A 57,671-nucleotide genomic window follows, 5' to 3' on the forward strand; every position below is an offset into this window, starting at 1 on the left:
TGCTGATCCTCGGCGCCGGGTTTGTCTCGGTCGAGTTCGCCCACGTCTTCAGCGCCTATGGGGTGGACGTGACGGTCATCCACCGTGGCCATACCCTGCTCAAGCATGAGGACCATGAGGTCAGCGAGCGTTACCGGCAACTGGTGGCCGAGAAGGTGACCCTGGCCCTGGGTGAGCACGTGGTCAGGCTCGAGGAGGCCCCGGATGGGGGCGTCCGTGTGGTGACCATGGTCGAGGGGGATGAGCGGCACCACGATGGTGACCTGGTGTTGAACGCCATCGGGCGCATCCCCAACGGCGACCGACTCGACGTGGCGGCGGCCGGGCTGGGGTTGGATGCCCATGGGTTCATCCCGGTCGATGAGTACCAGCGGACCGCGGTGGACCACATCTGGGCGTTGGGCGATGTCTGTTCCCCGGCGATGCTCAAGCACGTCGCCAACCGCGAGATGCGGGTCGTGCGCCACAACCTGCTCCACCCCGAGGACCTGCGGGCGACCGACCACCGCTTCATCCCCCATGCCGTCTTCGGACACCCCCAGATCGCGTCGGTGGGGGCGACCCAGCAGGACCTGGACGCCGCGGGACGCCCCTATCTGGTGAAGGTCCAGAACTATGGTGACGTCGCCTACGGCTGGGCGATGGAGGACACCGAGCACTTCGTGAAGCTGATCTCCGACCCGCTCACCGACAAGCTGCTCGGCGCCCACATCATCGGCCCTCAGGCCTCGACACTCATCCAGCAGCTGATCCAGATGATGGTCTTTGACCAGGATGTCTCGTCGGTGGCCCACACCCAGTACTGGATCCACCCGGCCCTGCCCGAGGTGATCGAGAATGCGCTGCTCGCCCTGGAGGAGAGTCGTCGTCAGTGGCTGGAGGAGCATCAGGCATGAGCACCCGTCGTGTCCTGCTCCAGGCTGGTCTCGGCACCGGCCTGGTGGGTCTGGGGGTGGCCGGCTGTGCCAAGGAGGCTGACCTGGCCCGCTCGGGGACCGACGTTCCGCACCCCACCCGTGAGCCTTCCGAGCTGGAGGGGGAGTCCGTGCCCACAGCGCAGCAGGCCCAGTCCCCGTGGCTGGTCAAGGCTGCCGAACTGTCCGTGGAGGAGCGCATCGGCCAGTTGATCATGGTGGGAACGGTGTCGACCGTCCTCTCCGACCAGGTACGCGCGGCGCTCACTGAGCACAAGGTCGGCTCCCTCCTGCTCCTGGGCGATTCCCTCGGCGGCCGTTCGGACATATCGCTCCTCACCTCCGAACTGAGCAGCCTGGGGGCAGCCGTCCCGATCATGGTCGCCGTCGACCAGGAGGGTGGACGCATCCAGCGGCTCTCCGGCGACGGGTTCTCCACCATCCCCAGTGCCGTGGAGCAGGCGAAACTGCCAGCAACCGAGCTGCAGGAGAAGTGGAAGCAGTGGGGCGGGGAACTGGCTCGAGCCGGAGTCCGCTTCAACCTGGCCCCGGTGGCGGACCTGGTGCCGGCGGACATGGAGGCGTCCAATGCCCCGGTCGGACAGTTGCAGCGCCAGTACGGACGTGACGTCGCCGAGGCGGCCCCGGCGCTGTTGTCGGCCATCAAGGGCATGGCCGCGGCGAAGGTGGCCACCAGTGCCAAGCACTTCCCGGGTCTGGGCAGGGTGAGGACCAATACCGACTTCGGCGAGGCGGTCGATGAGGTGACCACGAAGGAGGATCCGGGCATCGAGGCCTTCCGGGTCGCCATGGACGCCGGGGTTTCCTCGATCATGATCAGCTCTGCCATCTACCGGCGCATCGACCCCAAGAACCAGGGCACATTCTCCTCGACCATCATCAACGAGCTGCTCCGTGGGCAGCTCGGCTTCCACAAGGTTGTCATCAGCGATGATCTGGGGGCAGCACAGTCAGTCCAGCACATCCCGGCAGGGGAGCGGGCCACCCGCTTCCTCCAGGCGGGTGGCGACCTGGTCATCAACGCCGACCCGAGCCTCACCGAGGCGATGGTGGGCGCGGTGGGGAAACTGGAGAAGTCCGACCCGGATTTCGCCCAGCAGGTGGTCCGCAAGGCAGCCCGAGTGCTGGAACTCAAGGCGTCCGTGGCCTGAGGTCGCCGGCGGGGCCAGCGTGATCGGAAGGGTCAGGGCCCGACCGTGAGCTGGCCGACCAGCGCGCGTGCGGTGGGCAGGTATTCCTCGGCGTTGTTGGGGATCGAGGCGTAGTAGAGCGAGTTGGTGTTCTTCCCGGTTGCCACGATCACGATGATGGCGTGCTCGCCGGTCGCCTTGAGCCCCTCGATCCGGAAGCTCAGGTACATCTCGAGCGCATAGGCCTCGTGGCCGTCGACCCTGATGGCCTTGCGGCTGACATCCTTGCGGTCGACCGGGGCATCGCCGTAGAAGGCGCCCACGATGCAGCGGGCGACGATGTCCATCCCGCCCTCGGGGGAGACGAAGCCGTCCCCGGAGACGAGCTCGCCGACCAGGATCGAGGCAACCCAGTTCTGCCCGGGCCTGTAGTCGGTCTCGATGGTGATCGACTGGGAGGCGACATCGCGGCCGAAGGGCACCCGGAAGTCGCCGACAGGCGGGCCCCACGGTCGCTGGAGGCGGGGGTAGGAGAGACGGCCGCCGTGCACCCGCCCATCATCGGGGTGGGGGTCGGTGGACCAGTTGCCCTCGGCCGGTCGGGGGCAGAACTCGGTGGGGTTCGCCGGTGCCGGTTGCTTGCCGCCGATCATGCCCAGCCGTTGCAGCCCGAACAGGATCAACGCCAGACCCACCGCGACGGCCAGCAGGATCGTCAGCGGCCCCTTGGCCCGCTGCCAGGCGGAGAGACGCTCCTCACCCTCGTCGCTGTCGCCACGCGTGCCGCGCGAGGAGGAGCCGGTCGATCCGGCCCCAGTCCCGGGGGTGGTCGTGGTCTCCTCGGCCCAGGCACTGCCGTCCCAGAACCGGTAGTGACCCGGCCTTCCCCCCGGGTCGGGGTACCAGCCGCGCTCAGCCATCGATCTCCTCCACGGTCCAGACGGTCACCGGCACAGCCGCTGCACCACACGAGGATGCCCGCTGCGTCGGCATGGTCATTGTCTCTGCACGCAGCCCAGCAGGGTCCACTCCCGTGGTGCGGGCATGCGCGTCAATGGCCTGCTGCTCGGCGGGCAGGTGGGACAGGCCGCGGTCATGGAAGGCACCGCAGTCCAGCGGGCGTCCAGACAGTGCGGCGTCGAGGGCGGCGAGGGAGAGGTCGCTGTCAAGGCGGGCCAACATCTGGTTCGTGGGGAGCACCACGGCTGTCGGGGCGAAACGGTGGCCGCCCAGGTGCGAGGCTTCCCAAACCTGGTTGCCCACCGGCCCTCCATGGAGTTCAGTGACCAATTCGCGGCCCTCCAGGGCGCAGCAGCGGTCACGCTTGGCGTTGGTGCAGACCAGCAGGGCCGGTGCGCACGGTTCCAACCAGTCGGGACGGTGGTCGGGCGAGAAGCCCGCCAGCAGGTCGAGCAGGTGGGCCGGGTCGAGGAGTCGGACCTGCCCGACCCACGGCGTCCCCTGCGTCATACCCGCCCCCACCAGCACCATGCGGGGGGTGGAGCAGCCCTCGTCGACGTGGCGGCCCGGGCGACGGATCAGGACCAGACGCCCCCCGAGCTCCGAGATGGCGGCCTCGAGGCGATCGCCGAGTTCGGGGTCGAGGTGCGACTGGGTGATCGCCTTGCGTCCCCAGGGGCCCGGCTGCTCCAGACCGACCCAGAAGTCGGCACGGCTGGCGGTGCCCCACGCCGGGAGGTCATCGCGCCACCACTGCCGGGAACAGCGCTCGGCGGCACCGTGTGCAGGCTGCCCAGAAGTCGGGGTCATATGCCAAGCCTGCCAGACGAGGAAGGACCCCGGAAACGGCGACGCCCGCCACGGCGAACCATGGCGGGCGCTGCCCACAGGAGTTGACCGACAAAAGGGATCAGCCGAAGCGACCGGTGATGTAGTCCTCGGTGGCCTTCTTCTCCGGGTTGGAGAACATCTTCTCGGTGGCGCCCATCTCGACCAGCTCACCGGGCTGGCCCTGCGCAGCCAGGTTGAAGAACGCGGTCTGGTCGGAGACTCGCGCGGCCTGCTGCATGTTGTGGGTCACGATGACCACGGTGAACTGGTCCTTGAGCTCCTGGATCAGGTCCTCGATGGCCAGGGTGGAGATCGGGTCCAGAGCCGAGCAGGGCTCGTCCATCAGCAGGACGTCGGGGGCGACGGCGATCGCGCGGGCGATGCACAGACGCTGCTGCTGACCACCGGACAGGCCCACCCCCGGCTTGCCAAGGCGGTCCTTGACCTCATTCCAGAGGTTGGCGCCCTGGAGCGAGCGCTCCACGGCCTCGTCGAGGGTCTTCTTGTTGCTGACGCCATTGAGGCGCAGGCCCGCCACCACGTTGTCGTAGATCGACATTGAGGGGAACGGGTTGGGGCGCTGGAAGACCATCCCGACGTTGCGGCGCACGGCCACCGGGTCGACGCCCTTGCCATACAGGTTCACCCCGTCGAGGTTGACCTCCCCGGTGCAGTAGGCACCGGGGATGACCTCGTGCATGCGGTTCAGGGTGCGCAGTACGGTCGACTTCCCGCAGCCCGAGGGGCCGATGAAGGCCGTCACGGAACGGGGCTCGACAGTCAGGTTGACGTTCTGGACGGCGTGGTAGTTGCCGTAGAAGATGTTGAGGTCCTTGGCCTCGATGCGCTTTGCCATTTCTGTGTCTTCCTCGTTCTCAGCGGGACTTCTTCGAGCGACCCACGGTGCGTGCTATCAGGTTCAGGCCCATGACGATCAGGATCAGGGTCAGGGCAGCGCCCCAGCCGCGCTCAGCGCCCGGGTAGTTGGCGGCCACCTCGGTGGCACCCATGATCTGGGTGGGCAGGGAGCCCATGTTGTTGGAGGTGGGGTTCCACTCCAGGCGGGGGCCGTAGTTCAGCAGGATGATCAGCGGGGCGGTCTCGCCCATCACGCGGGCCATGCCCAGCACGATGCCGGTCAGGATGCCCTTGCGTGCGGTGGGGAGCACGACGTTCATGATCGTCTTCCACTTGGGCACGCCCAGGGCGTAGGAGGCCTCACGCAGGCTGTCCGGCACCAGCTTGAGCATCTCCTCGGTGGAGCGCAGCACCGTCGGCAGCATCAGCAGCACCAGGGCGAGCGCGGAGGCCATCGTGGAGCGGGTGCCACCCAGGATGGTGATTGCCACCGCGTAGATGAACAGTGCGGCCACGATGGAGGGCACACCGGTGAGGATGTCCACCATGAAGCTGACGACCTTGGAGAAACCCTTCCCTCGGGCGTACTCGACCAGGTAGATCGCGCCCAGGATGCCGAGTGGCACGGCGATGAGGGAGGTGATCAGGCCCAGCTCGAGGGTGCCGATGATGGAGTGCAGGGCGCCTCCGCCGACCTCACGCAGGTCGGTGGCGCTCTGGTCCTTGGTCCACCAGTCTGCCGAGGCAGTACGCACCGTCCCGGCCTTGTCCGAGCTCGGGATGCCGACCACGGACTGCTTCTGGGCCTGCGGCTCGCGACCCTTGATGACGATGCCACCGCCGCTTGCTGCGGCATTCGGGTCCTTGGTGAGGGGGGTCACCGGGCGATAGGCCACGAACTCGTTGACGCCAGGGTACTTTCCACCCGACAGCCAGATGTTCTTGGCGTTGTCGGTGTCGTCCTTGTCACACTCGGAGGCCGCGACGCGCTTGTAGTCCAGGAACTCCTTGGTGGGAGCCTTGGCCTCGACCGCGCAGATCCTGGTGTAGTCGGGCTCGGCGGTGAAGAGCAGGGGGGCGCCCTTCGCCACCACCGTGCCGAGAATCCAGAACAGCGGGACGATCGCCACGGCGGCAGCGATCCAGACCAGACCCCGGATCAGGTTGTCCACCATCTGGCGCTTGCCGGTGGGACGGCTCAGGTCGACCTGAGCGGGAGTTTCGTTCACGGTGTCACTCATGCCTTGGCCTTTCCACCAGCAGCGACGACACGGGCGATGGCGTTGACCGCGAAGGTCAACAGGAACAGCACCAGACCCGCAGCGATGTAGGCGCCGGTCTTGGTGGGCGAATCCAGCTCGCCAGCGTTGGTGGCGATCTTCGAGGCGAAGGTTTCACCACCGGAGAAGATCGACCAGTCGAACTTGCGGACGGTCGAGAGGATGAGCATGACCGCGATCGTCTCACCCAGGGCGCGGCCCAGGCCGAGCATCGAGGCGGCGATCACACCGGAGCGGCCGTAGGGCAGCACGGCGGTCTTGATCATCTCCCATTTGGTGGCGCCCAGCGCCCAGGCGGCCTCGATGTGATCGCGCGGGGTCTGCTCGAACACGTCGCGGGACAGGGCGGTCACGATCGGCAGGATCATGATCGCGAGCACCAGCGCCGCGGCGAAGACCGTGCCCGAGGACTGCAGCCCGGGCGCAAGAAGCGGGATCTTGCCCAGCCAGCTACCGGCCACCGCATCGCTGAAGGGCTGGATGACCGGGGCGAACACGCGCACACCCCACATGCCGTAGACGACCGAGGGCACAGCAGCCAGCAGGTCGACCAGAAAACCGACGGTGCGGCCGATCGCAGGCGTGGAGTAGTGGGTGATCAGCAAGGCCACGCCGATCGCGACGGGCACCGCCAGGCACATGGCGATGATCGAGGAGACCACCGTCGTCCACAGCATGCCGGCGATACCGAAGGCCAGGCGCTTGTCGGTCACGGTCCACTCCGTGGAGGTGAGGAAGTTGACCTCGTTGCGGCTCAGCGGCCCGACGGCAGTCAGCAGGAGGAACAGGAAGATGGCACCAATGAGAGCCACCAGGAAGATGCCCGTGGCCAGGGTGGCGCCCGAGAAGATTTTGTCGGGCGCCTTGCTGGGCTCCCGCATCGCCACCTTGGTGACGCGCAGCGGGGGCGTGGTCTCAGTCGCGGTGGCGACGGCACTCCCGCCGGCCGCCTTCTCGGAAACCGGGGACACGGTGGGGTCGGTGTCTGCTCCGGCGGGGACGTCGATGGGGGCCTCGGTGGTCTTGGGCTCCGTGTTGGTCATGGATTCTCCCTGACATGCGGGTGGCCCCTCCGCATGGTGCAGAGGGGCCACCCCGTTGTGAATTGGAGTGTGATCAACGAGTGATCACGCGACCCAGAGGGTCAGGTTCAGGCCATGGCCTTGACGGCGGTCTGGACCTTGGTCAGCAGGCTCTCGGGCAGCGGTGCGTAGCCCTGGTCCTCGAGCTTCGACTGGGCGTCGGGGCTGGTGGCGAAGAGCAGGAAGTCCTTCAGCAGGGCAGCCTCCTCGGCCGGCAGGCCCTTGGAGCAGACGATCTCGTAGGTCACCATGACCATCGGGTAGGCGCCCTCGCCGAGGTCGGTGTACTTCAGCTTGACCTTGAGGTCGTTGCCGTCAGCCTGGAGCTCAGCGGCCTCCATGGCCTTGGCGGCGGACTCGGCGGTCAGCTCGACAGCACCCTGGCCGTTGTCGATGGAAGCAACACCCAGCTGGGCGTCCTTGGCGTACTTCCACTCCATGTACCCGAAGGCGTTCTTGGTGGCCTTGACGGCATCAGCGACGGCCTGGGTGCCCTTCTTGCCTTCGCCAACCTTCGCGAAGGGCTCCTTGGAGGGCTCACCGGTGAACTGGTCGGGGGCAGCAGCCTTGAGGTACTTGGCGACGTTCTCGGTGGTGCCGGACTCGTCGTTGCGGTACACAACGTTGATCTTGTCGCTGGGCAGCTTGGCGTCCTTGTTCAGGGCCTTGATCTGCGCGTCATCCCACGTGGTGATCTTGCCGTTGAAGATCTCCATCATGACCTTGGGGGTGAGGACGAGCTTGTCGACACCGTCGATGTTGTAGGCGAAGGCAACCGGGCCAACGATCAGCGGCAGGTTCCAGCCGGGGTTGTTCTCGCAGCGGGTCTTGACCTTCTCGGACTCGACGACCTTGTCCTTGTTCGGCTTGTCCTTCAGGGCGGAGTCAGAACCTGCCCACTGGAGCTGCTTGTTGTAGAAGTCCTTGATGCCCTGTCCGGACCCGGACTTGGTGTAGATGACCTGGCCGGAGTTGCAGGTGGTGTTGTAGGCCTTGGTGAGGGCCTGCATGGCGATGTCCTGAGCGGAGGAGCCACCGCCGTTCACCTTGCCCTTGGGGCAGGTGATCTCCACTGCGCCGCCACCCTGGGACTCGGAGGCGGAGGTCTCAGCAGCGCTGGTGTCCGTGCCGGAGGTCTGGGCAGTGCTGGTCTCTGCGGCGGTGGTCTGGCCACCGGTGGTGCCGCCCGTCTCGGTCGAGCCGCCACAGGCGGTCAGGGACAGGGCGCCGGCGGCCATGAGGGCCGCCACCTGGGCGAGGCGATTGATCTTCACGCGATTTCCTTGATCTGGTAGGGATCTGTGCGCCGAAGTTCGCTGCGCGCCGCGCATGGGTGCCAACTTCGTTCGTTCGAGAAGATAACTGGGTCAGGTGACGCAAAGGCTCCGGGAAGGTGAACAAACGGTGAACCGCACCCAAGGAGCCTGGACATACAGGGCCCCACTAGGAGTAATGCCCTGCCATCATGGGTGCCGGCGGAGAATATTTCACTGGTTCAGATCGGGAACGGACCTCAGAAGGCGCTCTTCACGATCTCGTAGTCGTAGACGTCCCCGCTGGGGTCGTAATGGATCACCGTGGCCTCACCCACCAGCATCGGCTTCACCGGAATACCGAGTTCCTCCCGCATCATCGGGATGACCGGCCGGTGCCCACAGAAGGCGGTGGCCCGCCCTTCCGTGATCGCCTGCTGCACGAGTTTGCGCATGGTGGCGCGCGACTTCTTCGGGTCCGCCTTGTAGGACTCCTCGCTGAGGTCGTGGACATGCTGGATCGGCAGGCCTGTCCGCTCGGCAAAGGGCTGCAGGGTCTGCACGCATCGGGTGGACGAGGAGCTGACTGCCGCGTCGACCCCGTAGGCATCGAGCAGGGGCGCCACCCGCCTGGCCTGGCGGCGTCCCCGGGCGCTGAGTGGACGCTTCCAGTCCTTGCCCGACCAGTTCTTGCGCTCCATCGCCTTGCCGTGACGCACCAGGATCACCACCGGACCGGGCTCGGAGGCCGCGGCAAGGCGCACCACCTCGCGCTCGGCGGGGTAGGTCAGGATGGAGTCGATCTCGGCCAGGGGAATCCAGCGCACCTGGTCGACCTCCTGGACCTTTCGGCCGTCCTTCTCGGTGCGCGGCTTGGTCCCCTCGAAACGGACCTCCCCGCGCACCGGCGATCCCTGCCAGAAGGAGGTGACCTTGCGCCCCATGGCTGTCTTGTAGCTCAGCCGCGACAGCGGCCGCGAGATCTGGACGCGCAGGCCGGTCTCCTCCTCCACTTCGCGCACGGCCACGGCAGGCAGGTCCTCATCGGGCTCAGGCTTGCCCTTGGGCAAGCTCCAGTCCTGGTACTCCGGGCGATGGACCGCCAGCACTTCCGGCCCGTCCTCTCCCGCCTGCAGGACGACCGCCCCGGCGGCCATGAGCTTGGGCTTCTTCGACATCAGGCCCTCTTGACGTTGGCCGGGCGGCGCTCCTTGATTCGTCGGATCAACTCCTCCTGCAGGTCGAGCAGGAAGTCGCCATCCTCGTCACGGGAGTGCTCGGTCCATTCGTTGTCGTGCAGGTGCCAGGAAACCGTGCCCGGGTCGAAGGCGAGGTCAAAGAGTTCGGTGATCTGCTCGACGTGACGCTGGTGGGTGATGCTGACCACGGTTTCGACGCGGCGGTCCAGGTTGCGGTGCATCAGGTCAGCCGAGCCGATGCCCACCAAGGGGCGTCCGCCGTTACCGAACCAGAACACGCGGGAATGCTCGAGAAACCTCCCCAGGATGGAGCGGACCCGGATGTTCTCGCTCAAACCCGGGATCCCGGGGCGAATCGTGCAGATCCCCCGCACCCAGATGTCGACCTTCACCCCGGCGCGTGAGGCGCGGTAGAGGGCGTCGATGGTGCGCTCGTCGACCAGGGAGTTGACCTTGATCCGCACATGGCCCTGGCGCCCGGCGCGCTGGTGGTCGATCTCGGCCTCGATCCGATCGATGATGCCCGACCGAATGCCGTGCGGGGCGACCAGCAGGCGACGGTAGTGGGTCTCCTGGGTCATGCCGGAGAGGTGGTTGAAGACCTTGGCGACGTCCTCGGTGACCAGCGGGTTCGAGGTGAGCAGCCCCATGTCCTCGTACATTCGCGCCGTCTTGGGGTTGTAGTTGCCAGTACCGATGTGGGCATACCGGCGCAGGATCGTCCCCTCATCCCGGACCACCAGGGAGAGCTTGCAGTGGGTCTTCAGGCCGACCATGCCGTAGACGACGTGAACGCCGTACTTCTCCAGCTTGCGGGCCCAGGCGATGTTGGCCTGCTCGTCGAAGCGCGCCTTGATCTCCACCACGGCGAGCACCTGCTTGCCGGCCAGGGCTGCTTCGATCAGCGCATCCACGATGGGGGAGTCGCCGGAGGTCCGGTAGAGGGTCTGCTTGATCGCCAGCACCTGCGGGTCGGCAGCAGCCTGCTCGATGAAGCGCTGCACCGAGGTCGCGAACGAGTCGTAGGGGTGCTGCAGCAGCACGTCGCGCGCCTTGAGGGCGGCGAACATGTCGGCGGGCTGGGCGGTTTCGACCTCGGCCAGGTCCTTGTGGGTGACGGGCAGGAACTTGGGGTACTCCAGGTCCTCCCGGTCGATCTGGGCCAGCGCGAACAGTCCGCGCAGGTCGAGCGGGGCGGGCAGGCGGAAGACCTCATCCGGGCTGACGTCCAGCTCACGGATGAGCAGGTCGAGCATGTCGTCGTTGATGTCGTCCTCGACCTCCAGGCGCACCGGGGGACGCCCGACCTTGCGGCGCAACAGCTCCTTCTCGAGGGCGAAGAGAAGATTCTCGGCGTCGTCCTCCTCGACCTCCAGGTCCTCATTGCGGGTGACCCGGAAGGTACTCTCCTGCAGGACCTCCATGCCGGTGAACAGTTGGCCCAGGTGGCGGCGGATGACCTCCTCCAGCGGCAGGAAGCGCCCATCGCCGAGGTTGAGGAAGCGGTCCAGCACGTCGGGCACCTTGACGCGCGCGAACTGGCGGGCGCCGGTGGCGGGGTTGCGCAGCAACACCGCCATGTTGATCGACAGCCCGGAGATGTAGGGGAAGGGGTGCGAGGGGTCCACTGCGAGAGGGGTGAGCACCGGGAAGATCCGCTCGCTGAAGACGGCGCGCATCCGGTCCTTCTCGGCAGCCGTCAACTCCTCCCAGCGCAGGATCGTGATGTGCTCGGCCGCGAGAGCGGGGCGCACCTCCTCCTGGAAGACGCGGGACTGTTCGGTGACCAACTCCCGCGTCTTGGACAGGATCGCCTCGAGCAGGTCGCGCGGCATCATGCCGGTGACCGAGGGCACTGCCAGCCCGGCCGCGATGCGGCGCTTGAGGCCCGCCACGCGCACCATGAAGAACTCGTCCAGGTTGGAGGAGAAAATCGCCAGGAATTTGGCCCGTTCCAGCAGTGGAACGCGTTCGGCGTCCTTGGCGAGGTCGAGGACGCGTTCGTTGAAGGAGAGCCAGGACAGCTCCCGGTCCGAGTAGAGAGGGCCTGCCACAGCCGTGGTCAGGCCATTCGCTGAGCCGGTCTCCGGCTGTTCCATCACACCCTCATTCTTCTCGCGAATACGATCATCCAGTCTAGGCCGTGGCCGTGGCCGTGGGCTCAGAGCCAACTTGTGTCGCGCCTGGCCTCGCGGAACCCGGCCCGCTCATACATCTGCACCACGCGGTCGTTGGCGCCCTCGACGTAGAGCTCCACCAGCCCCACCTGCCGTTGGCGGACCATGTGGTCGAGGCCCAGGGCCAACAGGTGGCTGCCCAGGCCGCGGCCGTGTTCGAAGGGATGGACGCCGATGACATAGACCTCGCCCAGGACGACCTGCCCCTTGTCGGGGTCGTCCTTGGTGAGCACCTTGGTCCAGTGGAAGCCCAGCAGGCGGCCCTGGTCGTCACGGGCCAGGAAGAGGCCCGCCGGGTCGAACCAGTCCTCGGCCATCTTGTCGAGCACGTCCTGGCGGCTCATCGAGGCCTGCTCCGGGTGGTGGGCGAAGGCGAGTCGGTTGGTCTCCACCAGGTCGTCGATGTCGTCCTCGGTGAAGGTGGTGATGGTGAGACCCTCCGGTGAATCGCCGACCTGCGCGAGCGAGGTCGCGGCCGGGTCGAGGGTCATCCGCAGGATGGTGCGCTCAGCCTGCAGTCCCAGCGCATCAGCCAGTTCGCGCGCCTGCGGCAGCGTCCCGAAGGACCACCAGCCCAGCGGCTCGTCACCTTCGTGCATGGTCTGGATGGTCTCGGCCAGGGCGCGTCCGATGCCCTCGTGTCGTCGACCGGGATCCACGAAGAGCTGGACCGACTGGTCCTGGGTGTCGAGTTGGGCGTAGCCGATGAGATTCCCTTCGTCGACCGCAACCAGGTGCAGCCCCGGCACCTGCCCCACCAGGATGCGCAGACCCTGCTCATTCAGGGGGCTGACCTCGTCATGGTCAGCCACCACCTGGGCCAGGTCGCGCACGTCCTGGCAGAGCTCCTCGCTCTGGTCGACAGGACTGATCTCCCACAACTCGTCGTCGTGCATGCCCGCCACTGTAGTCGGCTGACGCCCCCCGTAGCGGGCCTGGCACTACTCTGGGGTCATGTCCTGGCGCCGTTCCCTGCCACGTCCCCGCCTCCCGTTCGGACGCCGCAACTCCGCGCGGGTGCCGCCCCTCGCCGGCGAGGAGGGCCTGCCCGACGATCCCGCGGGGGACGACGTCGTGGAGCTCTCGGACGACGGGGCCGAGGACGCAATCCATCCGGACGCGGCCGTGGCTGCCGCCCCGGCCACCCACCGCGGCCCCCTGCACCTGCGCCGCCCGGGGAACAGCCGTCCATTGGTGGCCCAGCCGGTCATCGCCATGCGCGCCCGACGCCATCTGGCCATGATCAGCATCGGTCTGGTCTGTGCCGTCACCGGCGCCCTGTGTGTGGTGTGGTCATCGATGTCACTGCTGCGGTTGACCGATGCGAGCAGGCTGTGGCCCGGAGCAGCCAATGCCATCGCCGTCATCTGCGCGCTGATTGCGCTCCTGCAGTGGCGGCTGTGGGCACTGGCCCTCAAGGAGTGGGAGGGAGTGAAAGACGTCGGTCTGGGCACCTGGGTGAACGTCTCGGCCTCCGGTGTCTGGCTCAGCGTGATCGGTGCCCTGCTGATGCCGGTTGCCATGGAGCAGGTCGTCCGGGAGTCGACCAGCGCTGAGCCTGCCTGGTGGCTTGCCCTGGCGGGCGGCAGCCTGGTGATCCTCGGCGTGGCCCTGGCCGGATCGCACCGGCTCCACCCCCGCGGCCCGCGTGGTGTCCCCCCACTGATCAGGCGCAACAACCGTCGGCCCGCTGAGCAGTGGGCGATCCTCTCTGCAGCTGCCGGACCCCTCGAGGACAACGACGAAGCAGGCAGCGACCAGGGGACGGCCCCGAGCATGGCCGCTGCCTCACCCGTCACCCCGGTACGGCAGCCGTGAGTGCAGACCTGCCGGACGAGCTCTTTCGCCCTCGCACCCCCGCCGTTGGCGGCTCCACGCTGCCCGTGGTCACCTCTGCGAAGGCGGCCTCCTCGTTGCCCGGACGCGACCGACACCCCGCCCCCGAGCATCCCTCCGGCGGCGCCTACTCCCGCGGCCCGGCCGGTCTGTTGATGCTGCTTGCCGTGAGCCTGGCTGCCCTCGTCGGTCTGGCCGGGGGGCAGTTGGTCCATCGCGCCACCGCCCGGACCTCCCCCACCACCACCGTCGCACCCAGCCACCCCCAGTCCAGCTCCTCTCCCGCGATGCCCTGGGACGGACCGGTGGCAACGATCCCGATCACCTCCGTGGAGGCTTCCTGCGTGGCACCAGAAGAGCTGGAGCCTTCGGGGGAGACCTTGTCCTTCGAGGCAAGCCGGGCGGTGGACGGCCAGGCCCACACCGCCTGGCGGTGCAATGGCAATGGGGTGGGACAGCGCTTGTGGTTCAGGGTTCCCGACAAGACCGTGCTGGCCGGTGTTTCGGTGGTCAATGGGTGGACCCGCGATGAGGGCAAGGCCTCCCTCTACGACCAGTTCCGCCGCGTCACCTCGGTGCGCTGGGACCTTCCCGACGGGTCCTGGTTCGTCCAGAACCTCTCCGACAATGACCACGGCCAGCAGTCCTTGATGATCCCGCCGACGCCGATCTCCGGCATTGTCCGAATGACCATCCTGTCCAGCACCAAGCCCGGGCGCCCCGACCAGCAGAATCGGGACGCCGTGCTCCTCTCGGAGGTCTCGCTGTTCACCCAGAGGTGAGGCTGCGGCGCGGCGTTGTCAGCCGCCGAGGTCAGCCGAGTCCACGATGAGGGTGACCGGACCGTCGTTGATGAGTTCGACCTGCATGTCCGCGCCGAAGATGCCGGTCTCGACGTGCGCGCCGAGCTCGCGAAGCGCGGCGACGAAGTCCTCGACGAGCGGTTCGCTCACCGTTCTGGGGGCGGCGGCACTCCAGCTGGGTCGGCGCCCCTTGCGGACATTCGCGTACAGGGTGAATTGGCTGACGACCAGCAGCGGGGCGTCCTCGTCAGCAGCGGAGCGCTCGTCGGTGAGGATGCGCAGCCCCCAGATCTTGGACGCCACCTGGGCGGCGACCTGCGGGTTGTCCTCGTGGGTGACACCGACCAGCAGCACCAGACCGGGGCGCGGTAGGCGTCCCACGACTTCACCGGCGACCCTGACCTGCCCGCTCAGGGCCCGCTGCACCACCACTCGCACGGGCCCATCCTTGCACTCACTGTTCTCCCAGGGGCGAATCCCGGGATGCGCAGGGGCTTCCCGCGGCTCCTAGACTGGCGGACATGTTCGAGATCAACCCTGACCTGCCCCGAGAGCTGATGGGCCTCGCCTGGATGATCGGCCGCTGGGAGGGCAACGGCCACGGCCAGACCCCCGAGGAGGGTGAGTTCGAGTACGGCCAGACCGTCGAGTTCACCCACAACGGCGGTGACTTCCTCTACTACCTGAGCCAGCTCTACACCGTGGACGCCGATGGCACCCCGGTGGAGCCCTTGATGCAGGAGACCGGCTACTGGCGTCCCCAGGCCAACGGCGAGGTCGAGCTGGTGTTGGCCAACCCGTCCGGCTGGGCCGAGGTGTGGGCGGGCAGGATCGAGGGCGCGAAGATCGAACTGGTCACCGACGCCGTGATGCGCACCCAGACCGCGGCGGTGGAGTACACCGGCGGGCAGCGTCTCTACGGCAACGTGGAGGGCGACCTGCTGTGGACCATGGACCGGGCGACCACCGGCACCCAGCTGCAGCCCTGGTTGTGGGCGAGGTTGAAGCGGGCATGAGCGAGATGGACAGCCAGGCGGGCAGGAGCGGTTCCTTGGTGGATGCGGCTGGCTTCGATGAGGGGGCGACCTGGCATTTCGGCAACCCGGTGGCCGAGCAGCGCGCCCTGCTGGCGGGCACCGGACTCGTGCAGCGCGGGCACCTCGGCGTCCTGAAGATCAGTGGGGCTGACCGGTTGGCGCTGCTGCACTCACTGACCACCCAGTACTTCGAGGGACTGGCTCCCGGTGCTGCCGTGCAGTCGCTGGTGCTCTCCCCGCAGGGACACATCGAGCACGGCCTCACCGGCATCGACGATGGAGAGGCCTTCTGGGCCGTGACCGAACCGGGTGCCGCTGAGGGGTTGGCCAGCTTCCTGACCCGGATGCGCTTCATGATGCGCGTCGAGGTCGAGGAGGTGACCGACCAGTTCGAGGTGCTGTGGGCCGGTGCGAAGGTCGACCTGGGCGAGGCGATGGCCTGGCCGGTTGGCTTCGCCAACGGACGCGAGGTGCTCTGGCCCCGCGAGCGTGACCTGCCCGCGCACACCCCCTCGGGCACCTGGGCCCTGGAGGCGCTGCGCATTGAGGCGGGCATTCCGCGGATCGGTCTGGACACCGACCACAAGACCATCCCCAATGAGATCGGTCTCTGGGGAACCCATCTTGACAAGGGCTGTTACCGAGGGCAGGAGACGGTTGCCCGGGTCCACAACCTGGGGCGCCCGCCGCGCCGGTTGACCCGCCTGCTGCTCGACGGCTCGGTGGACGCGCTCCCGCAGGTCGGCGGGGAGGTGCTGCTCAACGGGCGTGCCGTGGGCGTCATGGGCTCTTCTGCCCGTCACCACGAGGATGGCCCGATCGGGCTGGCCCTGCTCAAGCGGGGCACCGACGTGGCCGCTGTCGTGATGGCGACCTGTGAGGATGACACCGAGGTTGCCGCCAGCCAGGAAGTGCTGGTGGACCCGGAGGTCGGTCTCCACATCCGGCCCAACCTGCGCTGAGTGGGGGCCGACCCTGCCGGTCATCGCGGGAGATAGTCTCGGGCGCATGCGTGTTGAGATGTCGCCTGAGAATCCTGTTCTGGTCGAGGTCGTCCGCGGTGACCTGGTCGAGTGCCTGCACCGAGCCCGCGTGGCAGTGACCGCCCCAGACGGCAGTCTGATCGCCAGCCTCGGCGACGTCACCACGCCGATGTTCTCCCGCTCCTCGCTCAAGCCGGTGCAGACCATCGCGATGCTGCGCCACGGGCTCGACCTACGGGACGCGCTGCTGGCGCTCTCAGCAGCCTCGCACTCGGGTGAGAGCTACCACCTGGACGGGGTCCGCGAGATCCTCTCCGGTGGTGGCCTGACTGTGGAAGCCCTGCAGAACACCCCCGACCTCCCGCTGGACGAGAAGGCCCGCAACACCTGGCTGCGCGAGGGCAAGGAGGCCACCTCACTGACGCAGAACTGCTCCGGCAAGCATGCCGCCATGCTGCGCACCTGCGTCCGCAACGGCTGGGACACCGCCAGCTACCTGGATCCGCAGCACCCGCTACAGCAGGCGATCGCCCAGACCGTCGACGAGTTCTGCGGCACCCACGATCCGGCCAGCACCGACGGCTGTGGGGCACCACTGTTCGCCACCCCGCTGCAGGGTCTGGCCGGCGCCTTCGGTCGGATTGCCGGCGCCACCGAGGGCCATGAGAGGGCCATCGCCGACGCCTACCGCGCCCATCCCGAGTACCCCTCGGGCACGGGTCGTGACGACCTGCTGCTCCACCAGGCGGTGGAAGGGCTGGTCTGCAAGGGCGGGGCGGAGGCCTGTCTGGCGATCGGCCTGGCCGATGGCCGCGGCATCGCGATCAAGATCGACGACGGTGCCGGCCGCGCGATCCTGCCCCTATCGGCGGCCATCCTGTCGATGATGGTGGAGGCCCCGGAACTGGAGGCGCACCTCACCCGGCCGGTGCTGGGCCATGGCCAGCCGGTGGGTGAGGTGCGCGTGGTCGACGGGGCACTCGAGCCCCTGGCGTCCGCTCTCAGCCGTTGAGTGAGGTGACGATCAGGCGGTGACGATGGTGAGGGTGTTCAACTGGACCCGGTTGAACACCCAGGCCCAGCCGTTGTAGTCACGCAGGTTGATGCAGCCATGCGACCCGCCGCGGCTGTTGTTCCAGCCGATCTGGGCGAAGTCTGCGGAGTAGTGGAAGGCCTCGCCGCCGGAAAAGTACAGCGCATTCGGCATGGCCACGTTGTACAGGTTGCTCCACTCCTTGGCGTTCTTGCGGAAGATGCGCCACTGGCCATTGCGGGTGGGGGTCGAGTTGGCGCCGAAACGGCCGTCAAGCACCTTGAGGACGCGGCCACTCTCGAGATAGTAGACCTTGCGCTTGGACTGGTCGGCGCACAGCACCTTGGCCTCGTCATCGCAACGCGGGTCCAGGCCGTATTTGCGCACGTCGGCGCTGGCGGTGTTGTACTCGGCGTAGGAAACGCGCAGCTGGTGGTAGGTGGCGAAGGTGGCGACACCGGTCAGGGGCAGGCCGTAACCGGACTGCCAGGCCTTCACCGTGGCGACGGTGGCCGAGCCGTAGTAGCCGGTGTAGCCGCTGGTGCCGATGTAGCCCAGACGACGCAGCCAGCCCTGCACCTGGTAGGCGTAGTGGCCCTGGGTGCCGTACTTGGCAAAGACGGTCTGGCCGCGGTAGAGGCTGAGCAGCTTGTCCAGAGTGGGCTGGTTGACGACCCCGGTGATCGGCAGCCCGACGTGACGCTGGAACATGCGCACCTTGTCAGCGGTCAGGTTGCCGTAGTAGCCGGTGTAGCCCGAGCTGTCGATGTAGCCCAGGTTCCGCAGGACGCCCTGCACCTGCCAGGCGTAGTGGCCGGTGGTGCCGATGGTGGCCAGAACGGTGGTGTCTGCGTCGGTGGCAGGGGCCGGGGCCGGAGTGACCGCCTGGGCGGGGGGCTGGGCGAGGGCGCCGCCGACCGCGAGTGCGGCGGCGGTGACCAGGGTGGCGAGGCGTCGAGTGCTGCGCATGGTCAGGGTCCCTTCGGGAAGGTCGCCCGCGGTGCGGGCCGGTCGTTCATGAATACGTCGCAGGGGGGTCAGTGGTTGCCTCCCCCGGGCAGGGATTGTGTGTGGCTTTTCGCTCAGCCTGCTGTTCGCTCAACCCTTCTGGGCCTGCATCAACTCTGCTTGGCCTTGTTGCGCAGCTTGGCGCGGTCGTTGGCCGACAGCGCCACCTTGCGGATGCGGACGTCGGTCGGGGTGACCTCAAGGCATTCGTCGCCGGCGCAGAACTCCAGCGCCTGCTCCATGTTCAGCAGCTTCGGCGGGATCAGCCGCTCCAGCTCGTCGCCGGTGGAGGAGCGCACGTTGGTGAGCTTCTTCTCCTTGGTGGGGTTGACGTCCATGTCGTCGGCACGGGAGTTCTCGCCCACGATCATGCCCTCGTAGACCGCGGCACCCGGCCCCACGAACAGGGTGCCGCGTTCCTGCAGGTTGAACAGGGCGTAGCTGGTGACCACGCCGGTGCGGTCGGCGACCAGGGACCCGGTCGGACGCGTGCGGATCTCACCCACCCACGGCTGGTAGGAGTCGAAGACGTGGTGCATCATTCCGGTGCCGCGAGTCTCGGTGAGGAATTCGTTGCGGAAGCCGATCAGGCCGCGGGCGGGGACCAGGTATTCCAGGCGGACCCAGCCCGTGCCGTGGTTGACCATCTGCTCCAGGCGGCCCTTGCGCAGGCCCATCAGCTGGGTGACCACGCCCAGGTGGTCCTCAGGGACGTCGACGGTCAGCTTCTCGACCGGCTCGTGCAGCTTGCCGTCGACGGTCTTGGTGACGACCTGCGGCTTGCCGACGGTCAGCTCGAAGGACTCTCGACGCATCATCTCGACCAGCACGGCCAGCTGGAGCTCGCCGCGGCCCTGCACCTCCCAGGTGTCGGGCCGGTCGGTGGTGTTGACGCGGATGGAGACGTTGCCAACCAGCTCCTGGTCGAGGCGGGCCTTCACCAGGCGGGCGGTGAGGTTCTTGCCCGACTTGCCGGCCAGCGGGGAGGTGTTGATGCCGATGGTCATCGAGATGGAGGGCTCGTCGACGTTGATCAGCGGCAGCGGCTTGGGGTTCTCGGGGTCGGAGAGGGTCTCGCCAATGGTGATGTCGGGGATGCCCGCGATCGCGACGATGTCGCCGGGGCCGGCCACCTCGGCGGGCTTGCGCTCCAGGGCATCGGTCATGAGCAGCTCGGTCAGCTTGACGGTGCTGATGGTGCCGTCCTTCTTGCACCAGGCCACCTGCTGGCCGCGACGCATTTCGCCCTCGATGACACGGCACAGTGCCAAGCGCCCGAGGTAGGGGGAGGAGTCGAGGTTGGTGACGTGGGCCTGCAGCACGGCGCCCTCGGTGTAGGAGGGGGCCGGGATGGTCTCCATGATCGTCTCGAACAGCGGCTCCAGGTTCTCGCTGTCGGGCATCTGGCCGTTGCCGGGCTGGTTGCGCGAGGCGCGCCCGGCCTTCGCGGAGGCGAAGACGACCGGGAAGTCCAGAGCAGCGGCGTCCTCGGAATCGTCGACCAGGTCCATGAACAACTCATAGGTCTCGTCGACGACCTCGCTGATGCGGGCATCGGGACGGTCGACCTTGTTAACCACGACGATGATCGGCAGGCCCTTGGCCAAGGCCTTGCGGAGCACGAAACGGGTCTGGGGGAGTGGGCCCTCGGAGGCGTCCACCAGCAGCACCACGCCGTCGACCATCTCCAGGCCGCGCTCGACCTCCCCACCGAAGTCAGCGTGACCCGGCGTGTCGATGATGTTGATGGTGACCGGGGTGCCGTTGATGGTGTGCTTGACGGCGGTGTTCTTCGCGAGGATGGTGATGCCCTTCTCGCGCTCCAGATCCATCGAGTCCATCACGCGGTTGTCGACATCGGAACCCTCGCGGAAGGCTCCGGACTGCCAGAGCATGGCGTCCACCATCGTCGTCTTGCCATGGTCGACGTGGGCGATGATGGCGACATTGCGCAGGTCGTCGCGTGTGGGCATGCAGGGGCTCGCTTTCAGAGGGCACGCGGGCGCTGGGTGTGATGGGGTCCCGTCACGGACCCAACCCCACGTCCCGGAACCAACCAGGGGAGCAGGCCTCCGCACCTGGACAGGGCAACTGTACGCGCCACCCCCGTGCCGCGCCCAATCGTCGGGAAGGGCTCCATGGTGCCGGCGGACCGGCCCGCTACCATGTGCCCATGGCCGGACCCGAGACCCACCCCAACCTGATGGCATCCGAAGGCAAGCCAACCCGCCTGCCCGAGGACCCCGCCTTCGACGCGCTCGTCGAGCGTGGACGCGCGGACTTCTACTCGGTCCTGCGAGAGTTCCCGGCCTCCTCGCTGTGCTGGGCGATCCTGGCCGAGGGGTCCCTGTACACCGGGACGCCCGAGGCCGACGTCGCGGCCTATGCCTATGCCCGCACCGGCTACCACCGTGGTCTGGACGCCCTGCGGCGTTCGGGCTGGAAGGGGTCGGGGCCGATCCCCTTCGACCATGAACCGAACCACGGCTTCCTGCGGTGCCTGTGGGCGCTGACCGTCGCCGCCGAGCGTATCGGGGACGAGGAGGAGGCGCTGCGCTGCGCCCAATTCCTGCGCGACTCCACCGAGGAGGGCTACCAGGACCTCAGCCAGGAGGATTTCCGCTGAGGGCAGAAGTTCGCGGCGGGTCCTCGAACTCCACGTAACGATCGCATCCCAGCCCGGCCCTCGCCGGGCTGGTGGCGTCCGAGGTGGCCTATGGTTGATCGGCGGCACACCGAGGAAAGGATGGCCGAATGCCAGGGATCGTGGTGGTCGGAGCCCAGTGGGGCGACGAGGGCAAGGGCAAGGCGACCGACAACCTGGGCGATCGGGTCGACTACTGCGTCCGGTACTCAGGCGGCAACAATGCCGGTCACACCATCAAGGTGGGCGGGGACACCTTCATCCTCCACCTGCTCCCCTCGGGCATCCTCAACCCCGGCACCACCACCGTGCTCGGGAATGGCGTGGTCATCGACCTGGACGTCTTCAACCAGGAGCTCGACGCCCTGGCCCAGCGTGGGGTCCAGGTCCCGCACCCGCTGGTGAGCGCCAATGCGCACATCATCACCCCCTACCACATCTCCCTGGACAAGGTCACCGAGCGCTTCCTCGGCAAGCGCAAGATCGGCACCACCGGTCGTGGCGTCGGGCCGGCCTACGCCGACAAGGTCAACCGTGTCGGCATCCGCGTGCAAGACCTGTTCGACGAGTCGATCCTGCGCCAGAAGGTCGAGGCGGCCCTCGACAACAAGAACCAGACCCTGGTCAAGATCTACAACCGTCGTGAAATCGACCCCATCCAGATCACCGAACGCCTGCTCAGCCATGCGGACGCCCTGCGCCCCTACGTGGTCGACTCGGCACGGGTGCTCAACGAGGCACTCGACCAGGGCAAGGTCGTCCTCTTCGAGGGTGCCCAGGCCAGCCACCTCGACGTGGACCATGGCACCTACCCCTATGTGACCTCCTCCAACCCGGGCTCGGCCGGCGCCTGCACCGGCACGGGCGTGGGGCCGACCCGCATCGACCGGGTCGTCGGCATCGCGAAGGCCTACACCACCCGCGTGGGCGAGGGTCCCTTCCCGACCGAGCTGTTCGACGAGGACGGTGAGGCCCTGCGCGAGAAGGGCGGCGAGTACGGCGCCACCACCGGCCGCAAGCGTCGCTGTGGCTGGTTCGACGCGGTCGTGGTCGAACATGCGGTGATGGTGAACGCCTTCACCGACGTCTTCCTGACCAAGCTGGACATCCTGTCCGGCTGGGAGAAGATCCCGGTCTGCGTCGCCTACGACGTCAACGGTGTGCGCCACGACACCATGCCCATGACCCAGTCCGAACTGCACCACGCCAAGCCGGTCTACGAGTTCCTGGATGGCTGGACCGAGGACATCTCCGGTGCGCGCAGCTTCGAGGAGCTGCCTGCCAACTGCCAGGCCTACGTGAAGTTCCTGGAGGAGAAGATCGGCTGCCGGATCTCGGGCATCGGTGTCGGTCCGGGGCGTGAGCAGACCATCGTCATCCACGACCTGCTGGCCTGAACGCTCAACACACCAGCAGAGTCTGAGAGGGTTCCCCGTGGACCGTCAGATCTGCGGTCAGGGCTCACCCGGTCGCGGGCGTGGACGGCTGCCCAAGCTCAGCAGCACTAGGCTGGACGCGTGACTGAGACTGTGCCGCCCACGTCCGTTCCGAACGACCTGTCCGTCCTCGTCATCGGCTCCGGGGGACGCGAGCATGCCCTGGCCCGCGCGATCGCCGCCGACCCCTCGGTCAGCGCCGTGCACGTCGCTCCCGGCAACCCGGGCACCGCGTCCTTCGCCACCAACCACCCGGTCTCCATCACCGACCCGGACGCCGTCGCCGCGCTCGCCAGCCAGCTCGGTGCCGACCTGGTCGTCGTCGGGCCGGAGGCGCCGCTGGTCGCCGGGGTCGCGGACGCCGTGCGGAAAGCGGGGATCGCCTGCTTCGGGGCGTCCCAGCAGGCGGCGAAGCTGGAGGGCTCGAAAGTCTTCGCGAAGGAAGTGATGGCCGCCGCCGGTGTGCCCACCGCCCAGAGCCGCTACTGCACCACGCCCGAGGAGGTCGAGGCTGCACTGGAGGAGTTCGGCGCCCCGCACGTGGTGAAGGACGACGGACTGGCTGCCGGCAAGGGTGTGGTGGTCACCGACGACGAGCAGGAGGCACTCGAGCACGCCGCCGGTTGCCAGGCCGTGGTCGTGGAGGAGTACCTCAAGGGTCCCGAGGTCAGCCTCTTCGTGATCACCGACGGTGAGACCGCGCTGGCGATGCAGCCGGCCCAGGACTTCAAGCGGGTCGGTGATGAGGACGAGGGCCCCAACACCGGCGGGATGGGCGCCTACTCGCCGCTGCCGTGGGCCCCGAAGGACCTCCAGCAGCGGGTACTCGATGAGGTTGCGCTGCCCACCCTGGCCGAGATGCGCCGCCGCGGGACGCCCTTCACCGGCCTGCTGTACTGCGGTCTTGCGCTGACTGACAAGGGCATTCGGGTCATCGAGTTCAATGCCCGCTTCGGGGACCCGGAGACCCAGGCGCTGATGGCCCTGGTCGATTCCCCGATGGGGGAGGTGCTCTACCGCGCCGCCACCGGAACCCTGGCCGAGCTCGGCGAGCTGCGCTGGCGTGACGAGTACGCGGTGACCGTCGTGCTCGCCGCCGACGGCTACCCGGGTGAACCGGAGAAGGGCGGGCGCATCGAGCTCCCCGAGGACACCGAGGATGCGTGGACCATCCAGGCTGGGACCGCCCTTGACGCAAAGGGCAACCTGGTCGCCGACGGCGGTCGCGTCCTCGCCGTGGTCGGACGCGGCAAGGACCTGCGTACCGCCCGCGGAGCCGCCTACACCCATGCCGGAGCCATCGACTTCCCGACCGGTTTCCACCGCTACGACATTGCCGAGAAGGCAGCCGTCGAGCAGATCGAGAACAGCTATTCCGAGGAGCAGCAGTGAGCGTCCCCAATGTCCTGGCCAACCGCTATGCCTCGGAGCAGATGCGAACGATCTGGAGCCCGGAGCACAAGATCGTCGCCGAGCGCCGGCTGTGGCTCGCGGTCATCGAGGCCCAGCGCGACCTCGGCGTCGACTTCGGCGGGGACGACCCCGACCAGGTGCTGGCCGACTACCGCCGGGTGATCGACCAGGTGGACCTCGACTCCATCAATGAGCGCGAGCGGGTCACCCGCCACGACGTCAAGGCGCGCATCGAGGAGTTCAACGCGCTCGCCGGGCACGAACACGTCCACAAGGGCATGACCAGCCGCGACCTCACCGAGAACGTCGAGCAGATGCAGGTGCTGGCGTCCCTGAAGCTGGTGCGCGAGCGCATCATCGCCGCGCTGGCGCTGCTGGCCGACATCGCCGCGCGCTACTGCGACCAGGCCATCGCCGGACGCTCGCACAATGTGGCCGCGCAGATCACCACCCTCGGCAAGCGTTTCGCGACCGCCACCGACGAGCTGCTGGTCGCCGAGCAGCGCGTCCGGGAGCTGATCGACCGCTACCCGGCGCGCGGCATCAAGGGGCCGGTCGGCACCTCCCAGGACATGCTCGACCTGCTCGGCGGCGATGAGGACAAGCTCGCCGAACTCGAGCAGCGGATCGCCGAGCACCTCGGTTTCGCCCATGTGCTGACCTCCACCGGGCAGGTCTACCCGCGCTCGCTGGACTACGACGTGGTCACCGCGCTGGCACAGGTCGTCGCGGCGCCCTCGAATGTGGCGACCTCGATTCGGCTGATGGCCGGCCACGAGTTGGTCACCGAGGGCTTCAAGCCCGGCCAGGTCGGATCCTCGGCGATGCCGCACAAGATGAACACCCGGTCGTGTGAGCGGGTGAATGGCCTGTCGGTGATCGTGCGCGGCTACGTGTCGATGGTCGGAGAACTCGCCGGTGACCAGTGGAACGAGGGCGATGTGTCCTGTTCGGTGGTGCGTCGTGTCGCGCTCCCGGATGCCTTCTTCGCGGTGGATGGGCTCTTCGAGACCTTCCTGACGGTGCTGTCCGACTTCGGGGCTTTCCCGGCGGTGATCGAGGCCGAGTTGGCCCGGTACCTGCCCTTCCTGACCACCACCAAGGTGCTGATGGCAGCCGTCCGCAAGGGCGTGGGACGCGAGCAAGCGCACGAGGCGATCAAGGAGCACGCCGTGGCCGTGGCGCTGGCGATGCGCGAGTCCGGGGCGTCCAATGACCTGGTCGAGCGACTCGCCGCCGACTCGCGCCTGGGGCTGAGCCGGGAGGAGCTGGAGGCGCTGGTCAGCGAGCCGTTGGAGCTCACCGGCTCGGCGCGCGCGCAGGTGGCGCGCCTGGTCGAGCGGGTGGGGGAACTGGCAGCCGAGAACCCCGAGGCTGCTGCCTACCGCCCCGGCGCCGTTCTCTGAGGCTTCGGCCGGTACCGTCTCGGGTACTCAGCACCCCTTCTTGCTACTACGCGCCGTAGATTGTCACTCGGACCGGCGACGTCGCTGGTCCGAGTGTGTAACGAGGGTGCGTAGTAGCGATGGGGGGTGCCCGCTTCAGGGGCGACGTACAGTCGAGTCATGACGAGTCGACGCATGGTCCTCACCGGCGCCCTCGGGCTGGGGTTGGCCGCCTGTTCTAGGCAGGACGCCGAAGAGCCCGCGCCCCCGGCGTCCTCTTCGGGAGCGCCGGCGAGCAGCCCCGCGCCCACCAGCCCCCAGCCGAGCACTGGTGACACCAGCGCCCCGAGCAATTCCTCGACGGCGTCACGAACCACCGAGCTGCGGATCGGGGAACCCCAGGACCTGGTCACCGGGCTGACCACCCCGTGGGGGCTGAGGTCGCTCGACGACGACAGTCTGCTCGTCAGCGAACGCGACACCGGGGCGATCAAGATCGTTCGTGGCGGCAGGGCGTCCCAGATCGGTGCCGTGGAGGGGTTCAGGGCTCAGGGCGAGGGCGGCGTGCTCGGCATCGACCTCTCCCCGGACACGAAGGTGCTCTACGTCTACCTGTCGACGGGCAGCGACAATCGCGTGCTGCGGTATGACTTCGACGGCAAGCGAATCAGCAGCCCGAAGGTGATTCTCGACGGCATCCCCGCTGCGGGCTTCCACAATGGCGGACAGGTGACCGTCGGGCCCGACGAGTACCTCTACATCTCCACTGGCGACGCCTCCCAGCGCGAACAAGCGCAGGACACGAAGTCCCTGGCCGGCAAGATCCTGCGCATCGCTCCCGATGGCAGCGTCCCCGAGGACAACCCGTTCACGAACCCGGTCTGGTCCTACGGACATCGCAATGTGCAGGGTCTGGCCTTCGACGACGGCAAGCGGCTGTGGTCGGTGGAGTTCGGCGACAAGTCCGCCGATGAGGTGAACCTGATCGTCCGCGCAGGCAACTTCGGCTGGCCCGAGGCCGAGGGAAACACCGGCCAGCGCGACGGCTTCCAGGCGCCGAAGGTGACCTGGGAACCCACCGCGTCCAGCTCGCCCTCAGGCTGCGCAGTGGCGGCCGGGCAGCTGTGGGTCGGCGCGCTGATGGGCAAGTGCCTCTTCCAGGTACCGCTCACCGGCGAGCAGGCCGGTGATCCCGTCAGCCACTTCGCCGACCGTTATGGGCGCATCCGCGCGGTCGCTGCGCACGCGAAGGGCCTGGTGTTCAGCACCTCCAACACCGATGGACGCACCGAGCCGCGCGAGGGCGACGACCGGCTGGTGTACCTGCCGCTGTCCTGAGCCGAACGATCACTGGTGCCCAGGCCCCGAGCGGGGCTCGGTGTTCGGCGCGGTGCTCCGGCGGCGCTCGAAGCCCTCACGGACCAGCCAACCGAGCAGGGCCGCCACCGCGACGGGCAGCGCCACAGTGGGGTGCGGATGGGTGAGCTCGAGACCGAAGAAGCACGAGAACAGCGGTGCCTTCTGGTTGGCTGCGAGCACGGCGACGCCGGTGACCAGGGCCAATTGCCACAGTGGCACGTCCACCCCTGCCGAGACCAGCACCAGGGACGCCCCCGCCCCCAGCGCGGCACCGGTCGCCATCGAGGGCTGCAATTGGCCTCCCACCGAGCCGCCGGCCAGGGTGAGGCTGGTCAGGACCGGCTTGAGCACCGACAGGACCAGGAAGGCCCACAGCGGCGCACTGCCAGCGATCGCCAGCCGCACCACACCTTGCCCATTGCCGGTCACCGAGGGGAACATGACCGCCATGGCACCGGTCAACAACCCCACCGCCGCCATGGACGCCACGAGTCGCCAGCCCGTCCAGCTCTGCACCGATCCCGCCCACCGCGTCATCCGGTGGAAGCCCACCCCGAACAGGCCCCCGATCAGGCCAGCACCCACCGCCAGCGGCAGCAGCGCACTGGCCGCCCGTGCCCCCGGGAACGCGAAGATCGCCCCGCGACCGATCACCGGCCAGGCCACCACGGTCGCCAGAAGGCACATCCCCAGCCCGACGACGAAAGCCCCCACCCGGCGGCTCCGGCGGCCGGCGAAATCGGTGATGCGCAATACCTCGAGTGCGTAGAACGCCCCGGCGACGGGTGAGTTGTAGATCGCCGCCAGCGCAGCCGCCGACGCCCCCGCCACCACCGTGCGGCGATCCAGCGCCGCCAGACCGAGGCGCCTGGAGACCGAATCCATCAGAGCAGCAGCCGCCAACCGCGGGGCCGCTTCGCGTCCGATCGAGGCCCCACAACCGACATTGACCACCTGCACCACCGCGTCCGCCAGGCTGCGGCCCAAAGGAAAGCGACGCTCGGGGTCGGCCAGGGCGCCCCGAATACTGGTCAGCTCCCCGCGCGAGCGGATCCACCACCACAGGGCAGCACACGCCAGCGCCCCCACCACCGGGAACACTGCCAGCCGCCACCACGGAAGGGGCTCGTGTTCGGGCATCCAACCCTGCAGGTCACCCGTCGCGAGCCAGAAGATCCCGTGCAGCAGCCAGGTCAGCAGCATGGCGACCACGCCGGCGACCAGAGCGCCCACCATCATGCCTGCCGCGAAACCCAGCCCCCCCGAACGCGACCGCCCGGACCGTGGGGCTGCGGCAGACGGGGGAGGGCTCACCGATCCAGCATGTCATGCGATGCCCTTTCGCCAACGCCGCCGTTCTGCCAATCTGGGCAGGTGCTGCAGCCCGCCCCGTCGTCCGAGCGCGACCTTGCCGTCACGCAGGAGCGCGATGTCCTCATCGACGCCGCGCGTGCAGCGTCCCTGCTTCTGGTCGTCATCTTCCACGCCGGGTTGTGGCGAGTCACCCTCAACGACGGCAACTGGAGCGCCCAGACGATGGAGCTCGGCCCCTGGGGCTGGTACGGCAGCTGGTTCCTGATGTGCATGCCGCTGTTCTTCGTCTGCGGCGGCTACGTCCACGCGATCATCGTCGACCGGATGCACTCCCGCAACACCGGTCTGGCCCACTACCTCACCAACCGGGGACGCCGACTGGTCGGCCCCACGACCGTGTTCATCACGATCTTCGCGGTCCCTGCCACGATCGCGGCCTGGGCTGGGTACCGCGATCAGGCAGTGTTCGTGAGCCACAACCTCACCAAGTTGTTGTGGTTCCTGGTCGCCTACCTGTTCACCGTGACGATGGCGCCCTTCTTCGTGAAACGCCATGACGAGCGCCCGTGGCTGATCCCGATCGTGCTCACGGTGGCGGCCACCACCATCGACGTGGTCACGATCCGCACCGGCGTGCTCAACCTGCGCTACGCCAACCTCTTCTTCGTCTGGCTCGGCTGCCACCAGCTCGGCATCGCCCACCAGCGCGGATTCCTCCGCCGCGGCCCGCTCTGGCGCCCCGTCGCCGCCATTGCTGCCGGGGTGCTTGCCATCGTGGGCCTGCTGCAGCTGGGCTGGCCGGTCCCGGCCTTCGGGATGGGCTCGCGCCAGCTTTCGAACCTTCAGCCGCCGACGGTGACCATGTTCTGGCTGGCACTGGCGCAGAGCGGGGTGATGGGGTTGCTGGCCCGTCGCGAATGGCGGGCCCTGGAGCAGCCGCGCACCCAGAAGGTGCTGGGGGTCGTCAACGCGCTGGCGATGACCATCTACCTGTGGCACATGCCGGTGGTCGTGGTCACCTTCGGCATCTACATCGGGCTGGGCATGCTCTTCCCGAGTCTGGTGCCCGTGCTGACCTTCCCACTGGCGACGCTGCTGGTGGCCATCCCGCTGCTGGCCGCGCTGGTGCCGGCAGTGGCAAGGCTGGACCTGCGCATGATCCCGCCGCTGGGCCAACGGCAGAACGGGCCGTTGGCCGCCGCCGCGATGGTGGTGCTCACCGGATCCCTGGCGATGGTGTGGCGCCACGGCCTGGTCATCCACCCCAAGACGCCCTTCTCCAGCCTGGGGGTGCTTGGCACCTGGACTGGATCCGCTCTCCTGGCCCGTGCGTCCAACTGGTGTCCGCGGCCCTCCCGGCAGCTTGGGACGCTCCGCTAGGGTGAAACCGAACCTCCTCGAGACGTGTCATCCCGCGCCGTCCACGGCACGGCATGTCGCCCCGACCCCGAAGGACGACCCTTGGCCCTGACCGCACTCATCCTGGCCCACTTTGCGATGGGTGCGCTGTCGCCCGCCATCGCACGGTGGTTCGGTGAGCGCGCATGGTTCGTCTCCGCCCTGGTCCCGCTCGGCAGCTTTGGCTGGCTGCTCGCCCAGGCCCCCACGATGCGCCGTGGGGGAGCGGTGGTCGAGAGCCATCCCTGGATCGACGTTCTCGGGGTCAATCTCGACTTCCGGATGGGCCTGCTGCAGTGGGTCCTGTCCCTGGTCGTCACGGGGATCGGTGTGCTGGTGCTGTTCTACAGCCGCTGGTACTTCCACGCCTCCCCGACGGCGACCCGCTGCATGGGCCTGCTCACTGCCTTCGCCGGCGCCATGCTCGGGCTGGTCACCACCGACGACACGGTGGTGCTCTACACCTTCTGGGAACTCACCACCGTCTTCAGCTACCTGCTGATCGGCAATGACTACACCCGCAAGGCCAACCGAGGTGCCGCGCTCACCTCACTAATCGTCACCACCTTCGGTGGTCTGGCGATGCTGGTCGGCATCATCCTGCTCCGGGTGATCACCGGCAGTTTCAGTCTGGCCGACGTGGTCGCCAACCCGCCGCACAGCACCGTCGCCGCCATCGCGGGGGTGCTGATCCTGGTCGGCGCGCTCACCAAGTCGGCCCTGTTCCCGTTCCACTTCTGGCTCCCGGGAGCGATGGCCGCCGCCACGCCGATCAGTGCCTACCTCCATGCCGCCGCGATGGTGAAGGCCGGTGTTTACCTGGTCGCGCTCCTGGCGCCGGTGTTCAGCCAGACCGCCGGCTGGCGCGTCATCATCTCGCTGCTGGGCGCCATCACCCTGGTGCTGGGGGGCTGGCGCGCCCTGCGCCAGAACGACATCAAGTTGCTGCTCGCCTACGGCACGGTGAGCCAGCTCGGTTTCATGGTGCTGCTCATGGGCATGGGAACCCGCGCCGGGGCACTGGCCGGCCTGGCGATGCTGGTTACCCACGCCCTGTTCAAGGCCACCCTCTTCCTCACCGTGGGCATCATCGACAAGTCCGCCCACACCCGCGACCTGAAGCAGCTGTCCGGTGTCGGACGCCAGAAGCCAGTGCTCTTTGCGGCTGCTGCACTGGCTGCGGCGTCGATGGCGGGGCTGCCCCCGCTGGTCGGGTTCATCGCCAAGGAGTCAGCCCTGGAGGCACTGCTCACCGTGGCCTCTGACGAGCGCCGGGCCTCGGTGGCACCGGCCATCGGCGTCCTCACGATCATCGCGATCGTCGTCGGCTCGATGCTGACCGCGGCCTACTCGGCCCGTTTCCTGTGGGGCGCCTTCGCCCGCAAGCCGGGTCTGGAAGACACCGCGCTCCAGCCCAAGCCCTGGGGAATGTCGCTGGCGCCGGTGCTGCTGGCCGTCCTGAGCCTGGCCGGTGGTTTCGTCGGCCCGTCGCTGACCGAGTGGTTCGCCCCCTACTGGAAGTCGATGCTCGTGGGCAGCGAACCGGATGGGCTGGCGCTGTGGCACGGGTTCACCCTCCCGTTGGCGCTGTCGGCGATCGCCATCGTCGGCGGCCTGCTGCTGTTCTGGCAGCGCAAGGCGGTGTCGGCGCTGCAGGCCACCTTCCCGACCGTCACCTCGGCCCACGAGCGCTACCTGCAGGTCATGCGCGCGGTCGACCAGGCCGGTGTCGAGATCACCTCCCGGACCCAGCAGGGCTCGCTGGTGGTCACCTTGACCACCATCTTCCATGTGCTGCTGCTGGGGGTGGGAGTCCCTCTGATGGTCACCCGCACCTGGCCGAATCGGATCAGCTGGTTCGACAACCCCTCCCAGCTGGCGATCGGGGTGGTCATGATGGTGGCGGCGCTGCTGGTCGCCGTCTCCCGCGGACGCGTCCGGGCCGTGCTGCTGGTCGGTGTCACCGGCTATGGGGTCGCGCTGCTCTTCCTCCTCCACGGAGCCCCCGACCTGGCGCTCACCCAGGTGCTGGTGGAGAGTGTGACCGTTGTCGTCTTCCTGCTCGTCATGCGGCGGATGCCCCGCTACTTCACCAACCGCCCGCTGGCCGCCAACCGCTGGTGGCGGGCCGCGCTGGCGCTGTCGGTCGGTACCCTGACCGTCCTGCTGACCGTGGTCGCCTCGGGCGTGCGCAGGCATTCCCCCGCCTCCGACCCCCTCTACAGGGCCGCCAAGGAGTTCGGCTACGGCAACAACATCGTCAACGTGATCCTGGTCGACACCCGCGCCTGGGACACCCTGGGCGAGGTGTCGGTGCTGGTCATCGCCGCGACCGGCGTCACCAGCCTGATCTTCCTGCGCACCCGCACCAAGCCCCGCCAGCAGCGCAGCGAGGTTCCTGCCGCGGAGACCACCGGGACCTGGCTGCGTGGCACTCGCGACCTCGACCCGGCCGCCCGCTCGCTGCTTTTCGAGGTGGCGACCCGCTTCATCTTCGGCATCACCGTCGTGGTCGGGCTGTGGCTGCTGCTGCGCGGCCACAACGCCCCCGGGGGCGGTTTCGCCGGTGGTCTGTTGGTCGGCATGGCGCTGATGGTTCGCTACCTGGCTGCGGGACGCGCCGAGCTCAACGAGGCCGCCCCCTTCGATGCCGGGCGCCTGCTGGGCGCCGGTCTGCTGGTCTCGGTGCTGTCGGCGCTGGCACCGGTCTTCTTCGGGGGACGCGTGCTGCAATCCTTCGACGCCTATGTCCGTCTCGGCCCCGAGCCCTGGCTGGGGACGATCCATCTGGTCAGCTCGGTCTTCTTCGACATCGGCGTCTTCCTGATCGTGATCGGCGTGCTGTTGGACTACGCCCGAAGCCTCGGCTCGGGCATCGACCTGCAGGCCAGTGAGCACAAGGCCCCCGTGCCGCGACCCCGCTCCACGACCACCCTCAAGGCAGGTGAACTCCGCTGACGCCGAACCTCACCCTGGCCCTGGTCGCCGGCGTCCTGGTCGCCTGCGGGGTCTACCTGCTCACCGAACGCTCCCTCTCCCGGATCCTGATGGGGGTGATCATCCTGTCCAATGGGGTGAACGTCCTCTTCCTCGTCGCCTCCGGCGCGGCGGCGCGGCCGGCCTTCGTCGGCGACGGTGACAGCAACAGCATGGCCGACCCGTTGCCGCAGGCGATGGTGCTGACCGCCATCGTGATCACCATGGCCGTGTCGGCCTTCGTCATGACGATGGCCTACCGCAGCTTTCAGCTCAACGGCCACGACGAGGTCCAGGACGACCGGGAGGACGCCCGCATCCGCGCCATGGCCGACAAGGACCGGGTTTCCAGTACCTTCGAGGAGGGCCGCTTCGGCGACACCGGTGAGGACGTGGTGAGCGAATGAACAACCTGCTCTCGCTCCCGGTCCTGCTGCCGATGCTGGGCGCCTCCCTCACCCTGCTGGTGGGCCTGCGCCCCCGCTGGCAGCGCCTCATCTCGATCACCACCCTCACCGCCGTCGTCGGGGTGGCGATGCTGCTGATGTACCAGTCCCACACCCGCGGGGTGCAGACGCTCTGGTTCGGCGCCTGGCCGGGGACCGCCGGAATCGTGCTGGTCGCCGACAGGTTGGCGTCCCTGATGTTGCTGGTCGCCTCGCTGGTGGCCCTGGGGGTGCTCATTTTCAGCGCGGGCCAGGACGAAGACGAACGCAAGCAGGAGACCCCGGTCTCGATCTTCCACCCCACCTTCCTGCTGCTCTGCGCAGGCGTCTCGGACTCCTTCCTGGCCGGGGACCTGTTCAATCTCTTCGTCGGCTTCGAAATCCTGCTCTTCGCCTCCTATGTCCTGCTCACCATGGGAGCGACCCGACCGCGAATCCGGGCGGCGACCATCTACGTGGTGGTCAACCTGGTCTCCTCCAGTCTTTTCCTGATCGCCCTGGGCACCATCTATTCCGCCACCGGCACGGTCAACCTCGCCCAGCTCGCCCAGCGCCTGCCGGAGTTGCCCGGGGATGTGCAGACCATGCTGCAGGTGCTGCTGCTGATCGTTTTCGGCATCAAGGCGGCGATCTTCCCGCTGTCGGCTTGGCTGCCGGACTCCTACCCGACTGCCCCTGCCCCGGTGACCGCCGTCTTCGCCGGGCTGCTGACCAAGGTCGGCGTCTACGCGATCCTGCGCACCCAGACCCTGCTCTTCCCCCACCAACCCCTGCGGACGCCCCTGCTCGTACTTGCTGCCCTCACCATGCTGGTCGGCATCATGGGCGCGATCGCGCAGTCCGAACTCAAACGAATGCTCTCGTTCACCCTGGTCAGCCACATCGGCTACATGCTGTGGGGGATCGGTCTGGCCACCACCGACGGGTTGGCGGCAACCATCTACTACACCAGCCACCACATCACCATCCAGACAGCGCTCTTCCTGGTCGTGGGCTTGGTGGGACGCGTGGCGGGCTCCACCTCGCTGGACCGTATCGGCGGCCTGGTGACGATCTCGCCGTTGCTGGGTGCGATGTTCTTCATCCCGGCGATGAACCTGGCCGGCATCCCGCCGATGAGCGGGTTCATCGGCAAGCTCGGCCTGGTCCAGGCCTCCCTGCAGGGAGGTGGCTGGCTGGCAGATGTGCTGGTCGCTTCGGGAATCGTGACCAGCCTGCTCACGCTGTATGCCATGGCCAAGGCCTGGAACCGGGCCTTCTGGGGTGAGGAGCAGGTGGTTCGAGGGGCCGAGTCGCTGCCGGGTGAGTCCGGCACCATGCCCAAGGAGATGGTGTGGGCCTCGCTGGGGCTGATCGCGATGTCCTTGATGCTCACCCTGGCGGCTGGTCCGCTCTACCACTACTGCGAGCAGGCGGCCCTTGCGCTGCTGGACGGTCATTACAGCATGGCGGTGCTCGAGGGGCGAGGCCGATGATGAGTGAGGAGAAGCGCACCCCCGGCGAGGTCATGCACCGCCACCGCACCCGGCGTCGCATGGCATGGCGCCACCAGGGCGTCAATGTCGCCTTCCTGACCCTGGTCTGGGTGATGCTCAACGGCAATGCCTGGCCCCTGACCGTGGTCACTGGGCTGGTGCTTGCGCTGCTGGTGATGTGGGTCTTCCCCCTGCCCGCGATCCAGTGGCAGGGTCGACCGCGTCCACTCGGCCTGCTGATGCTGGTGGGGCGCCTGCTGTTCGACCTGGCCGTCGCCTCCTTCCGACTCTCAGTGACAGCCTTCTCCCGGAATCCCCGGATCCGCTCGGGCATGGTCCGCATCCCGCTCGGTTCCCAGGGCGACCTCTACCAGGTGGGTACGGCATCAATCCTCACCATCGTTCCCGGTTCGGTGGTGGTGGACGCCCGTCGCAAGACACGGACGCTCTACCTGCACGTCCTCGACATGGAGCCCGAGGAGGCCCAGGACGTGGTCGAGGAGGCCCGTCGTGCGGAGATGCGGATCCTGCGCGCCTTCGCGTCCAATGCCGAGATTCGTGACGCCGCCCAAGCCCATGACGAGGAAGGGGTGCGCTGATGCACACCGCAATCGACGTGCTGCACGCGCTGGCGCTGGCCATGCTCGTGGTGGCCGTGGGCCTGGCCACCAAGCGGCTCGCGATGGGGCCCACCACCCTGGACCGTTCGGTGGCCGCGGACGTGGTGCTCGCGATCGTCATGGCCGCCGTGGGCCTGTGGACGTTGCGCAGTGGACAGGACTTCGGACTTCCGCTGCTGCTGGTGATGTCCCTGCTCGGGTTCACCGCCCCGGTGGGCATGGCGCGGCTGATGTCGAATCGCTCCGACCAGATCCGCGTGCTGCACGAGATGGGGCGGCGCACCGAGAAACCGGCCGACTCCGGCCCGGACGCCTGGGAGGAGGACGATGAGCGGCGCTGATCCGATCATCCAACTCATCGCCGCGATGCTGCTGGTGCTCGGCTGCTTCTTCTGCCTGTCGGCTGCGGTCGGACTGCTGCGGTTCCCCGACGTCATCACCCGCCTGCATGCGGCGACCAAGCCCCAGGTCTTCGGGCTGGTGCTGATCCTGTCGGCGATCGGGCTGCGGCTGTGGTCCTGGGAGAGTACCTGCCTGGTGGTGCTGGTGGCTGGGTTCCAGGTGCTCACTGCGCCGGTGTCGGCACACATGGTGTCCCGCACCGCCTATCGCCTGGGACTGTGGAATGCGAATGAGGCGGTCATCGACGAACTCGCCGAAGACCTCGAGGACGCCGGCTACACCCACCCGCCCGAGGATGACGAGCCGGGCGGGAACCTGCCGGCGGGACGGCGCTGGCGAACAGCGGCGGTCCCGGCACGTCCGCGCCGGGACCGCGGCTGATCAGCTGATCAGCCATGGCGAGCTCAGGCCGGGAGGACCTTGCACGGCTGGAGGCTCAGCGGCCTCCACCCCACTGCAGAGTCGTCGACGAGTGAACCCCTGCGAGGCGGCTCAGGCGTCCGCCGGCCAGCGACGACGCGACTCGGGGGAGCGCGGCGCGGTCTGGGAGGCGTCGGTGACGATGTGGCCGTTCAGGACCTCGTCGATGCGCACCATGAGCTCCTCCGGGATCTCCACCCCCGAGGCCTTGGCGTTCGAGGTGATCTGCTCGGGGCGGCTCGCGCCGACGATCGCACTGGAAACGTTCTTGTTCTGCAGAACCCAGGCGATGGCGAGCTGGGCCATGGTGAGGTCCATCTGGTCGGCGATCGGCGTGAGGTTCTGGACCGCTTCGAGCAGGCCCTCCTTGGACAGCCAGGTGTCGACCATCCTGTTCCCGCCCTTCTCGTCGGTGGCGCGGGAGCCCTCGGGCAACGGCTCACCAGGCTTGTACTTGCCGGTGAGGACGCCCTGGGCGATGGGGGACCAGACGACCTGCCCGATGCCCAACTCGCGTGAGGCCGGACACACTTCGGTCTCGATCACGCGATGGATCATGTTGTACTCGGGCTGGTTGGAGACCAGCCGGAAACCGAGCTCGGCGGCCAGCTCCTGGCCGGCCCGCAGCTGGTCGGCGGTCCACTCCGAGACGCCGATGTAGAGCGCCTTGCCCTGGCGGACCACGTCGGCGAAGGCCTGCATGGTCTCCTCGAGGGGGACGGAGTGGTCGTAGCGGTGGGCCTGGCAGAGGTCGACATAGTCGGTCTGCAGCCGGGTCAGGGAGCCGTTGATCCCCTCCATGATGTGCTTGCGTGACAATCCCTGGTCGTTGGGGCCCTTGGGTCCGATCTGGCCGAAGACCTTGGTGAAAATCTCCAGCGATTCCCGCCGCTGACCCTTCAGTGCTTCGCCGAGGACGGTTTCGGCGGCGGTGTTGGCGTAGACGTCGGCGGTGTCGAAGCTGGTGATCCCGGCATCGAGGGCCGCGTGCACGCAGGCGATCGCGGTCTCGTTCTCGACCTGGGAGCCGTGGGTCAGCCAGTTGCCGTAGGTGATGTCAGTGACCTGGAGGCCTGAAGCCCCGAGAAAGCGGTATTCCATGCCTCACTGTCTACACGTCTGCTCTGGCATTCGGGGCCGAACGTAGAGTTGGGCCGTGCCCAACCCGCGATCATGGACTGCCCGCAGTCACCGGGTTGGGGCGTGGTTGCTGGGTGCCTCAGGACTCCTTGCCCTGATCGGTTCCTTCCTGCCGTGGGCTGCGGAGAAGCGATGGGGGAGGCCGTCACTGCTCTGGGGGATGGACTGGGGCGGCGGTGTGACCGCCTTCCTCAGCGCGCTTGTCACGCTCGGCGCCGCGGTGATCCTGCGAGACACCGGGACGCGGCTGCAGCGGGTGGTCGCCGCCCTCGCCGCACTGGCGGGCGTGCTCGTGTTGGGGCAACTGGTCGGCACGATGGTGGAGCTGCTGGCCAGCGAGGTCCCGAACAGCAGGGTGGTCGTGGACCTGGGAGCCGTGCTGGTCCTGGTCGGCGGCGTGGGAGCCTGTGCGCTCGGCACCTCATTGGCCCTGACCGCTTCGGGACGCCACGGTGCCGAGGATGGTGCCGAGTAGTCTTGTTTCGTGCCACTTCTTGACCTCCCGCTGATCCACGCCGGCAAGGTGCGAGAGCTCTATGCCCTCACCCCCGATCCGGCCACCGGCACCGAGCGCATGCTCATGGTCGCCACCGACAACATCTCGGCCTACGACCACGTCCTGACGCCCGGAATCCCGGACAAGGGCGCTGTCCTGACCCAGATGTCGCAGTGGTGGTTCGACCAGCTCGACGGTGTCGTCGAGAACCACGTCATCACCACAAACCTGCCCGAGGGTGTCCCCAGCTCGATGGAGGGTCGCGCCGTGATGGTGGAGAAGCTCGACATGGTGCCGGTCGAGTGCGTCGTCCGTGGCTACCTGACCGGCTCGGGCTGGGCGGAGTACCAGCGCACCGGCACGGTCTGCGGCGTCCCCCTGCCTGAAGGGCTCAGGGACGGCGACCGGCTGCCGGAGCCGATCTTCACCCCCGCCACCAAGGCGCCGATGGGGGAGCACGACGAGAACATCAGCTACGAGCAGATGCTCCAGACCACCGGCCCCGAGCTGGGGGCGCAGCTGCGTGACCTCACCCTGGCCATCTACCGTCGCGCCGAACAGGTCGCCCGCGAGCGAGGCATCATCCTGGCCGACACCAAGGTCGAATTCGGACGCCGCCAGGACGGCACGCTGGTGCTGGCCGATGAGGTCCTCACCCCTGACTCCTCCCGCTTCTGGGACGCCGAGAGCTGGCAGCCGGGTACCCGACTCGATTCGTTCGACAAGCAGTACCTGCGCAACTGGCTGTCCCTGGATTCCGGATGGGACAAGGACGGTGACCAGGACCCTCCGGCTATTCCTGAGCATGTCGTGGCCACCACCCGCCAGCGCTACCTGGAAGCTTTTGAACGGCTTGTCGGACGCCCGTTCGAGCCTGTGCAGGAGAATCCGGTGACCGAGGATAGGATCAAGCACATGGCCACCGTTGTTGTTGATGTCATGCCCAAGCCGGAGATCCTCGACCCGCAGGGCAAGGCCGTCACCGGGGCCCTCACTCGACTGGGGTACGAGGGGCTGACCGTACGGCAGGGCAAGCGTTTCGAGATCACCGTCGACGGTGAGATCACCGACGAGAAGCTTGCCCAGATTGCCGAGGCCGCCGAGAAGCTGCTGGCCAACACCGTGATCGAGCAGTTCACCGTCTCCGTCCCCGGCAAGGACGAGCAGTGACCCGCATCGGCGTCGTCACCTTCCCCGGTTCCCTGGACGACCATGACGCCCTGCGTGCGGTGAGGCTCGCCGGTGCCGAGGCCGTCCCGCTGTGGCATGCCTCCGATGACCTGAGGAACATCGACGCGGTCGTGCTGCCCGGTGGATTCTCCTACGGCGACTACCTGCGTTGCGGGGCCATCGCCCGCTTCAGCCCGGTGATGGACTCGGTCATCGACGCGGCCAACGCCGGCATGCCGGTGCTCGGCATCTGCAATGGCTTCCAGATCCTGTGCGAGTCGCACCTGCTGCCCGGGGCAATGATCCGCAATGAGTCGCGCCACTTCATCTGCCGCGACCAGCGCCTGCGCGTGGAGAGCATCGACACCACCTGGACCTGCGATTTCGAGCAGGGCCAGGAGATCACCATCGTGCTCAAGAACGGCGAGGGCAACTACGTCGCCGACCCCGAGACGCTGAAGATGCTGGAGGACAACAACCAGGTCGTCTTCCGCTACCTCGACAACCCCAATGGCTCGTCGAACGACATCGCCGGGGTCACCAATGAGCGCGGCAACGTGGTCGGCCTGATGCCGCACCCCGAGCACAACATGGAAGAGTTGACCAGCCCGAGCCTGGACGGTCGCCCCTTCTTCAGCTCGGTGCAGCGCTTCCTCGCCGCGGTCTGATCCCTTTCTGGACGCGGTGGGCGCAGGCGCTGAGAGAGTCCCCACACCGACCCACCCCGGTCGTGGGTCGGTTCTGTCGGTGCTTCGCGGTAACGTCATTGGGTGAGCTACTCGAACCTGACTCGTGACACCGCCCGCGCCCGCAGCCAGTCCATCGGGCTGGACACCATTGAGGTGTGGGTCGACATCAGTGGTGCCCAGGACCCCGAGCGGATGCTGTTCGACACCCGATCCACCCTGCGGTTCACCAGCACTGTCGACCAGGTCGGCGTCGACTTCCTCGACGGTGAGGTCGCCGAGGTGCTGGTCAACGGCCGCTCGGTGCCCGTGGTCTACGACGGCGGCACCGTGCAGGTGCACGAGCTGGCCACCGACGGTTCAACCAATGAGGTCACCATTTCCGGACGCGCCCGCTACTCGCGCTCGGGTCAGGGCATGCACCGGTTCACCGACCCTGCCGATGGGCAGACCTTCTGCTACACCCAGTACGAGCCCACCGACTCGCGCCGTGTGTACCCGCAGTTCGACCAGCCCGACCTGAAGGCCCACCACACCTTCCACATCACCGCCCCCGAGGGGTGGATGGTGCTCTCGAACCAGCCCGAGGTGGGCAGCGAGCAGATCCCGGCCGGCGAGGAGCAGCCGGCGTCCGTGCCCGCCGTGCGGCATGACTTTGCCCCGACGCCGAAGCTGTCGACCTACATCACCGCCATCATCGCCGGGCCCTACCATCGCGTCGAGGACTCCTGGACCAGCCCGGATGGCTCGCTGACCGTCCCGCTGGGCCTGGCCTGCCGTGCCTCGCGCGCCGCCACGATGGACACTGAGGAACTCTTCCGCGTCACCAAGGCCGGCCTGACCTGGTTCCACGAGAACTTCGGCTTCCCCTACCCCTGGGGCAAGTACGACCAGGTCTTCGTGCCTGAGTACAACCTGGGCGCGATGGAGAACCCGGGCTGTGTCACCTTCACCGAGTCCTACCTGTTCCGCTCGGCGGCCACCCGCGCGCAGTACGCCGGGCGTTCGAACACCATCCAGCACGAGATGAGCCACATGTGGTTCGGTGACCTGGTCACCCCGCGCTGGTGGGACGAACTGTGGCTCAAGGAGTCCTTCGCCGAGTTCATGGGCAGCCATGTCAACGCCACCGCCGCCGGCTTCCCCGAGGCCTGGGTCGGTTTCGCCGGACGCCGCAAGGCCTGGGCCTATGCCCAGGACGAACTGCCCACCACCCACCCAATTGCTGCGGACATTCCCGATGTCGAGGCCGCCAAGCAGAACTTCGACGGCATCACCTACGCCAAGGGCGCCTCGGTGCTCAAGCAGCTGGTGCACCATGTCGGCGTCGAGTCCTTCTTCGCCGGCGCCCGCCAGTACTTCCAGGACCACGCCTGGGGCTCCACCCAGTTCGCCGACCTGGTCAGTGCCCTCGAAAGCGCATCCGGACGCGACCTGTCGAGCTGGTCGCATGCTTGGCTCGAAACCGCGGGCCCCGACACCCTCACCACCGTCGTCGAGACCGACTCCGAGGGCCTGGTCACCAGCGCCCGCATCGAGCAGCAGTCGACTGACGCGCTGACCGGTGAGCAGGTCGGGCGCCCCCACACCCTGGCCGTGGGCCTCTACGAACTGGACGGGGACAAGCTGGTTCGGCGAGACCAGCAGGTCGTCGAACTGGCAGGGCAGGGCTGCGCGCTCGACCTGGTCGGGCGTCCGGCCCCGGCCCTGGTGCTCGTCAACGATGAGGACTGGACCTACGCCAAGGTCGTGCTCGACGAGCAGTCGACCCGCACCGCCCTGGGACACCTCGCCACCCTGGAGGATCCGCTGGCCCGCGCCCTGCTCTGGAGCCAGCTGTGGATGATGGTCCGCGACGCCAAGCTGCCCGTGGCCGACTACGTGCGCGCCGTCGAGGAGCACGGCCCCGCTGAGAGCGCGGCGTCCACCCTGACCAACCTGCTGAGCAATGCCCACGGTGCGATCGAGACCTGGCTGCCCGCCGAGGCGCAGCCCGCAGCACGACAGGCCCACTTCGAGGCGCTGGACCGCATGCTGGGTGATGCCGAGGGCGGTTCTGACGCCCAGCTGATCATCGCGCGGGCGCTGGCCGACCAGGCCGCCGTCACCCCGACCTCCGCTGATCGCGTCCGTGAGCTGCTGCAAGCCCAGCCCGAGGGGCTGGAACTCGGCCCCGACCTGCGCTGGGCGCTGACCCGTGCGCTCGCCGCGCTCGGTGAGCTCGACCTGGCCGGGCTCGACGAGGCACTCGCCGGCGACGACACCATGGACGGACGCCTCGAGCACCTCTCCGCCAAGGCCTCGCTGCCCGATGCCGACGCCAAGCGTCAGGTCATCGAGGCGGCCCTGACGCCCGGTGCCTGGTCCAACGCCCAGATCGATGCCGCCCTGGTCGGCCTGCAGCAGCCGCTGTCGCGCGACCTCCTGGCCGAATGGGACGCCACCCATCTGGACCGTCTGGGTGACCTCTGGCGCGAGCACTCGATCGAGATGGCCCAGCGGCTGGTCAACGGGCTCTTCCCCGAAGCCGGCACGGAACTGGTGGCGCGGGCGCAGGTCTGGCTGCGGGCCCATGGGGATGCTCCTGGAGCGCTGCGTAGGCTTGTGCTGGAAAACGTCGACCGCGCGGAGCGTGCCCTGCGGGTTCGCGCATTCAACTCGTGACAGCGAGTGTGACTCCTGAAGTGAAACTCCAGCGAGCGCAGTCAACTCCAGAAGGCGCAGTCAATTCCAGAAAGCGCGCAGTCAATTCCAGAAAGCGCGCAGTCAATTCCAGAAAGCGCAGTCAATTCCAGAAAGGGAGTGCGATGAGAGGCATCGGCAAGGCCACCGTGGCGGCCCTCGCCAGCGGGTTCGTCCTGGCCCTGGCGGCCGTGGTCTGGGCAGTCCAGGCCGACGCGTCTCTCGCGCCGCTGCCCGGACGCAGTGAGACCGACCCCGGCACCAACCTGGCCGCCGGCATGACACGTCTGGCGACCTGGGCTGCCGGTCTGGGCACCCTGACTCTCTTGGCGATGGCAGCCTTCGGGCGCCACAGCTCGGTCGATGCCCACTCGGCAGCCGCCCGCGCGCATCGCCATGAGCAGGACGAGCGGGCCCACTGGCTGACCCGCACGGCGCGGTTCACCAGCCTGCTGTGGTTCGTGGCCTCGATCGTGGGTGTCTTCACGGTCACGGCGGCCGATGCCCGCCTGCCCCTCGGCTATGTGGCGGCCGACCTGGGTACCCACATCAGCGCCTCGCAGACCGCCCAGCTGTGGGTGCTGGCGGCGATCCTGGTCTTCCTGGTCTCGGTGATCCTCGGTTTCTCCCGCTCCCTGGGCGGCGTGGCTGCCGCCGGCTACCTGTCCCTGCTGGCGCTGCTGCCTCCGGTGGTGGTCGGGTTCGTCTCGGTCGGTGCCGATCATGACTTCGCCACCGATGCGATGATCCTGCTCACGCTCGCCGCGAGTGCCTGGTGGCCGCTGGCGATTGCCACGGCGCTGACCCGACACGAGGCCGAGGACCAGCGTCCCGCCGAGGCCGAGGCGCTGCGTCGCTACCGACGCATCTCGACCCCGGCCTCGCTCATGGTCTTCGCCGGTGCCGCCGTGGTGAGCTGGCAGGCGATGGCCGGTTTCCCGGTGGGGGAGGGCAGTTTCGGCCTTGCCCGTCTGCTGCTGGTGGTGACCTCCGGTTTCCTCGCGGTGCTCAGCGTGGCCCGACTGGTCACCCGCAACGATGCCCTGACCCGTCAGACCCTGCCGGTCGACATCTTCCTGGGCCTCGTCCAGGTCGGCCTGTGGGTGGCCAGTGAGGCGCTCACCCCGCCGCGCTACAGCATCCCCCAGGACACGCAGACCAACTACCTCGGCTACACCATCAACACGCCCCCCACCTTCTGGACGCTGATCGGCCCCGGACGCCCCAACGTCCTGCTCGTCACCATCGCGCTCTTTGCCATCGGTGCCTATGTGCTCGGGTTCGTGATCCTGCGCCGCCGCGGTGACCGCTGGCCGGTCACCCGCCTGGTCTGGTGGATCGTCGGCTGGATGGTCATGCTTGCCATCACCGCCACCGGGCTGTGGAGTTATGGTGGCGCGTCCTTCAGCCTGCACATGATCACCCACATGACCGCCAACATGATGGCGCCGGTGCTGATCGTGATGGGGGCCCCGATCACCCTGGCCCTGCGGGTGCTGCCCGATGGCGACCACCGCGGCACCCGCGGCACCCGTGAGCTGCTGCAGGAGCTGCTGGCCTGGAAGCCCCTGGAGTACCTGCTGCACCCGCTGGCGGTCTGGTTCTACTTCGTCAGCTCCTTCTACATCCTCTACTTCACCGAGCTGTTCGGCACCCTGATGCGCTACCACTGGGGCCACCAGTTGATGACGGTGCACTTCCTGATCACCGGCATGCTCTTCTACGGCCTGGTGATCGGTGAGGACCGTCCGCCCCGTCCGCTGCCGCATGTGGGCAAGATCGGCTTCCTGTTCGCAGCGATGCCCTTCCACGCCTTCTTCGCGGTGACGATGATGAGCTCCCCGCGCCTGTTCGGTGGGGACTTCTACCGGGCCCTCGACGTGCCGTGGGTCAAGGACCTGATGGCCGACCAGCACACCGGCGGGTCGATCACCTGGGCCAGCGGTGAGATCCCGATGGTCATCGTCATCCTGTTCCTGCTGGTGCAGTGGCAGCGCCAGGAGCGCCGCGAGGCCTCCCGCTTCGACCGCGCCCAGGACACCGGACTGGATGACTCCTTCGACTCCTACAACGAGATGCTGGCCCGACTGGCCGAGCGGGACAAGCTGGACGCCAAGTGACCCAAGTAGCCGACGCACCGACAGCCCAGGGGACCCCGGACCCCCGGGAGATCATCGAACTCGACATCAGCGGCATGACCTGTGCCGCCTGCGCCGCGCGCATCGAGAAGAAGCTGAACAAGCTCGAGGGCGTCAACGCGACGGTGAACTACGCCACCGAGCGGGCTGTGGTCACCGGTCCGGTGGATGCCGCCCAGGCCATCGCCACCGTCGAGAAGGCGGGGTACGAGGCCGCTGAGGTCGCCGAGGACTCCGATTTCCACGAGACGGCCGCCGCCGACCGCATCGCCTCGCTGCGTCGACGCCTGGCCGTGGCGGCCCTGCTCACCCTCCCGCTGGGCAACCTGGCCATCGTGCTGGCCCTGGTACCGAGCGTGCGCTTCCCGATGTGGGAATGGCTCTGTGTCCTGATCGCGATTCCGGTCGTGTTCTGGTGCGCCTGGCCCTTCCACCGGGCCACCTGGCGCAACCTGCGCCAGCGCTCCTTCTCGATGGACACCCTGGTCTCACTGGGTGTGCTGGCGGCCTTCAGCTGGTCGGTGGTCAGCATCGTGCTCGGGTCACCCGATGACGAGGGCTATTGGTTGGGCTATGGCATCACGCCCTCGGGCGCCGATGCGATCTACCTGGAGGTGGCCGCCGGCGTCACCACCTTCCTGCTCACCGGACGCTATTTCGAGGCCCGCGCCCGGCGCTCAGCCCAGGGCGTCCTCGGTGCCCTGAATGCCCTGGCCCCCACCTCGGTGCGCGTGCTGACCGCCGAGGGCACCGAGCAGATCATCGACATCCACCAGCTGCGACGCGGTGATCGCTTCGTGGTGCGCCCGGGGGAGCGGATCGCCGCCGATGCCCGCGTCGAGGAGGGCACCTCGGCGATCGACACCTCGATGATGACCGGCGAGCCCGTGCCCCGCGACGTGGAAGTCGGTGCCGAGGTGTTGGGCGGCACCATCAACCTCACCGGACGCCTGGTGCTCTCCGCCACTCGGGTCGGCGCCCACACCCAGCTCGCGCAGATGGCCACCCTCGCCGAACAGGCCCAGGCCCGCAAGGCGCGCGTGCAGACCCTGGTCGACAAGGTCGTCTCGGTCTTCGTCCCTGTGGTGCTCGGGCTCTCCCTGCTGACCCTGCTCGTCTGGTTGGCCGCCGGCTCGGGGACGCGCCATGCCTTCTCCGCCGCCATTTCGGTGCTCATCATCGCCTGCCCCTGTGCCCTGGGCCTGGCCACCCCGACCGCCCTGATGGTGGGCGTGGGACGCGGTGGACAGCTCGGCATCCTGATCAAGGGGCAGGACGCCCTCGAGGCCTCCGGCGAGATTGACACCGTCGTCTTCGACAAGACCGGCACCCTGACCACCGGCACCATGACCCTCGAACGCGTCGAGCCCTTCGGCGGCCTGGATGCCGACGAGCTGCTCACCCTGGCCGCCGCCGTCGAACAGCATTCGGAGCACCCGCTGGGTCGTGCGGTCGCGGCCGCCGCGCCCCAAGGCGGCACGTTGCCCGCCGTGGAGGACTTCACCGCACAACCGGGCAGGGGAGTGACCGCCACCTGGGAGAGCCGCCGCGTCCGGATCGGCAATGCCGCTCACCTGCTCGAGGGTGAGGCCGTCGACCTCGCCCCCGCCCGGGAGCTGCTCGAGGCCGAGGCGGCCCGCGGTCACACCGTGCTGCTGGTGGCCCTCGACCAGGAGCTGGCCGGGGCCCTCGTGGTCGCCGACACCCTGCGGGACTCGGCCGCCGAGGCCGTCGCCGCGGTCAATAAGATGGGCCTGCGCACCGTGCTGCTCAGTGGTGACACCGAGGCCGCAGCCCGCCAGGTGGCGTCCCAGCTCGGCATCGACGAGGTGATTGCCGGGGTGATGCCCAGCCAGAAGGCCGAGACCATCCAGGCGATCCAGGCCCAGCCCGGGCCGCGCCGGGGCCGTCGCCGCGTGGCGATGGTGGGCGATGGCATCAACGATGCGTCCGCCCTGGCCACCGCCGACCTCGGCCTGGCCCTGGTGAGCGGCACCGACATCGCGATGAAGAGCGCCGACATCATCCTGGTGCGCCAGCACCTCTCCGTGATCCCGGACGCTCTGCTGCTGGCCCGACGCACCCTGCGCACGATCCGCGGCAACCTGCTGTGGGCCTTCGGCTACAACGTGGCCGCCATCCCGCTCGCTGCCCTCGGCTTCCTGAACCCGCTCATCGCCGGCCTGGCGATGAGCCTGTCGAGTGTCTTCGTGGTCAGCAACAGCCTGCGGCTGCGCTCCTTCCAGTCCACAGCCGCCCCGCACCGCTGAGCCCCGTCGACCCTCTCAGGCTGAGCCACAGGTCCCTCTTGCGATCGCAAACTGCTGCGAGGGCTTCGCCGACGCCTCGGTGTGCACGATCGTTCACGGGCTTGGTCGTTGACAGATCATCGATTCACACACGTCATCTTGCTGTTGCCTGACGTGCACCCGGCGTTGTGCTGCGGTTACCCCACGACCACCCCGGCAACACCTTCGTGGCCAGCCTCATCGGGTCCCCTCCCATCACGCTGATGGAGGGCGTCCGGGTGCAGGAGGGCCGCGCCGAGATGGGCCGCGAGCACACCGTGGACCTCGGCATCCCCCGCGAGCAGGCGAGCAGGGCCCAGGGTTCGGTCATCGTCGGCGTCCGCCCCGAAGCCTGGGAGATCGTCGGTGAGGGGGAGGCACATCGTGATGACGCCGTTCCTCTCAAGGTCATCATGATCGAGCACCTCGGGTCGGAGGCCTTCCTCTACCGCGAGGCCATGATGACCGAGGACAGCACCGTGACCATCCGCGGTGGCCGGGTGGTCGTCCGCGCCGACAAGCGCCACCCGGTGGTTGTGGACCAGATCATCCAGGCCCGACCGCGGTTCGGGGAGTCCTACTTCTTCGCCCGGAGACCGAGACCAACCTCGAGTACCTCTGAGGCGTCGCCCCGGCGGGTGCCCGTGCCCCCGTGGGGGGTGGGCTAGATTGTTCCCGTGGCCGATACCGTTGAGAACGCACGCAACACCCCTGATGTCGAGCAGCCCTGGGCTGAGCTCGGGCTGAAGGCTGAGGAGTACCAGCGCATCCGCGAGATCCTGGGACGCCGCCCCACCGGCGCCGAGCTCGCCATGTACTCGGTGATGTGGTCTGAGCACTGCTCCTACAAGAGCTCCAAGGTGCACCTCAAGCGGTTCGGCGTGCTCGAGCAGACCACCCCCCGCGGCCCGCTGCTGGCCGGTATCGGTGAGAACGCTGGCGTGGTCGACATCGGCCAGGGCTATGCGGTCACCTTCAAGGCCGAGTCCCACAACCACCCCTCCTACGTGGAGCCCTACCAGGGTGCCGCCACCGGCGTCGGTGGCATCGTCCGCGACATCCTGGCCATGGGTGCCCGCCCGATCGGCGTGATGGACTCCCTGCGCTTCGGCCCCCTGGACGCCCCCGACACCGCGCGCGTGCTGCCCGGTGTCGTCGCCGGCGTCGGCGGCTACGGCAACTGCCTGGGCCTGCCCAACATCGGTGGCGAGGTCTGCTTCGACAAGTCCTACTACGGCAACCCTCTGGTCAACGCCCTGTGCGTGGGCCTGCTGAAGCATGAGGACCTGCACCGCGCCCACGCCTCGGGTGTCGGCAACAAGGTGATCATGTACGGCGCTGCCACCGGCGGCGACGGCATCGGCGGTGCCTCGATCCTGGCCTCGGAGACCTTCGACGACACCAAGCCCAGCAAGCGTCCCAGCGTGCAGGTCGGCGACCCCTTCATGGAGAAGCTGCTGATCGAGTGCACCCTGGAACTCTTCGCCGAGAACCTGGTCACCGGCATCCAGGACTTCGGTGCCGCCGGCATCTCGTGTGCGACCTCCGAGCTGGCCAGCGCCGGGGACGGTGGCATGCACGTCACCCTGGACGTGGTCCCGCTGCGTGACCCGAGCCTGGCGCCCGAGGAAATCCTCATGAGTGAATCCCAGGAGCGCATGATGGCGGTCGTCGAACCGCAGAACGTCGAGCGATTCCTGGAGATCTGCGCAAAATGGGACGTCCTGGCCACCGTGGTCGGCGAGGTCACCGAGGGCGATCGCCTCATCATCGAATGGCATGGCGAGACCATCGTCGACGTGGACCCGAAGACCGTGGCCCACGACGGCCCGGTCTACGAGCGTCCCCACCAGCGGCCGACCTGGATCGACGAGCTCAACGCCCACCGTGCCGAGGACCTGCCGCGCGCCACCGACCCGGCCGAGCTCGCGCAGCAGGCCGTACGCGTGATCTCCTCGAGCCACAGCGCCGACAAGTCCTGGATCACCGACCAGTATGACCGTTACGTGCGCGGCAACTCGGTCCTCGCCCAGCCGGAGGACTCCGGCATGCTGCGCATCGACGAAGAGACCAACCTGGGAATCTCGCTGGCGATCGACGCCAACGGACGCTTCTGCCAGTTGAACCCCTACCTCGGCGCCCAGCTCGCGCTCTCCGAGTCCTACCGCAATGTCGCCGTGGGTGGCGCGGAACCGGTCGCGGTCACCGACTGCCTCAACTTCGGTTCCCCGGAGGACCCCGAGGTGATGTGGCAGTTCGTCGAGGCGATCATGGGCCTGGTCGAGGGCTGCCGGGCCTTCGGCACCCCGGTCACCGGCGGCAACGTGAGCTTCTACAACCAGACCGGAACCACCCCGATCCTCCCCACCCCGACCGTGGGCATGCTCGGTGTCATCGACGACGTCACCAAGCGCCTCCCCATGGGCTTCAAGCACGAGGGGGACGCCCTGGTCCTGCTGGGTACGAGCAGGGACGAACTGTCCGGCTCGGTCTGGGCCGACGTCATCCACGATGGTCACCTCGGCGGCATGCCCCCCCAGGTCGACTTCGACGCGGAGAAGGCGCTGGCCAAAGTCATGATCGCGGCCTCCCAGGAGGGTCTGGTCAGCTCGGCCCACGACCTCGCCGACGGCGGCCTCATCGTGGGCCTGGCCGAGAGCTGCCTGCGCCACGACAAGGGCGTCGCCCTCACCCTGCCCGACACCGGTCTGGACGCCACCAGCATGCTCTTCGGCGAGTCCGTCGCGAGGGCCCTGGTCACGCTGCCGGGCGCGTCCCTGAAGCGTTTCGAGGAACTGTGCGCCGAGCACGGCGTCCCGATGGAGCGCATCGGAGAGGTCACCGGTGAGGACAAGCTGGAAATCCAGGGTCTGTTCACCCTGGACCTGCCCGAGGTCCGTGAGGCCTGGAGCGCCACCCTGCCGAACGCCCTGGCCTGAGCCCCGCCCGCCTTCACTGGCCGGGGCTGGGGGGCAGCGGGGAGCTCAGCCCAGGGTGAGGGTCACCGAGCGGGAGCGCCCCAGAGCCGTCGTGGCCCAGACCGGGTGGTCGCCGGGCTCCACGGACGCCGGCAGGGTCACGCGGACGGTCCTGTCATCCACGGCCTTCGCGGGGAGCATCACCTGCCCGACGCCCACCTTCTGTACCTTGGTCATCCCGGAGCCGCTGAGCGTCAGGGTTCGCACTCCGTCCGCGTCGGTCGCCACGGAGGCTGAGGACGCGGTGGGAACCATCGCCGCGGCGGCCGAGGCGTCCACCACGCCAAGCCCACAATTGCAGCCCGCCTTCACGGGGGTGACGCTCTTGCGCAGGATCGCCAGCATGTCCTCCCGGCCCAGGGTGGGGTTCAGCGACCAAACCAGCGCCAACAGACCGGAGACATGTGGGGCCGCCATCGACGTGCCCTGCTGCCCGGCCCACCCATTGCGCACCGTGCTCACGATGGTGTCGAAACCGGAGCCGCCGGGTGCTGACAGTGTGACGGCATGCCCGAAGTTCGAGTAGGGGGCACGGGTCGACTGGCGGGTGGTCGCACCAACATTGACCACGCCGGAGCAGTTGCCGGGGGTGATCCGGGAAGCGTCCTTGCCATCATTGCCGGCGGCGGTCACCACAATGGCGCCCAGCCGTTGCACCATGGTGAAGGCTCGCTGCAGGTCACTCTCGCACCTCATCTCCCCCTGCATCGACAGGTTCAGGATCCGCGCGGGATAGGGGTTCATCGCCATCGTCGGCACGCGACCACCAGCGGCCCAGACGACCGCGTCGATCACATCGGCCATGTCACCACCGCAGCTTCCCAGCACTCGGATCGGCACCACATTCGCCCCCGGTGCGATGCCGGCGATGCCCACCGCATTGTTCCGGCGGGCGGCGATGATGCCGGCCACGTGGGTGCCGTGCCACTCCGGCGGGACGCCCTCGCAGGCGGCGGTCGGTTCGGACGGGTCGGAGTCCCGGCCGTTCCCATCGCCGGCGTCATAGGTATGGGAGACGAAGTCCCAGCCGCCCAGCCAGGCGCCGTTGAGATCCGTGTTCGGGCTGCGTCCTGAGTCGAGCACCGCCACACGGGCGCCCTGTGCGGTGGTGCGGTCCCACACGGACTGGACGCGCAGACCGCCCGGTGCATCCCACAGGTTCCACTGGTCGCTCCAGCGGGGGTCGTTCGGGGCTGCCGCCGACCTGGTCAGGCGGGCATTGAGTGAGGCGCTGACCACCTCGGGACGCTGCCGCAGCGCATCGCGATAGTCCACTGCGTCTCCCTCGACGGCGACCAGTAGGGCGCCGGTCGCGAGCGTCCGCACGATCTGCGGGCGGGTGGCGCCCACCCGGGTGGCTGCAGCGAGCAGGGTGGCGTCGCGCTGGGAGGCGTCCATCTGGCTGAGGGTGACGATCACCTCACCGCGGCGGTGGGTCGGCTCAGGGCGTTGCCGGGCGGGCTTGTCCGGGGAGGCGGGGCGTGGGCTTGGCTGCACCCACGGCCGGTTGACGGGTCCGGTCGGCAGGCGCGTCGTACTCGGGTTGGCGGAAGGGGCGGGAGAGTCGGGGGAGCTGGGGGAGCCCGAGGAACTGTTGGAGCGGGTGGGGCTGGAGGAGGGCGTGCCCGAAGGGCTCGGCTGCGGGGCGGGAACCGTCGTCGGCAACGCGCCCTGCGCCGGGACCGGGAGCCCCCAGCCCACGCTGCCGGCGGCGATCAGGACGGCGTGGAGGATGCTGAGGATGACCAGCTTTGCGTTGTACCACCAGGGCAGGAACATGGCTCCTCCAATCGCGGCCATCCTAAGCGTGGAGAGGCCATAAACCCATCCCGCCCGCATCCTGTCCCAGCCCGCCAGTTACCCTCACTGAGAGGAATACTACGAACGGTCGTAGCCGAAAGGGGTACAGGGCGTGCGCGCAGTCATTGTTGGCGCGGGAATCACCGGCCTGCTCGTCGCGCGCAGGCTTCAGCAGGCGGGCTTCGAGGTGGTCGTCCACGAAGCCAGCGACCGCATCGGTGGCCAAATTCACACCATCGAGTTCGAGGGCCACCCGGTGGATGTCGGCGCCGAAGCGATGCACCTGGGCGCACCGGCGGTGAAGAAGCTCGTTGCCGAGTTGGGTCTCAGCGACCGGATCGTGCCCGCCAATGACGGCGGCTCCCTGCTGCTCACCCACCAGGGTCTGCGCCCCCTGCCGGCCGGCGTCGGACCCACCGGACCGACGAAGATCTGGCCCGTGGTGCGCTCGGGCATCATGACGCTGCCGGGCATGGCCCGCGCCGGGCTGGAGCCGCTGCTGGCACGTCTTCGCAAGAGCCCGGAGGACCAGTCGGTCGGCAGCTTCATCCGGGGACGCTTTGGCAACGAGGTTGTTGACCTCTTCGTCGACCCGTTGCTGGGCAACCTGCACTCCGGTGATGTCGACAAACTGTCGCTGCACTCCACTGCCCCGCAACTGATCGGCAGGGCCACCGAAGGGACCTCGCTGCTGCCCAAGCCCACGCGCCCCACCCGTGCGACGCTGTTCCGCAGGCCGCCGAAAACCCCCGGACCGAACTTGTTCAGCTCGCTGCCCACCGGCCTGCATGAGTTCGTGGACGCGGTCGCCGAGGGCCTCGACGTCCGGCTCAACTCCCCGGTCACCGCGGTCGAGGCCACTGATGGGCGCTGGGTCGTCCAGACTGCGCAGGGCCCCGAACAGGCGGATGCCCTCGTCCTGGCCTGCCCTGCCGGTGCCGCCGCGAAGCTCCTCGAGCCGGTCGCCCCGAACGCCTCCCGAGAGCTCGCACAGACCGCCACCGCCTCGGTGGCCACCCTCGTGCTGACCTACGACAGGTCCCAGCCCAACCAGCTGCTCGACGAGGCCAACGGCCTGCTGCTGCCCTCCACCTCGGGACGGCTGGTCAAGGCGCTCACCAACCTTTCGCGCAAGTGGCCGCAGGTCGCCGATCCCGAACGCCATATCGTGCGGGTCTCGGTGGGACGCGCCGGGCAGCAGCGGCTGGCCACCCTCACCGATGAGCGCCTGGTGGACATCGTCGCCGGGGAGCTCCACGACATCGCCGGCCTGCCCGAGCGCCCCACCAGCAGCCGGGTCGTCAGATGGCAGGAAGCCTTGCCGCAGCTCGAGGTCGGGCACGCCGCCCGGCTGCGCAGCGTCCGAAAGGTGCTGGAGGAGCTGCCGCCCATCGCCCTGGCGGGTGGACCCTATGACGGACTGGGCATCGGCTCAACCGTGAAATCCGCCGAGGCGCGCGCCGCAGAACTGATCACCCGCCTCACCCCTGCGTCCCAGAATGACCCCGAGGAGAAGCCATGACCACGATGACCGAACCCGTGACCCGCCGCGGACCCGTGGTGCGGATGGGGCACTACGACCCCAAGGACCGCCCCTTCATCGTGATCTGGGAGGTCACCCGCGCCTGCGCCCTGGTCTGCAAGCACTGCCGCGCCGACGCCCAGCACCATGCGCACCCCGACCAGCTCACTACCGAGCAGGGCAAGGCGTTGCTGTCCGAGATTGCCGGTTTCGGCAAGCCGCAGCCGATCGTGGTGCTGACCGGCGGTGACCCCTTCGAGCGTGCCGATCTTGCTGAGCTGGTGCGCTACGGCACCGAACTGGGGCTGGCGATGTCGCTGTCGCCCTCGGTGACCCCGAAGCTGACCCGCGAACGCGTCCGTGAGATGCATGAGGCCGGCGGCAAGGCGATGTCGGTCTCTCTCGATGGCGCCGTCTCGCGCACGCACGACGCCTTCCGCGGCATCGACGGCACCTTCGACAAGACCGTCGAGGCAGCGCACATGATCACCGAGGAGGGCTTCCGGCTGCAGGTCAACACCACCATCACCAATGGCAATGTGCGGGAGCTGCCGCTGCTCCTCAAGGACGTCATCGGGATGACGGCCAAGATGTGGTACCTGTTCTTCCTCGTCCCCACCGGTCGCGGCGCCCAGCTGCAGGCCCTCAGCCCGCAGGACAAGGAGGACGTGCTGCACTGGCTTCACGACATCTCCGACCGGATCGCGATCAAGACCACCGAGGCGCCGCAGTACCGTCGCGTCGCCCTCCAGCGGGACGCCCTGCGCCAGGCCGGCGAGCCGCTGCCTGTTCGGGGCGAGCTGTGGCAGTACCTCACCGATGAGACCACCCGGCTGCTGGGCGAGGCCCCGGAGAAGCCGCGCATGCCCCGGGCCCCGATGGCGGTGAACTCCGGCAACGGGTTCGCTTTCATCGACCACGTCGGCGACGTCTACCCCTCGGGCTTCCTGCCGTTCGTCTGCGGGAACGTGAAGGAGCAGTCCTTCCGCGAGATCTACCGCGAGTCCCCGATCATGAAGCAGCTGCGTGAACCGGATGGTTTCCACGGCAAGTGCGGGGCGTGCGAGTTCAACGAGTTCTGCGGAGGCTCACGCTCCCATGCGTACGCGGTCACCGGCGACATGCTGGCCTCGGACCCCACCTGCCCCTGGGTGCCGGAGGGCTGGAACGGTCCGCGCCCCTGAACCGGCCTACTGCGCGCCGTGGTTTCGCACTCGGACCAGCGACGTCGGCGGTTCAAGTGCGGGTTTACGGCGCGTAGTAGCGGGATCTGAGCGGTCGGTTCCGAACCCCGCTCAGTAGGCTGGCGACATGACCGACCTCACCGCGCGTATCGACCAGCTCCTGCCCGCCGCCGTCGACGACCTGACCCGTCTGGTCTCGATCCAGTCCATCAGTTCGCTGCCCGACCACGCCGATCGCGTGCAGGCCAGCGCTGATGAGGTCGTCCGGATGCTCACCGAGGTCGGCTGCCCCGACGTCCGCATCGTCGAGGAGGGCGGCAAGCCCGCCGTCATCGCCCGCTTCCCCGCGCCCGAGGGCAAGCCGACGGTCTGCCTCTACGCCCACCACGACGTGCAGCCGACCGGCCCCGTTGACGGCTGGACCAACGCCCCCTTCGAGGCAGAGACCCGCAACGGTCGCCTCTACGGACGCGGAACCGCCGACGACAAGGGCGGCTTCATCGCCCACCTGCTGGCCCTGCGTGCCTTCGACGGCAAGCCTCCGGTCGGCGTCACCCTGTTCATCGAGGGTGAGGAGGAGATCGGCTCCCCATCCCTGGCCACCATCATCGAGCGCCACCAGGAGCTGCTGGCCGCCGACGTCTTCGTGATCATGGACTCGGTCAACTGGGAGGCTGGCAAGCCTGCCTTCACCACCACCCTGCGCGGCGTCGCCGACGTCGAGGTCACCCTCAAGACCCTCGAACACCCACTGCACTCCGGTCAGTTCGGTGGTGTCGTCCCGGACGCCGTGGGCGCCATGATCAAACTGCTCTCCACCCTCACCGACGAGAACGGTGCCTGCGCCATCGAGGGCATGAAGTCCTCCCAGGCCGCCGATCTCGAGTACCCCGAGGATCGCCTGCGCGAGGAGGCCGGCCTGCTGGAGGGCGTCGACTTCATCGGCTCCGGCTCCTTCGTCGACCGCATGTGGACCAAGCCCGCCGTGACCGTGCTCGCCATGGACCTGCCCGAGGTGGCGATGGCGTCCAACACCCTGCAGCCGAGCTGCCGCGCCAAGGTCGGCATCCGCGTCGCTCCCGGCGACGATGCCCGCAGCGCCCTGGAAGCGCTCAAGGCGCACCTGGTCAAGCACACCCCCTGGGGCGCCCAGATCTCCTTCGGCGCGGAGGCGGCCGGCAACCCCGGCGTCATTCCTTTCGAGGGCGAGGTGTGTGAGAAGGCCATGGCGGCCTGGGGCAAGGCCTTCGGCGTCGAGCCGGTGTTCGTCGGCTGCGGTGGCTCGATCCCGATGGTGTCCGACTTCCAGAAAGCCTTCCCGGACGCGACCGTGCTGGTGGCTGCCGTCACCGACCCCGACTCCCGTATGCACGGGCTCGATGAGTCACTGGACGTCGCTGACCTCGGCCACGCCGCCCTCGCCGAGGCCCTCCTGATGGAGAAGCTGGCTCGCTGATGAGCGGTCCCGGGTTCGAGAACTGGATCGACCGCCAGATCCGCGAGGCCACCGAGCGCGGTGAGTTCGACAACCTGCCCGGGGCCGGAAAGCCGCTCAACCTGGGCGACCCGAATGACGAGCTGTGGTGGGTGCGGCGCAAGCTGAAGGACGAAGACCTCAGCGCCGCACTCCCCACCAGCCTGCAATTGCGCAAGGAGAAGGCCGCCATTCAGGACGCCCTCGCCGGCGTCCGCAGCGCGCAGTTGGCGAAAGAACTGATCGAAGACCTCAACGCCCGCATCAGGGACGCAAATGTGCGCCAGGTCGAGGGCGTCCCGATCTTCACCGCGCCACTGGACGTCGAGGCCACGCTGGAGGAGTGGCGGGCGGGTCAACCTAGAGGAAGATCGTGACGTGGAGCGCGTGCCGATGCGGCGATTGGAACCCTGTGCGTGATTCAACCGCGACTGAGTCGAGAGACTCTTGACAACGCGGTGATTTGCTGTCACAGTTCAAATCACGTGGGTAACAGCACCCACGACAATGAAGGGCGCATGCAATGAATTGTCGACGTTCTCTCGTTGTGATTCCAGCTTTTGCGGTGGCTATTTCTGCTCAAGTATCGCCAGCTGTCGCCGCGACAACGGCGGAGGGGCCTTGGACCTCGCAAGTGTACAGCTGTGGATCGAAGTATCCGTCCGGCCAAACCACGGGCTATGTGCGGGTGCGGGTCACGGTAGCCGGTTATACGAATAGTAATGCGTTCGCCTATCCTGGGGGCAAAGTTTCTGCGACCGGCGCCAGTCATTCGGGGACAGTCACTAGCTATGCTGATACGAATATCACCTCTTGGGGGTTCAGCGGATGCGTGGCCGGGATCTAGTCGCCATAGGTGTGGCGCTAGCTGTTCTCTCGGGATGTGCTCCGGAGGTGGCAAGCCCCACTGCCGCCAGCTCCACCACAATCATCGACACCAGCGCCATCGAACCCACCAAGCTTCCGCCCTCGCGATGGAAACCGAAGCATCCGCTGGCTCCCGTCCAGATGAGCGAGGATGAGAAGCTCTCTCGTCGCAAGGCTGATCTTGACAATCAGGCGAAATCCTATGGCTTGACCCCATGGGAATACCCAGCTCTGGTTCGATGGATTGTTCCTGAACAAATCGCCTCTGTCATGGTGCCTTGCCTCAAGCAGCGCGGCTTCATTGTTGAGGGCTCGGCGGACGGACGGGGATACTCCGGTCAGACCGGTTCCCAGGATGAGGCCTTTGGTAGAGCCGAGGTGGAATGTTCTGCCATGTATTCAGTCGATCCTCGTCTGATGGGGGAGCCATCCCAGGACCAGAAGAGCCTGATCTATGACTATTGGGTCGAATTTCTCGTTCCGTGTTTGAAGAAGCATGGGATCAATCCGACGATTCCGAGTCGAGAGGTCTTCGTGTCCACCCCCACGCCGATGGCAGAGTATCCACACGACGATGAGAAGGTCGTGAAGGAATGCCCGTATGGCGCGCCGAGCCAGGCGCTGCTGGGAGAACTGTGAAGCGGCTGGCGCTGATCGCCGCGCTCCTCCTGGGGCTGGTTGCGGCGTTCTGGGCGGGGCGGGTCACCACACGCCCTGCCCCCGTGCCGACTGATGCCCCTGCTGAGGTGGTGTTGGCGAGGGTGACCGAGCAGACGGTGGGACGCGTACTCAACTTGAGCGTCACCGTTCAACAGCCTCTCGTCCCTGTGGCTGCCAATGCTCTCCCGGGCGTGGTCACTGCCGTCGGTAAGGGAGGTGTCGTCAAGAACGGCGACATCCTGTATGCCGTCAACAATGTGCCCGTGCGCGTCGTCGCCTCGCCCATACCCTTCTATCGAGCTTTGACTGTGGGGGTGAAGGGGCCCGACGTGAAGGCCCTGCGAGAAGCACTGGTGGCGTTGGGTCACGCCGAGACCGCCGGCGAAACTTATACCGAGGCAACGGCAGCAGCCGTCAAGGAATGGCAGAAATCCCTGGGTGCGCCGGTGACCGGCACCGTGGCACTGGGTGAGCTGGTGGCGATCCCCAGGCTGCCCAGCGCCGTCGTGCTTGACAGGAAGATCCTCATCCCCGGCGCCAAGCTGGCAGGGGACGAGAAACTCGTGCAGGTGCCCAGCGGCACGCCCATCTTCACACTCGTCCTCACCCGCGACCAAGCGACGCTGATTCCCGCTACGGCCACGGTCCAGGTGCCATGGCAGAAGCACACCTGGCCCGCCACGATCAGCAGCTCCGAGGCCAATGACCAGGGTCAGACCGTGCTGACCCTCCAAGCGCCCGATGGGGGCCCGGTGTGCGGTGCCCAGTGCGCCGAGGTCGCTGCCGGAGGAACCAAGTACCTGATGTCACGCATCCAGGTGGTGCCCCCGGCGACCGGGCCCGCCGTGCCCGTCACCGCGATCAGCACCGATGCCTCGGGTCAGGCCAGCGTC

Annotated in this window: 47 protein-coding genes and 1 pseudogene (2 of these 48 cut by a window edge); 33 read left to right on the plus strand and 15 right to left on the minus strand. The window is 68.0% G+C overall.

Annotation, left to right across the window (positions count from 1 at the left end; translation table 11 throughout):
• Together M3G03_RS03805 and M3G03_RS03810 are read left to right on the plus strand one after the other, a co-directional pair.
• Positions 1–896, plus strand: partial view of a mycothione reductase gene (locus tag M3G03_RS03805; protein WP_259808225.1) — the 3' portion only. The gene continues 535 nt to the left of window position 1, outside the view; the window shows 896 of its 1,431 coding nt (coding positions 536–1,431); its start codon lies off the left edge, out of view; it ends in the stop codon at positions 894–896.
• Positions 893–2,086, plus strand: coding sequence for a glycoside hydrolase family 3 N-terminal domain-containing protein (locus M3G03_RS03810; protein WP_259808227.1), 1,194 nt, complete (start codon positions 893–895; stop codon positions 2,084–2,086). The genes M3G03_RS03805 and M3G03_RS03810 overlap by 4 nt, the downstream gene beginning before the upstream one ends.
• 32 nt (positions 2,087–2,118) lie before the next feature.
• Here M3G03_RS03810 and M3G03_RS03815 read toward each other — a convergent pair whose 3' ends face one another.
• From M3G03_RS03815 to mshD, 9 genes and pseudogenes are all read right to left on the minus strand, one after another.
• A complete protein-coding gene (locus M3G03_RS03815) occupies positions 2,119–2,985 on the minus strand; it encodes a DUF2510 domain-containing protein (RefSeq protein ID WP_259808229.1) in 867 nt (288 codons plus the stop codon).
• Positions 2,978–3,835 carry a sucrase ferredoxin gene (locus M3G03_RS03820; RefSeq protein ID WP_259808231.1) on the minus strand — a complete coding sequence of 286 codons (858 nt, stop codon included), beginning with the start codon at positions 3,833–3,835 and terminating at the stop codon, positions 2,978–2,980. The genes M3G03_RS03815 and M3G03_RS03820 overlap by 8 nt, the downstream gene beginning before the upstream one ends.
• Before the next feature lie 100 nt (positions 3,836–3,935).
• Entirely contained in the window at positions 3,936–4,712 is a 777-nt protein-coding gene (gene pstB / locus M3G03_RS03825; RefSeq protein WP_259808233.1) for a phosphate ABC transporter ATP-binding protein PstB, read from the minus strand.
• 19 nt (positions 4,713–4,731) lie between these two features.
• Positions 4,732–5,454, minus strand: a pseudogene (gene pstA, locus M3G03_RS03830) (phosphate ABC transporter permease PstA); the annotation flags it as partial.
• A gap of 497 nt (positions 5,455–5,951) precedes the next feature.
• Positions 5,952–6,875, minus strand: coding sequence for a phosphate ABC transporter permease subunit PstC (gene pstC / locus M3G03_RS03835; protein ID WP_311197485.1), 924 nt, complete (start codon positions 6,873–6,875; stop codon positions 5,952–5,954).
• 269 nt (positions 6,876–7,144) lie between these two features.
• Positions 7,145–8,350, minus strand: a complete 1,206-nt coding sequence (gene pstS / locus M3G03_RS03840; protein WP_259808237.1) for a phosphate ABC transporter substrate-binding protein PstS — start codon at positions 8,348–8,350, stop codon at positions 7,145–7,147.
• A gap of 239 nt (positions 8,351–8,589) precedes the next feature.
• The gene (locus tag M3G03_RS03845) at positions 8,590–9,507 is read right to left on the minus strand and encodes an NUDIX hydrolase (protein ID WP_259808239.1); all 918 of its coding nucleotides are present in this window, start codon (positions 9,505–9,507) and stop codon (positions 8,590–8,592) included.
• On the minus strand, positions 9,507–11,627 hold the full coding sequence (locus tag M3G03_RS03850; RefSeq protein WP_259808241.1) for an RNA degradosome polyphosphate kinase: 2,121 nt from the start codon (positions 11,625–11,627) through the stop codon (positions 9,507–9,509). Before M3G03_RS03850 ends, M3G03_RS03845 begins: the two co-directional genes overlap by 1 nt.
• 62 nt (positions 11,628–11,689) lie before the next feature.
• The gene (mshD, locus tag M3G03_RS03855) at positions 11,690–12,601 is read right to left on the minus strand and encodes a mycothiol synthase (RefSeq protein WP_259808242.1); all 912 of its coding nucleotides are present in this window, start codon (positions 12,599–12,601) and stop codon (positions 11,690–11,692) included.
• A gap of 58 nt (positions 12,602–12,659) precedes the next feature.
• On the opposite strand from mshD, the gene M3G03_RS03860 reads away from it, so the two are divergent.
• Together M3G03_RS03860 and M3G03_RS03865 are read left to right on the plus strand one after the other, a co-directional pair.
• Complete coding sequence (locus M3G03_RS03860) at positions 12,660–13,523, plus strand: hypothetical protein (protein ID WP_259808243.1); 864 nt, start codon at positions 12,660–12,662, stop codon at positions 13,521–13,523.
• Positions 13,520–14,323 (plus strand): NADase-type glycan-binding domain-containing protein, encoded by an 804-nt coding sequence (locus tag M3G03_RS03865; RefSeq protein ID WP_259808244.1) that lies wholly within the window; start codon positions 13,520–13,522, stop codon positions 14,321–14,323. The genes M3G03_RS03860 and M3G03_RS03865 overlap by 4 nt, the downstream gene beginning before the upstream one ends.
• Before the next feature lie 18 nt (positions 14,324–14,341).
• Here M3G03_RS03865 and dtd read toward each other — a convergent pair whose 3' ends face one another.
• Positions 14,342–14,782 (minus strand): D-aminoacyl-tRNA deacylase, encoded by a 441-nt coding sequence (dtd, locus tag M3G03_RS03870; protein ID WP_259808245.1) that lies wholly within the window; start codon positions 14,780–14,782, stop codon positions 14,342–14,344.
• Between the two features lie 83 nt (positions 14,783–14,865).
• Between dtd and M3G03_RS03875 the strand changes: the two genes are divergently transcribed.
• From M3G03_RS03875 to M3G03_RS03885, 3 genes are read left to right on the plus strand one after another with little or no spacing between them, the layout of a single operon-like run.
• A complete protein-coding gene (locus M3G03_RS03875; RefSeq protein ID WP_259808246.1) occupies positions 14,866–15,360 on the plus strand; it encodes an FABP family protein in 495 nt (164 codons plus the stop codon).
• 5 nt (positions 15,361–15,365) lie between these two features.
• Positions 15,366–16,343, plus strand: a complete 978-nt coding sequence (locus tag M3G03_RS03880) for a YgfZ/GcvT domain-containing protein (RefSeq protein WP_396121882.1) — start codon at positions 15,366–15,368, stop codon at positions 16,341–16,343.
• Positions 16,344–16,389: 46 nt separating this feature from the next.
• Positions 16,390–17,376 (plus strand): asparaginase, encoded by a 987-nt coding sequence (locus M3G03_RS03885; RefSeq protein ID WP_259808248.1) that lies wholly within the window; start codon positions 16,390–16,392, stop codon positions 17,374–17,376.
• A gap of 12 nt (positions 17,377–17,388) precedes the next feature.
• On the opposite strand, the gene M3G03_RS03890 is transcribed toward M3G03_RS03885, so the two are convergent.
• Both M3G03_RS03890 and typA read right to left on the minus strand, forming a co-directional pair.
• Entirely contained in the window at positions 17,389–18,366 is a 978-nt protein-coding gene (locus tag M3G03_RS03890; RefSeq protein ID WP_259808251.1) for a murein L,D-transpeptidase, read from the minus strand.
• Positions 18,367–18,515: 149 nt separating this feature from the next.
• Entirely contained in the window at positions 18,516–20,378 is a 1,863-nt protein-coding gene (gene typA, locus M3G03_RS03895) for a translational GTPase TypA (protein WP_259808254.1), read from the minus strand.
• 200 nt (positions 20,379–20,578) lie between these two features.
• On the opposite strand from typA, the gene M3G03_RS03900 reads away from it, so the two are divergent.
• The 5 genes from M3G03_RS03900 to M3G03_RS03920 all read left to right on the plus strand — a co-directional run bounded on the left by M3G03_RS03900 (position 20,579) and on the right by M3G03_RS03920 (position 26,621).
• Entirely contained in the window at positions 20,579–21,031 is a 453-nt protein-coding gene (locus tag M3G03_RS03900) for a DUF3151 domain-containing protein (protein ID WP_259808256.1), read from the plus strand.
• 128 nt (positions 21,032–21,159) lie between these two features.
• Positions 21,160–22,446 carry an adenylosuccinate synthase gene (locus M3G03_RS03905; RefSeq protein ID WP_259808257.1) on the plus strand — a complete coding sequence of 429 codons (1,287 nt, stop codon included), beginning with the start codon at positions 21,160–21,162 and terminating at the stop codon, positions 22,444–22,446.
• A gap of 159 nt (positions 22,447–22,605) precedes the next feature.
• Positions 22,606–23,877: a phosphoribosylamine--glycine ligase gene (gene purD / locus M3G03_RS03910; protein ID WP_259808595.1), complete on the plus strand. Its 1,272-nt coding sequence runs from the start codon at positions 22,606–22,608 to the stop codon at positions 23,875–23,877.
• Complete coding sequence (gene purB / locus M3G03_RS03915; RefSeq protein WP_259808259.1) at positions 23,874–25,304, plus strand: adenylosuccinate lyase; 1,431 nt, start codon at positions 23,874–23,876, stop codon at positions 25,302–25,304. The genes purD and purB overlap by 4 nt, the downstream gene beginning before the upstream one ends.
• A 159-nt stretch (positions 25,305–25,463) precedes the next feature.
• Positions 25,464–26,621, plus strand: a complete 1,158-nt coding sequence (locus M3G03_RS03920) for a sorbosone dehydrogenase family protein (RefSeq protein WP_259808260.1) — start codon at positions 25,464–25,466, stop codon at positions 26,619–26,621.
• 9 nt (positions 26,622–26,630) lie between these two features.
• Here M3G03_RS03920 and M3G03_RS03925 read toward each other — a convergent pair whose 3' ends face one another.
• A complete protein-coding gene (locus M3G03_RS03925) occupies positions 26,631–27,956 on the minus strand; it encodes a chloride channel protein (protein WP_259808262.1) in 1,326 nt (441 codons plus the stop codon).
• A 60-nt stretch (positions 27,957–28,016) separates the two neighbouring features.
• Here M3G03_RS03925 and M3G03_RS03930 point away from each other — a divergent pair, with 60 nt between their 5' ends.
• From M3G03_RS03930 to mnhG, 7 genes are all read left to right on the plus strand, one after another.
• Positions 28,017–29,336 (plus strand): acyltransferase, encoded by a 1,320-nt coding sequence (locus tag M3G03_RS03930; RefSeq protein WP_259808263.1) that lies wholly within the window; start codon positions 28,017–28,019, stop codon positions 29,334–29,336.
• Between the two features lie 81 nt (positions 29,337–29,417).
• Positions 29,418–32,312, plus strand: a complete 2,895-nt coding sequence (locus tag M3G03_RS03935; protein WP_259808264.1) for a Na+/H+ antiporter subunit A — start codon at positions 29,418–29,420, stop codon at positions 32,310–32,312.
• Complete coding sequence (locus M3G03_RS03940; protein WP_259808596.1) at positions 32,309–32,737, plus strand: Na(+)/H(+) antiporter subunit C; 429 nt, start codon at positions 32,309–32,311, stop codon at positions 32,735–32,737. Before M3G03_RS03935 ends, M3G03_RS03940 begins: the two co-directional genes overlap by 4 nt.
• Positions 32,734–34,251, plus strand: coding sequence for a Na+/H+ antiporter subunit D (locus tag M3G03_RS03945; protein WP_259808265.1), 1,518 nt, complete (start codon positions 32,734–32,736; stop codon positions 34,249–34,251). The genes M3G03_RS03940 and M3G03_RS03945 overlap by 4 nt, the downstream gene beginning before the upstream one ends.
• On the plus strand, positions 34,251–34,850 hold the full coding sequence (locus M3G03_RS03950; protein WP_259808266.1) for a Na+/H+ antiporter subunit E: 600 nt from the start codon (positions 34,251–34,253) through the stop codon (positions 34,848–34,850). Before M3G03_RS03945 ends, M3G03_RS03950 begins: the two co-directional genes overlap by 1 nt.
• Positions 34,850–35,212: a monovalent cation/H+ antiporter complex subunit F gene (locus M3G03_RS03955; RefSeq protein WP_259808267.1), complete on the plus strand. Its 363-nt coding sequence runs from the start codon at positions 34,850–34,852 to the stop codon at positions 35,210–35,212. Before M3G03_RS03950 ends, M3G03_RS03955 begins: the two co-directional genes overlap by 1 nt.
• Entirely contained in the window at positions 35,199–35,654 is a 456-nt protein-coding gene (gene mnhG, locus M3G03_RS03960) for a monovalent cation/H(+) antiporter subunit G (RefSeq protein ID WP_259808268.1), read from the plus strand. The genes M3G03_RS03955 and mnhG overlap by 14 nt, the downstream gene beginning before the upstream one ends.
• 111 nt (positions 35,655–35,765) lie before the next feature.
• Here the strand turns inward: mnhG and M3G03_RS03965 are convergent, their stop codons facing one another.
• Entirely contained in the window at positions 35,766–36,794 is a 1,029-nt protein-coding gene (locus M3G03_RS03965) for an aldo/keto reductase family protein (RefSeq protein ID WP_259808269.1), read from the minus strand.
• A 55-nt stretch (positions 36,795–36,849) separates the two neighbouring features.
• Between M3G03_RS03965 and M3G03_RS03970 the strand changes: the two genes are divergently transcribed.
• The 8 genes from M3G03_RS03970 to purL all read left to right on the plus strand — a co-directional run bounded on the left by M3G03_RS03970 (position 36,850) and on the right by purL (position 49,232).
• Positions 36,850–37,308 carry a hypothetical protein gene (locus M3G03_RS03970; RefSeq protein ID WP_259808271.1) on the plus strand — a complete coding sequence of 153 codons (459 nt, stop codon included), beginning with the start codon at positions 36,850–36,852 and terminating at the stop codon, positions 37,306–37,308.
• A gap of 9 nt (positions 37,309–37,317) precedes the next feature.
• Positions 37,318–38,499 carry a phosphoribosylaminoimidazolesuccinocarboxamide synthase gene (locus M3G03_RS03975; RefSeq protein WP_259808273.1) on the plus strand — a complete coding sequence of 394 codons (1,182 nt, stop codon included), beginning with the start codon at positions 37,318–37,320 and terminating at the stop codon, positions 38,497–38,499.
• Entirely contained in the window at positions 38,496–39,167 is a 672-nt protein-coding gene (gene purQ, locus M3G03_RS03980) for a phosphoribosylformylglycinamidine synthase subunit PurQ (RefSeq protein ID WP_259808275.1), read from the plus strand. Before M3G03_RS03975 ends, purQ begins: the two co-directional genes overlap by 4 nt.
• Positions 39,168–39,269: 102 nt before the next feature.
• Positions 39,270–41,849, plus strand: coding sequence for an aminopeptidase N (pepN, locus tag M3G03_RS03985; RefSeq protein ID WP_259808277.1), 2,580 nt, complete (start codon positions 39,270–39,272; stop codon positions 41,847–41,849).
• Positions 41,850–41,992: 143 nt separating this feature from the next.
• The gene (locus M3G03_RS03990) at positions 41,993–43,987 is read left to right on the plus strand and encodes a cytochrome c oxidase assembly protein (protein WP_259808279.1); all 1,995 of its coding nucleotides are present in this window, start codon (positions 41,993–41,995) and stop codon (positions 43,985–43,987) included.
• On the plus strand, positions 43,984–46,275 hold the full coding sequence (locus M3G03_RS03995) for a cation-translocating P-type ATPase (protein WP_259808280.1): 2,292 nt from the start codon (positions 43,984–43,986) through the stop codon (positions 46,273–46,275). The genes M3G03_RS03990 and M3G03_RS03995 overlap by 4 nt, the downstream gene beginning before the upstream one ends.
• A 167-nt stretch (positions 46,276–46,442) precedes the next feature.
• Positions 46,443–46,961, plus strand: a complete 519-nt coding sequence (locus M3G03_RS04000) for a hypothetical protein (protein ID WP_259808282.1) — start codon at positions 46,443–46,445, stop codon at positions 46,959–46,961.
• 9 nt (positions 46,962–46,970) lie between these two features.
• Positions 46,971–49,232 carry a phosphoribosylformylglycinamidine synthase subunit PurL gene (purL, locus tag M3G03_RS04005; protein WP_259808284.1) on the plus strand — a complete coding sequence of 754 codons (2,262 nt, stop codon included), beginning with the start codon at positions 46,971–46,973 and terminating at the stop codon, positions 49,230–49,232.
• Positions 49,233–49,277: 45 nt separating this feature from the next.
• Here the strand turns inward: purL and M3G03_RS04010 are convergent, their stop codons facing one another.
• Positions 49,278–51,050 (minus strand): S8 family serine peptidase, encoded by a 1,773-nt coding sequence (locus M3G03_RS04010; RefSeq protein WP_259808285.1) that lies wholly within the window; start codon positions 51,048–51,050, stop codon positions 49,278–49,280.
• A 133-nt stretch (positions 51,051–51,183) separates the two neighbouring features.
• On the opposite strand from M3G03_RS04010, the gene hemG reads away from it, so the two are divergent.
• The 6 genes from hemG to M3G03_RS04040 form a co-directional block, all read left to right on the plus strand.
• Positions 51,184–52,593, plus strand: a complete 1,410-nt coding sequence (gene hemG, locus M3G03_RS04015; protein WP_259808287.1) for a protoporphyrinogen oxidase — start codon at positions 51,184–51,186, stop codon at positions 52,591–52,593.
• Positions 52,590–53,777 carry a TIGR04053 family radical SAM/SPASM domain-containing protein gene (locus tag M3G03_RS04020; RefSeq protein WP_259808289.1) on the plus strand — a complete coding sequence of 396 codons (1,188 nt, stop codon included), beginning with the start codon at positions 52,590–52,592 and terminating at the stop codon, positions 53,775–53,777. Before hemG ends, M3G03_RS04020 begins: the two co-directional genes overlap by 4 nt.
• A gap of 127 nt (positions 53,778–53,904) precedes the next feature.
• Positions 53,905–55,233: a dipeptidase gene (locus tag M3G03_RS04025; protein WP_259808291.1), complete on the plus strand. Its 1,329-nt coding sequence runs from the start codon at positions 53,905–53,907 to the stop codon at positions 55,231–55,233.
• Complete coding sequence (locus tag M3G03_RS04030; RefSeq protein ID WP_259808292.1) at positions 55,233–55,628, plus strand: DUF1992 domain-containing protein; 396 nt, start codon at positions 55,233–55,235, stop codon at positions 55,626–55,628. Before M3G03_RS04025 ends, M3G03_RS04030 begins: the two co-directional genes overlap by 1 nt.
• A gap of 517 nt (positions 55,629–56,145) precedes the next feature.
• On the plus strand, positions 56,146–56,757 hold the full coding sequence (locus tag M3G03_RS04035) for a hypothetical protein (RefSeq protein WP_259808293.1): 612 nt from the start codon (positions 56,146–56,148) through the stop codon (positions 56,755–56,757).
• Positions 56,712–57,671, plus strand: partial view of a peptidoglycan-binding protein gene (locus M3G03_RS04040; protein WP_259808294.1) — the 5' portion only. 186 nt of this gene lie beyond the right edge of the window; only the first 960 of its 1,146 coding nucleotides appear in the window; its start codon is at positions 56,712–56,714; the stop codon falls past the right edge of the window. Before M3G03_RS04035 ends, M3G03_RS04040 begins: the two co-directional genes overlap by 46 nt.

The sequence above is a fragment of the Aestuariimicrobium sp. p3-SID1156 genome, assembly GCF_025144225.1.
GTDB lineage: Bacteria > Actinomycetota > Actinomycetes > Propionibacteriales > Propionibacteriaceae > Aestuariimicrobium.

Excerpts from the sequence above, each read along its gene's own strand:
- M3G03_RS03810 (WP_259808227.1), top strand. The coding sequence starts at position 893 with ATGAGCACCCGTCGTGTCCTGCTCCAGGCTGGTCTCGGCACCGGCCTG.
- M3G03_RS03815 (WP_259808229.1), bottom strand. The coding sequence starts at position 2,985 with ATGGCTGAGCGCGGCTGGTACCCCGACCCGGGGGGAAGGCCGGGTCAC.
- M3G03_RS03820 (WP_259808231.1), bottom strand. The coding sequence starts at position 3,835 with ATGACCCCGACTTCTGGGCAGCCTGCACACGGTGCCGCCGAGCGCTGT.
- pstB (WP_259808233.1), bottom strand. The coding sequence starts at position 4,712 with ATGGCAAAGCGCATCGAGGCCAAGGACCTCAACATCTTCTACGGCAAC.
- pstC (WP_311197485.1), bottom strand. The coding sequence starts at position 6,875 with ATGCGGGAGCCCAGCAAGGCGCCCGACAAAATCTTCTCGGGCGCCACC.
- M3G03_RS03845 (WP_259808239.1), bottom strand. The coding sequence starts at position 9,507 with ATGTCGAAGAAGCCCAAGCTCATGGCCGCCGGGGCGGTCGTCCTGCAG.
- M3G03_RS03850 (WP_259808241.1), bottom strand. The coding sequence starts at position 11,627 with ATGGAACAGCCGGAGACCGGCTCAGCGAATGGCCTGACCACGGCTGTG.
- mshD (WP_259808242.1), bottom strand. The coding sequence starts at position 12,601 with ATGCACGACGACGAGTTGTGGGAGATCAGTCCTGTCGACCAGAGCGAG.
- M3G03_RS03860 (WP_259808243.1), top strand. The coding sequence starts at position 12,660 with ATGTCCTGGCGCCGTTCCCTGCCACGTCCCCGCCTCCCGTTCGGACGC.
- M3G03_RS03875 (WP_259808246.1), top strand. The coding sequence starts at position 14,866 with ATGTTCGAGATCAACCCTGACCTGCCCCGAGAGCTGATGGGCCTCGCC.
- M3G03_RS03880 (WP_396121882.1), top strand. The coding sequence starts at position 15,366 with ATGGACAGCCAGGCGGGCAGGAGCGGTTCCTTGGTGGATGCGGCTGGC.
- M3G03_RS03885 (WP_259808248.1), top strand. The coding sequence starts at position 16,390 with ATGCGTGTTGAGATGTCGCCTGAGAATCCTGTTCTGGTCGAGGTCGTC.
- M3G03_RS03890 (WP_259808251.1), bottom strand. The coding sequence starts at position 18,366 with ATGCGCAGCACTCGACGCCTCGCCACCCTGGTCACCGCCGCCGCACTC.
- typA (WP_259808254.1), bottom strand. The coding sequence starts at position 20,378 with ATGCCCACACGCGACGACCTGCGCAATGTCGCCATCATCGCCCACGTC.
- M3G03_RS03900 (WP_259808256.1), top strand. The coding sequence starts at position 20,579 with ATGGCCGGACCCGAGACCCACCCCAACCTGATGGCATCCGAAGGCAAG.
- M3G03_RS03905 (WP_259808257.1), top strand. The coding sequence starts at position 21,160 with ATGCCAGGGATCGTGGTGGTCGGAGCCCAGTGGGGCGACGAGGGCAAG.
- M3G03_RS03920 (WP_259808260.1), top strand. The coding sequence starts at position 25,464 with ATGACGAGTCGACGCATGGTCCTCACCGGCGCCCTCGGGCTGGGGTTG.
- M3G03_RS03945 (WP_259808265.1), top strand. The coding sequence starts at position 32,734 with ATGAACAACCTGCTCTCGCTCCCGGTCCTGCTGCCGATGCTGGGCGCC.
- M3G03_RS03950 (WP_259808266.1), top strand. The coding sequence starts at position 34,251 with ATGAGTGAGGAGAAGCGCACCCCCGGCGAGGTCATGCACCGCCACCGC.
- M3G03_RS03955 (WP_259808267.1), top strand. The coding sequence starts at position 34,850 with ATGCACACCGCAATCGACGTGCTGCACGCGCTGGCGCTGGCCATGCTC.
- mnhG (WP_259808268.1), top strand. The coding sequence starts at position 35,199 with ATGAGCGGCGCTGATCCGATCATCCAACTCATCGCCGCGATGCTGCTG.
- M3G03_RS03965 (WP_259808269.1), bottom strand. The coding sequence starts at position 36,794 with ATGGAATACCGCTTTCTCGGGGCTTCAGGCCTCCAGGTCACTGACATC.
- M3G03_RS03990 (WP_259808279.1), top strand. The coding sequence starts at position 41,993 with ATGAGAGGCATCGGCAAGGCCACCGTGGCGGCCCTCGCCAGCGGGTTC.
- M3G03_RS04010 (WP_259808285.1), bottom strand. The coding sequence starts at position 51,050 with ATGTTCCTGCCCTGGTGGTACAACGCAAAGCTGGTCATCCTCAGCATC.
- M3G03_RS04020 (WP_259808289.1), top strand. The coding sequence starts at position 52,590 with ATGACCACGATGACCGAACCCGTGACCCGCCGCGGACCCGTGGTGCGG.
- M3G03_RS04025 (WP_259808291.1), top strand. The coding sequence starts at position 53,905 with ATGACCGACCTCACCGCGCGTATCGACCAGCTCCTGCCCGCCGCCGTC.
- M3G03_RS04030 (WP_259808292.1), top strand. The coding sequence starts at position 55,233 with ATGAGCGGTCCCGGGTTCGAGAACTGGATCGACCGCCAGATCCGCGAG.